Raw genomic sequence first — 57,671 nt, forward strand, 5'->3', positions numbered from 1 at the left:
CGTCTTGACCCCTTTCGCCAGCTCCGCCGCCAGCGCCTTCAGTTTGTCCTGATCCATTGTCTCTGCCATTGATGGGCTCCTCTTGTACACTAGCATCAATGGGCAGTTACACAATTTGATTTACAGGCTCCGCCCCCGCCGCGAACGGCTCCAGTTAATGGCTTATTGATGTTTAATTGTTCCTTGACACCGAAACGGGGTCGGGCACGCTATTTAAATCACCAATCAATGTCGCGTCACGTCGTCGTCCGGGAAATCATCGAAGTCGGCCGGCTCTTCTGACGGCAGGCGGTTACTGCCGTCGAACCAGGCGCCCAGGTCGATCAGCCGACAGCGTTCGCTGCAGAACGGCCGGTAGGGATTTTTGACGGGATCCAGCTGGGTGCTGCGCCCGCATTGCGGGCAGTTGCCTTTCGGAGTGCTCATAAAATGCAGCAGTGCAGGTCGAATTCGATGTCATCCTTGGCCTGAACGGGGCGGCTGAGGGTGTCTTCGCGCTGCAGAAAGCGGACAGTAAAGCGATGCTTGCCGCCGCTGATTTCAGGGAAATAGGGACTCTCGGCCGGTAACAGCACGCGAATGAGCTGGCAGTTGTTACCACTGTCCAGGTTTTGCTGAAAGAAGCCGTTGTTGGCAGTGCTGTGCCGTGGTGTGGCGCTGTTGCGGATGATCGATAATGCATAGCCGACCGCATCGCGAATGATACGGATATCGCGATACCAGCGATCGAGATCGTTGATGCGGCTTGCATCCGGCTGACTCAGCCAATGATGGTAGGCCGGCAGATCGAAACTGCAGGTGCCGCTCGGTATGGTGCTACGCTGCCTGATCGAGCCGATCAGTTCATCGGCCCGCAGTCCCTGTCCCGGCTGACAACTGGGTGAGCGCAGTTGCTCGGCCAGACCATTGATGCCCTGGAGAATGGTTTGTAACCGGTTGCCGTCGACCGCCGGGTTCTCCTTGAGATTGCTCAGGGTGGTCGCGTGACGTTCGAGTTCCTTGATCAACTCCCCCTTCAAATCGCTGCGCGCCAGAAGCTCGGCGATTTCGATCAGATTATTCAGGGCCTCGCGACTGTCCCATTCGCTCTGACCATGAATGCGCACATCAACATTGCGGAACAGGTGCTCTAGTCGCAGGAAACTGCGGACCCGTTCGTTCAATGGTTGTTCGAAGATGATCTGATCGCTCAAGGTTATCTCGGTTTCAGGATGAAATGTGATCCGTATTCTTCTGGCCGGCTAGCGTCCGATAGTATTGATGCAGGCGTTCTACCTGCCGGGACAGATGCTGGTTGTCGGCATCGTTCATCAGTACGTCATCGGCCTGTTGCAGTCGCTGCTGGCGCGACAGTTGCTGCTGCATGATCTGCTGTATGGCGCTGCTGTCCTGCCCATCGCGCTGGCTGGCGCGCTGTATCTGCAACGCTTCCGGACAATCCACGACCACCACCCGGTCAACCTGATCAGCTGCACCGGTCTCCAGTAACAGCGGCACGACCCAGATGACATAATCGGCCGTCTGCGAAGCCGAGCGTTCGGCCAATGCCTGGTAAACCAGGGGGTGTAGAATCGCCTCCAGGCGCTGACGCTCGCTATCATCGTTGAATATGCGTTGCCGCAACGCCGCGCGTGACAGGTGTCCGTCAGCGTCCAGTACACTGTCACCGAAGGCGTCGCGGATCGCCCGTAACGCGGGTTGTCCGGGGGCAGTCAGCTCGCGTGTTAACTCATCGGCATCGAACACGGGCACCCCCAGCGCGGCGAACAGTTGCGCCGCCGTGGATTTGCCGCTGCCGATACCGCCGGTCAGGCCAATGCGTAGTGGTCGCTGCGTCGCAGCTGTCATCCGGCCAACGCCCAGGCCAGATAGGCCTGACTGATGGCCGGACCCGCTATCAGCGTGATCCAGCCGGCCGCGGCCAGGTATGGACCGAACGGAATCGGCACGCGCCGATCATGCCCGCCGAAGACGATCAACGCTACCCCGACAATTGCACCAACGAGCGAGGCCAACACGACAATCAGGGGGAGTGCGTCCCAGCCCAGCCAGGCACCAAGCATACCCAGTAGTTTGAAATCACCGTATCCCATACCTTCCTTGCCGGTCAGCAGGCGGAAAGCTTGATAAATCAGCCAGAGAATACCGTAGCCGCAGATCGCACCGAGTACCGCGGCATGCAGACTGGTGAACACGCCGAACAGGTTGGCGGCCAGTCCCAGCCAGAGCATTGGCAGGGTGATGTCATCCGGCAGATACTGCGTATCCAGATCAATGACACTCAGGGTCAGCAATGCCCAGCTCAGGATCGCGGCCAGCAGGGCCGCCATGCCGAAACCGAAATGCCAGGCACTAATCGCGGCCAGCAGTCCCGCTGCCAGTTCGACTACGGGATAGCGTAGCGCGATGCGTTGGCGGCAACCGGCACAACGACCGCGCAGCCACAGATAGCTCAGTACCGGGATATTTTCGTACCAGCGGATGGCATGCTGACAGTGTGGGCAACTTGACGCCGGTGACGCCAGGCTCAGGGGCGTGGCATCGGCCGGGTCGGCATCAAGTTCCAGCAGTTCACGGCACTGACAGCGCCAGTCGCGCTCCATCATGCGTGGCAGCCGCAGTATGACGACATTCAGAAAACTGCCGATGACAAGGCCAAGTAATGCAAAACAGAAGATAAAGGCCGCTGGCGTGGCCTGTAGATAGCTCAAGATAGACATTCGATAGCGCCCCGATGATCCCGACCGGTGCTGGTCGGGCTGGCTGATTGGTTGCGCCGCGTTGGCTAGACGACCTGACCCATCTTGAAGATCGGCAGATACATGGAGACCACCAGGCCGCCGATAATCACACCCAGGAAGGCCATGATCATGGGTTCGAGCAGGCTGCTGAGCGAGTCGACGGCGTTATCCACTTCTTCCTCGTAAAAGTCGGCGACCTTGGCCAGCATTTGATCAAGCGAACCGGCTTCTTCACCGATGGCGACCATCTGTACGACCATGTTCGGGAACAGCTGTGATTCGCGCATGGCCACCTGCAGCTGGGTACCGGTGGATATCTCGTCACGCATCTCCATGATGGCGTTATAGAAAACGATATTGCCGGAGGCACCGGCCACCGAAACCATGGCCTCGACCAGCGGCGTACCGGCGGCAAACATGGTCGACAGGGTACGGGCAAAGCGGGCTACGGCGGCCTTGTAGAGGATGTCACCGATAATTGGCAGCTTGAGCAGCGCGCGGTCGATGAAGCGTGCCACGCTGCGAAACCGGCGTCTGGATTCGATGATCGCCCAGATGGTGCCGCCGATGCCGAGGGCGATTGCCCACCACCATTTCTGGAAGACAGCCGAAAGATAGAGCACAAACTGAGTCGGCGCCGGCAGATCGGCGCCAAACCCCTTGAACAGTTCCTCGAACTGCGGGATGACGAATATCAGCAGGATGGCGGTGACGATGAAGGCCACGACGATCACGGCGAGCGGATAGAACAGGGCCTTCTTGATCTTGCCCTTCAGTGTCTCGGTCTTTTCCAGGTAGGTCGCGATCTTGTGCAGCAGGGTCTCGAGGATACCGGCCTGTTCGCCGGCCGCGACCAGGTTGACGTAGAGCTCGCTGAAATGGCGTGGGTGCTTGGCCAGCGCCTCGGCCAGCGTACCGCCAGACTCGACATCCCCCTTGATCGCGAGAATCAGTTCCTGCATGGCGACGTTCTCGTGACCGCGGCCGACGATTTCAAACGCCTGCACCAGCGGCACACCGGCTGACATCATGGTCGCCAGCTGCCGGCTGAATACGGTGATGTCCTTGGTGGTGATCTTTTTTCTACCACCACCGAACAGGGGCTTGGGTTTTTTCTTGACCTTCAGCGGATTGATGCCCTGGCGGCGCAGTACCGCCTTGACCAGCGAATCGGAGGTGCCGGTCATCTCGCCCTTGACGCGCTTGCCGCTCTTGTCCGTGCCCTCCCAGACGAACATCACCGATTTTGCTGCTTCTGCCATGATTTTATTCTATCCGTAAATCCTTAAAGCCCCGATTTCTATTCCTGCGTGACGCGGTTGACTTCTTTCATGTCGATAATGCCGTCGGCCACCTTTTTCAGCGCCGACTGGCGGATGTCCGGTATGCCCTCGGCACGCGACTGGTCGGCCAGCTGGATGGCGGTGGCGCCGTCCATGATCATGCGGCGCATGGCTTCTGACACCGGCATCACCTGGTAGATACCTGTACGTCCCTTATACCCGGCATTGCACTGATCGCAACCTTCGGCTTCGGAAATCTTGATGCCGGCCTCAATTTGCTTGTCGGTAAAGCCTTCTTCCAGCAGCACCTCGTTGGGCACCTCGATCGGTTTGACGCAGTTCTTGCACAGCCGCCGTGCCAGGCGCTGGGCGATGATGATATTCACGGAAGTGGCAATGCCGAAGGTCGGCATGCCCATATCCTGCATGCGGGTTAGCGTCTGCGGCGCATCGTTGGTATGCAGGGTGGACATGACCATGTGGCCGGTCATGGCGGCTTTCAGGGCGATGCCGCCGGTCTCGAGATCACGGATCTCGCCGACCAGGATGATATCCGGGTCCTGGCGCAGGAACGCTTTCAGCGCCTTGGCGAAGGTGAGGCCGGTTTTCTCGTCGACCTGAACCTGGTTGATGCCGGGCAGGTTGATTTCCACCGGGTCCTCGGCCGTCGAGATGTTGACCTCGGTCTGGTTGAGGATGTTGATGCCGGTGTACAGCGACACGGTTTTACCACTACCGGTCGGGCCGGTCACCAGGAACATGCCGTAGGGCTTGTGCAGGTTCTCGAGAAACAGTTCTTTCTGGAAGTCCTCGTAGCCGAGTACGTCGATGCCGAGCTGGGCGCTGGAGGAGTCCAGGATACGCATCACCACCTTCTCGCCCCAGATGGTCGGGCAGGTGCTGACACGAAAATCGATCGACTTGTGCTTGGAGACCTTCAGCTTGATGCGGCCGTCCTGCGGTACACGGCGTTCGGAGACGTCCAGCCGTGACATGACCTTGATGCGCGCCGCCATCTTCAGCGCCAGGGTGGTTGGCGGCCTGGCGACCTCGATGAGCACGCCGTCCATGCGCAGGCGGACGCGGTAAAATTTCTCGTAGGGCTCGAAGTGGATGTCCGAGGCGCCCTTCTTGATGGCGTCCAGCAACACCTTGTTGACGAAGCGCACCACCGGCGCGTCGTCGACCTCGGTATCGACCTGCTCGTCCTGTTTTTCATCCTCGACGTCCAGGCCGTCCAGATCGTCGAATTCCTCGTCGGCCATCTCGCCGAGTCCGCCGTCGGAGGCCTCGATCATCTTCTCGATGGCCTTTTCGAGCTTGGTCTCCTCGGCCAGGATGGCCTCGGTGTTCATGCCGACGGCGAACTTGATCTCGTCCAGCGCCTGCAGGTTGGTCGGGTCGGAGACGGCGACGTACAGCCGCTTGCCGCGCTTGTACAGAGGCAGCGCGTGGTGCTTGCGGATCAGGTCTTCCTTGAGGAGTTTGGTGATCTCGGTGTCGAGTTCGACGCTGTCGATGTCCAGCAGCGGCACGCCGAATTCCTCGGCCGCGGCCTGGGCGATCTTCAGACTGTCGGCGAGCTTGTTTTCAACCAGGTAGGAGACGAACGGCTGCTTTTTCTTGAGGGCGTTCTGGAAGGCCTCGGCGGCGGCCGATTCCTCCATCAGGCCATCGACGACCAGCTTGCGCGCCAGCCCGCTTAACTGAACCTTGTTCGTCGATACTGCCATGCCGTCTGTACACCCCTAGAAGACGCAACCAGCCAGAATTACGATATTAGAGCATATAGCCCGAAATACCAACAATCGTCTGGGGCTTCCGCGCAACTCTTGCGAGCTTACTTTAACAATGCGGCCGGCGCGCCGGGCCACCACGCCGGCGCCGGCAACGAATGGTTAATTCTTTTATTTCAATATGATAGCAATTGTGCAGCGATGCCGCGCCGGCGCCGGCGCCGTTGGCCGGCGCCCGGCTGCATCCCGGGACCGGTTCAGGCGGCGTCGGCCTTGCTCGTCTCGAAGACGATTGAATCATCCCTGACATCGACCTTGACGTGCGTCCCCGGGGCGATGTCGCCGGCCAGGATCGCGCGTGCCAGCGGTGTCTCGACCTGGTTCTGCACGGCGCGTTTCAGCGGCCGGGCGCCGAAGACCGGGTCGAAACCGGCGGTGCCAATCTTGTCGAGTGCGGCCGTGGTGAGCTCGAGCACGATATCTTGGTCGCGCAGCCGCTCGGCGACGCGGGCCACCTGGATCTCGGCGATGGCGCGGATCTGCTCGCGTTGCAGCGCGTGGAAGACGACGATTTCGTCGACGCGGTTGATGAACTCCGGCCGGAAGTGTTGTTGGACGACCTCCATCACCGCCGACTTCATGGTCTCGTAATCCTCCTCCGAGGACATGGACTGGATGCGATCCGAGCCCAGGTTCGAGGTCATGACAATCACGGTATTGCGGAAGTCCACCGTACGGCCCTGGCCGTCGGTCAGGCGACCGTCGTCGAGCACCTGCAACAGGATGTTGAATACCTCCGGGTGCGCCTTCTCGACCTCGTCGAGCAGGATGACGCTGTACGGCCGGCGGCGCACGGTCTCAGTCAGGTAACCGCCCTGTTCGTAACCGACGTAACCCGGCGGCGCACCGATCAGGCGGGCGACGGCATGTTTTTCCATGTACTCGGACATGTCGATGCGCACCATGGCCTCTTCGGTATCAAACAGGAACTGCGCCAGGGACTTGCACAGCTCGGTCTTGCCGACGCCCGTGGGGCCGAGGAACAGGAACGAACCGTTCGGCCGGTTCGGATCCGACAGGCCGGCGCGCGAACGGCGTATCGAATCGGCTACCGCGCGCACGGCCTCGTCCTGGCCGACCACGCGCTGGTGCAGGGCGTCTTCCATGCGCAGCAACTTGTCGCGCTCGCCCTCGAGCATCTTGGTGACCGGAATGCCGGTCCACTTGGAGACGACTTCGGCAACTTCGTTGTCGGTAACCTTGTTGCGCAACAGTTTGTGCTGCTTCTCGCCGGCGGGTTCCTCGCCACTTTCCTTTTCGCTCTCCTGCGCCTCGGCCAGCTTCTTCTCCAGTTCCGGAATGACGCCGTACTGCAGCTCCGACATACGGTTCAGGTCACCGGCACGGCGCGCGGCTTCGTAGTCGGTGCGCGCGCGCTCAAGCTGCTCCTTGATCGAATGCGCGCCCTGCAGGGCGGCCTTCTCGGATTTCCATTCCTCATCGAGATCGGAATATTCACGCTCGAGCTTGTCGATCTCCTCTTCCAGCACGCCGAGGCGTTTCTTCGACGCGGCATCGGTCTCCTTCTTCAGCGCCTCGCGCTCGATCTTCAGCTGGATCAGACGCCGTTCGAGCCGGTCCATGACTTCCGGCTTCGAGTTCATCTCGATACTGATGCGGCTGGCCGCCTCGTCGATCAGGTCGATCGCCTTGTCCGGCAGGTGTCGGTCGGTGATGTAGCGATGCGATAGCGTGCTTGCCGCGACAATCGCCGGGTCGGTGATCTGGACGTTGTGATGGACCTCGTAGCGCTCCTTCAGGCCACGCAGGATGGCGATCGTGTCCTCGACTGTCGGTTCGTTGACCAGTACTTTCTGAAAACGGCGCTCGAGCGCGGCGTCCTTCTCGATGTTCTCGCGGTATTCGTTCAGCGTGGTCGCGCCGATGCAATGCAGTTCGCCGCGCGACAGGGCGGGCTTGAGCATGTTGCCGGCATCCATGGCGCCCTCGGCCTTGCCGGCGCCGACCATGGTGTGAATCTCGTCGATGAACAGAATGATTTGACCTTCCTGCTGACCAAGCTCCTTGAGCACCGCCTTGAGCCGCTCCTCGAAATCGCCGCGGTACTTGGCGCCGGCCAGTAGCGCACCCAGATCCAGCGCCAGCACGCGCTTGTTCTTCATCGCGTCCGGCACTTCCCCGTCGATGATGCGCTGGGCCAGGCCCTCGACGATGGCGGTTTTGCCGACGCCGGGTTCGCCGATCAGCACGGGATTGTTCTTGGTGCGCCGCTGCAGTACCTGGATGGTGCGGCGGATCTCATCGTCACGGCCGATCACGGGGTCGACCTTGCCCTGCTCGGCGCGGGCGGTGAGATCGATGGTGTACTTGTCCAGCGCCTGGCGGTTTTCCTCGGCGTTCGGATCTTCCACGCTTTCGCCGCCGCGCAGCTCGTCGATTGCCTGGCTGAGGCTGTCCTTGGCGATGCCGGCCTCTTTCAGGATGCGTGCCAGTTCATCCTTGCTGTCGAGTGCTGCGAGGACGAACAGCTCGCTCGAGATGTACTGGTCGCCGCGCTGCTGCGCCAGCTTGTCGGTCAGGTTGAGCAGGCTGTCGAGGTTCTTCGAGATGTGGACCTCGCCTCCGCCGCCGGAGACCTGCGGCAGTCGGCCGAGCGCTTCGCCGAGCTGCGAGCGCAGGCGATTGAGGTCGGCGCCGCTCTTGTTGAGCAGCTGGCGCACGCTGCTGCCGTCCTGGTCGAGCAGGGCCGAGAGCACGTGTACCGGCTCGATCTGCTGGTGATCGCGCCCGACTGCCAGTGACTGTGCGTCGGCCAGCGCCAGCTGGAATTTGGTTGTCAGTTTGTCGAGACGCATGGTTGGGTTGCCTCGGATGTTGAATTTACGATTACCCAGTTAATGGGGGCAGGGTAGAAGGTATTCAAGTCGACTATTGTGGGAGCGGATTAAAATCCGCGATTTTTTGCCCTTTATCGCCGATTGAAATCGGCTCCCACAAAACAGTACTGGAGCGTATCTCGTCATTCGTATTTCGCAGGCTCTTTCGAGATACGAGCGACGCTGAGCGGCCGCCTTGCAGCCGCTCAGTACACACCAATATCCAGATACGAGCGCGCGATCTTGCTGATGGCGACGACGTAGGCGGCGGTGCGATAGTCATTGCCGAGTTCATGTTCCTCCAGCGCCTGCTGCATTTCCTGGTAGCCGAGGCGCATGGTGTCGTCGAGGCCGGAACGCACCAGGTCGAGTTCGTCGGCACCGTGGGTGATCTCGCGCACCATCCACTCCGGCACCTGCTGGCCGGTCAGCGATTCCAGCGCGCTGATCATGTGCTGGCCGCGCAACTCGTCGAAGCGTCGCTCCATGCGGCCAAAGCGGATGTGGCCGAGATTGCGGATCCATTCAAAGTAGGACACGGTGACGCCGCCGGCGTTGACGTAGGCGTCGGGTAATACCGTAACGCCGTTGTTGCGCAGGATTGCGTCGGCCTCGAAGGTGACCGGCCCGTTGGCGGCTTCGACGATCAGGCTGGCCTTGATGCGGGCGGCGTTGGCAGCCGTGATCTGCGCCTCCAGGGCCGCCGGGATGAGGATGTCGCACTGCAGTTCCAGGCCGGCGGCACCGTTGTCCGAAAACGTCGCGTCCGGGTAGCCCTGCACACAACCGCTGTTTTCGTGCATATGCTGGTGAACGCGCTCGATGTTGATGCCGGCGTCGTTCATCAGCACGCCGTCGCGCTCGATGATCGCCGTGATGCGGGCGTTATCCTCTTCCTGCAACAGCCGTGCAGCATGATAGCCGACGTTGCCGAGGCCCTGGATGACGATGCGCTTGTCGCCGAGGCCACCGCTCAGGCCTGCCGCCTTGACCGTCGCCGGATTGCGGAAGAACTCGCGCATGGCATAGACGACGCCGCGGCCGGTCGCCTCGACGCGGCCGCGGATGCCGCCGTGATGCACTGGCTTGCCGGTGACGCAGGCCAGGTAGTTGATGTTATCGGGCTCGAGGTGCTTGTAAGTGTCGGCGATCCAGGCCATCTCGCGCTCGCCGGTGCCGACGTCCGGCGCTGGCACATTGGTGGCCGGGTTGAGAAAGCCCTTGCGTACCAGCTCGCGGGTAAAGCGTCTGGTAATCAGCTGCAGTTCATGGCGATCGTAAAGGCCCGGGTCGAGGCAGAGGCCGCCCTTGGAGCCGCCGAACGGCACGTCGACCAGCGCGCACTTGTAGGTCATCAGCGCCGCCAGCGCCTCGATCTCGTCCTGGTCGACCACCGCCGCGTAGCGCATGCCGCCCTTGGCCGGCAGCCGGTGCGTGCTGTGCACGGCGCGCCAGCCGGTGAAGACCTCGAGTCGGCCGCGGATGTTGACCGGGAAACGCACCTGCAGCACGGAATTGCAGGCCTTGATCGATTCCGCCACGCCCGGCTCGATCGCCAGGATGCCGAAGGCGCGGTCGGCCATGCGATTGACGTTGCCGGAAAATGAGAGCGGCTGGTTATTGTTCTTGTGCTTGTTCCGGGCGGGCATCCTTCCCCCTGAATTCAGGTCCATCAGCGCCTGTTACCTGCAAGCATAGTCTACCGGCGCGGCGTCCATCCATATGAGGCTGGCCATACGGCCGGTCGTGCCGTCACGACGATAGGAATAAAAGCGTAGCGGGTCGCTGTAGGTGCAATAGCCGCAGTTGCAGCAGGTCTCGACACCGGCCCGGCGCAGGGCGCGCTCGGCCAGACCGGGAAGATCAGCCTGCCAGTGGCCCGGCCGGCCGCGCGTGAAACAGCTATCGGCGTTGGCGAAGGTGGCCAGGCAGGCGTCGCGGACGTCGCTGCCGACCTCGAAGGCGGCCGGGCCGATCGCCGGGCCCAGCCAGGCCAGCAGATCGGCGGGATGCGCCGGCAGGGCGGCCACGGTGGCGTCGATGACGCCGGCGACCAGACCGCGCCAGCCAACGTGGACCACCGCCACGCAGCTGCCGCCGCGGTCGGTCAGCAACAGCGGCAGACAGTCGGCGGTCAGCACGGCGCAGACCACCCCGGGCCGATCCGTCCAGCTGGCATCAGCCGGCCCGTCGTCGATCGTGTGGGCTGCGATGACACGCGGGCCGTGTACCTGCTGCAGCCAGGCCGGCTCAGCCGGCAGCTGCAGGCATTGCTGCAGCTGCCGGCGGTTGTGGTTGACGGCAGCGCCGTCGTCACCAACGTGGGCGGCGAGGTTGAAGCTGGCGTAGGGCGGTTTACTGTAACCGCCGGCGCGCGTGGTCGTGCCGGCATGAACGTGATCCGGTGCCGGCCAATCGGCGGCTAGCCAGGCGCGCGTATCAGCCATGCTCGCGGGTATCGGCGGCGAGCCGGTCGGCGAGATCCTGCATGTCGTCCGGCATGGCGGCCTCGAACTGCAGCGGTTCGCCCGAGCACGGGTGCGCCAGCCCCAGTGCGCAGGCGTGCAGGGCTTGGCGCCGGAACCCCTGGATGGTGCTGCGCAGCGATTCGGCGGCGCCGCGCGGCAGTTTCGGCCTGGGACCGTAAAGCGGGTCACCGAGCACGGCATGATTCAGGTGCGCCATGTGTACGCGGATCTGGTGGGTGCGGCCGCTCTCCAGGCTCACACGCACCAGCGTGTGGGCGCGGTAACGGCTGACCACGCGGTAATGGCTGACCGCCGGCTTGCCGCCGGTGACTACCGCCATGCGCGTACGCTGGCGCGGGTGACGGCCGATCGGTGCGTCCACCGTACCGCCGGCGGTAAGCACGCCGTTGACGATGGCCAGATAGTCGCGCTTGATGCTGCGTGCCTGCAGCTCGGCGACCAGCCGGGTATGCGCCGTCGGCGTGCGCGCGATCACCATCAGACCACTGGTGTCCTTGTCCAGGCGCTGGACGATGCCGGCACGCGGCAGTTTTGCCAGCGCTGGATCGTGGCCGAGTAGGGCGTTCATGAGCGTATGCCGCGGATTGCCGGCGCCCGGATGCACGACCAGCCCGGGTGGCTTGTTGATGACGAGGATGGCGTCGTCCTCGTGGACAATGGCCAGCGGGATGGCTTCCGGCTCCAGGCTGGTCGCCGCCGGCAGCTGGGCACGGATGCGAATGTGTTCACCGCCAGCAACCTTGTCACGCGGCCGTGCCGGACGGTCATTGACCAGCACCTCGGCGTTGCGGATCCAGCCGCTGATACGCACGCGCGAGTGTTCGCGGTAAACCGTGGCCAGCGCCTGGTCGAGCCGTTGGCCGGCCAGCTCCGCCGGTAATGTACAGTCGAGGCAGATCGTCCCGTCGGCCGGTGCTGTATCGTTGTTCGATTCGTTCGCGTTCACGTCGATGGGCTCTGCTTTACCAAACGCGGCTTTGCCGATACCCTTGGCGGGATGAAAAAACTTGTACTGATGTTATTCATTCTGGGTCTGTCCGGCCTTGGTGGCTGCGGCTGGTTCGGCGGCGGCGACAAGGAAGATGAAACCGCGGCTTGGGACGCCGAGCGACTTTACGCCGAGGCCCGTGGTGCGCTGGATGCAGGCTACTATGAACGGGCCGTCGATTACTATGAAAAGCTCGAGGCGCGTTTCCCGTTCGGTACTTATGGTCAGCAGGCTCTGCTCGATCTGTCCTACGCCTATTATAAAAGCCAGGATTTTGACGGTGCTGTCAGTACCGCCGATCGTTTCATAAAACTCTATCCGCGCAACGAGGGTGTCGCCTACGCACTGTATCTGCGCGGCCTGGCCAACTTCAATCGCGGCCTCGGTTTCACCCAGCGGTTCCTGCCGATCGATCTGTCGCAGCGCGATCCCGGCAGTAGCATGGATGCTTTCCAGGATTTTTCCGAGTTGCTCAAGCGTTTTCCCGACAGCATTTACGTCGAGGATGCCAGATTGCGCATGGTGCACCTGCGCAACATGCTCGCCGAGCACGAGGTCGAGGTGGCGAATTACTACATGCGACGTGAAGCCTATGTCGCTGCGGCCAATCGCGCGGGCCATGTGGTGGAAAACTACCCCCGCACACCGGCGATTCCGGAGGCGCTCGCCGTTCTTGCCAAGGCCTACAAGGTGCTGGAAATGCCGGATCTGTCCGCCGATGCCCTGCGGGTGCTGGAGACCAACTACCCGAATCATCCCGGTATTTACGAGGTACGCCGCGTCGTGGTCGGTTCGCGTTCCGGGGCTTCCGGCGAGGATGACGGCTGGTTCTAGCCCTTGTTCGCGGCGGGGGGGGTAGTCGCTCCTGCTTCCATTCTCTCCTCCTTGACGGGCGAGAGTCAGAGCCTGCCCCGTACTTGATATGGGGATGGGGTGATTGAATTATCGAGGATCTTTAAATTCACCCCCATTCCCGGCTTACTGCGTGCCGGGACAGGCTCTTGCTTCCCCCGTCAAGGGGGAAGGGACAAGGTGCGCTTCGCGCTGTAGGTTGATTCGCTCCCACAGAAGCGGGCCTGCCGATCACTAATAACCAGTCACCAATCAACCAGTAGTCAAACCGGCTGCTCGTTGTAACCCGAGGTGATCGGGTAACGCCGGTCGCGGCCGAAGGCGCGTTCGCTGATCCGCACACCGGGCGCAGCCTGGCGGCGCTTGTATTCGTTGCAGTCAACCAGTCTCACGACCTTGTTCACTACTTCGGTATTGAAGCCGGCGGCGACAATCTCGTCCGGTGACTGGTCGCGCTCGATGTAGCGTTCCAGGATCGGGTCGAGAATCTCGTAGGCGGGTAGCGACTGGTCGTCGCGCTGGTCGGGTTTCAGTTCGGCCGACGGTGGCCGGTCGATGATCCGTTGCGGAATGACCCGGCCCTGGCTGTTGCGCCAGTTCGACAGTTCAAACACCAGTGTCTTGGCGACATCCTTGAGCGGGGCAAAGCCCCCGGCCATGTCACCGTAAAGGGTCGCATAGCCGACCGACATCTCGCTCTTGTTGCCGGTGGCCAGCACCATCTTGCCGGTCTTGTTCGAGACCGCCATCAACATGACGCCGCGACAGCGCGCCTGGATGTTTTCCTCGGTGGTGTCCGCCGGCTGGTTTTCCTGGAAAATCGGGGCCAGCACTTCGAGAAAGGCATTGAACGGTTTTTCAATCGGGAACTCGTGGTAGTGCACGTTGAGTAGCCCGGCCATCTCGCGGGCGTCCTCGACACTCATGTCGGCGGTATAGCGCGACGGCATGCACAGCACCTCGACGTTGTCGGCGCCGAGGGCGTCAACCGCCAGCGCCAGCGTCAGGGCCGAGTCGATACCGCCGGACAGGCCGATGACGGCGCCTTTGAAGCCATTCTTGTGGACGTAGTCGTGGATGCCCATGACCAGCGCCCGGTAGATTGTATCCAGACGTTGCGGCGGTTCGGTCGCGGTTTGCTCGACGGCGGTAATGCGCTTGCCATCCCGTTGCAGGGTGAGCGGAAACAGGCCGGTGGCAAACTGGGGCGCCGACCACAGCAGTTTGCCTCTGTTGTCGAGCATCATTGAACCACCGTCGAAGATCAGTTCGTCCTGACCGCCGACTAGGTTGAGATACACCATGCCAAGGCCGGTTTCACCGATGCGTTCGTGCAGTACCCTCTGGCGCACACTGAGTTTGTCGACATGATAGGGTGAGGCGTTGATATTGATCAGCAGATCGGCGCCGGCCTCGTGCGCCTGTAATGCCGGTCCGGGTTGCCAGATGTCCTCGCAGATGGTGAAGCCGATGTTCATGCCCTTGTATTCGAGCAGGCATGGCTTATTGCCGGCCGTGAAATAGCGCTTCTCGTCGAACACGCCATAGTTGGGCAGCACCTGCTTGCGGTAGCGCGCGCGGATTTCGCGGTTCTCGATAATGAAACAGCTGTTGTACAGCCGGTCCTGTTCGTATTCCGGCAGACCGAGCACGATGCCGATATCGTCACTGGCGGCGATGATTTCGTCCAGTGCCTTGCGTACGCGCCGGCGCAGACCGGGACGCAGCAACAGATCTTCTGGCGGATAGCTGGTAATGGCCAGTTCCGGGAAGATCACCAGATCGGGCCGGTGTTCGGCACGTGCCCGGGCGATGGCGTCAATGATCTGACGCGTGTTGCCGCGGATATCACCAACTGTAAGGTTGAGTTGGGCAAGAACGAGGCGCAGGCCTTGGGAATCCATAATCGATAGCTTATAGCGGATGGAAAATGCTCGGCTAGTTTAGCAGATGCGGCTATCGGCCAGTTGCGGTTCGCTATTCGCCCAGCGCCTGTTGGACGGTTATGCCCAGCTCGGCCGGTGAACGGGTTGTTCGTACACCGGCGGCTTCCAGGGCCGCGAACTTGTCGGCGGCCGTGCCCTTGCCACCAGCGATTACCGCGCCGGCGTGGCCCATGCGTCGGCCGGGCGGGGCGGTGACCCCGGCGATATACGCGACCACCGGTTTGCTGACGTGATCCCTGATATAGGCCGCTGCCTCTTCCTCGGCACTGCCGCCGATCTCGCCGACCATGATGATGGCATCGGTCTGCTCGTCGGCCTCGAACAGTTGCAGGCAGTCGATAAAAGTCAGCCCCTGGATGGGATCGCCGCCGATGCCGACGCAGGTGCTCTGGCCCAGGCCCAGTTTCGTGGTCTGGTATACGGCTTCGTAGGTCAGGGTGCCGGAACGCGAGACAATCCCGATGCGGCCCTGGCTGTGAATGCTGGCCGGCATGATGCCGATCTTGCACTCATCGGGCGAGATGATGCCGGGACAGTTGGGCCCGACCAAGTGCACGTCCGGGTACTGGTCGAGATAGGCGCGGATCCTGACCATGTCCAGCACCGGGATGCCTTCGGTGATGCAGACGATCACCTTGATGCCAGCATCGCAGGCCTCGGCGATCGCCTCGGCCGTGTAGGCGGCCGGGACGTAGATCATGCTGGCATCGGCGCCGGTTTCGGCGATCGCGTCAAAAACGGTATTGAACACCGGCCGATCAAGATGCCGTTCGCCGCCACGGCCGGGCGTCACGCCGCCGACCACCTGTGTGCCGTAGGCGATCGCCTGCTGCGAGTGGAAGGTGCCCTGCTTGCCGGTGAAACCCTGACAGATAACCCGGGTATTCTTGTCGATCAGAATGCTCATGATATTTTCGTATAATGTCCGCGAATGAACGCAAATTAACGCCAATAACCGGAATCATTGCTTCTATAGCATAACGCGTACGGTGTTATTGTTAAGCCACCCGGGCATGGGATGAGGTTTATAAGACATTTACGTTTGTTCGCGTATATTTGCGGTCTGCTCATCGAACCGCGGCGACCGCTTTTTGCGCGGCGTCGCCGAGATCATCGGCGGCGGTGATGTTGAGTCCGCTGTCCTTGAGCTTTGCCTTGCCTTCGTCAACATTGGTGCCTTCCAGCCTGGCAATGATCGGTACGTTCACACCAACCTCCCTGACCGCCTGGATAATACCGTCTGCGATCAGGTCGCAGCGGACGATGCCGCCGAAGATATTCACCAGAATGGCACGGACATTGTCATCCGAGGTGATCAGCTTGAAGGCCTCGGCCACCTTGTCGGCGGTGGCGCCGCCACCGACATCGAGAAAATTGGCCGGTTCGCCACCATAGAGCTTGATGATGTCCATGGTCGCCATGGCCAGACCGGCACCGTTGACCATGCAGGCGATGTTGCCGTCGAGCGTGACATAGTTCAGGTCGAAACGCCGGGCGATGCTTTCGCGCTCGTCTTCCTGGGTCGGGTCGTGCCATTCGGCGAGTTCCGGCTGGCGCATCAGCGCGTTGTCATCCAGCGTGATCTTGGCGTCCAGCGCGACGAGGTTATTGCTGTCGTCAACGATCAGCGGGTTGATCTCGATGAGACTCAGGTCCCTGGCGAGGAACAACCGGTACATGTGGCGCAGGATCTGGCGGAGTTGTTCACGCTGATCGGCGTCGAGTTCCAGTGCGAAGCCGATCCGGCGCGACTGGTAGTCCTGCAGGCCGAGCACGGGGTTGATGGTCAGACGAAATATCTGCTCCGGTTGATTCGCGGCAACCGTCTCAATATCCATGCCACCAGCACTGGAGGCAATCACGGCGATGCGACGGCTGGCCCGGTCCACCAGCATGCCCAGGTAAAGCTCGCGCTGAATCTCCGAGCGTTTCTCGATCAGCAGGCAGTTGACCGGCTGGCCCTTCGGGCCGGACTGTTGCGTGACGAGACGCTGGCCGAGCAGCCGGCGACTATGGTTTTCCACCTCGTCGATGCTGGTCGCCATCTGCACGCCGCCGGCCTTGCCACGGCCGCCGGCATACACCTGGGCCTTGACGATCCAGCCGCTGCCGCGCAGGTCGTGGGCATGGCGCAGCGCTTCCTTGACGGAATGCGCCGGTTTGCCGGCCGGCACCGGGATGCCATACTCGGCGAACAGCAGCTTGGCCTGATATTCGTGCAGGTTCATAGCAGGTTTATACGATTGTCGCGGTGTTCGAAGACTATGCTTGAAGCAACTGGATTCGGCAGTGACTATAACCGACTCGTCGCGGCATTTATATGACGGCTGCCGGACAAGCCTTTAATATAGTTGGCAGATACTGGAAATCAGGATCGCATGATTCGTTATCTCATAATAGGTGCCGTGCTGTATCTCGTCGGCGTACTGGTACGGCGTGTGTTGAAACAACTGCGCCAGCCTGCCGAATCGCAGCAAACGGAAAAATCCGCCAGCGAAGCCACCGCCCGCTGTGCACATTGCGGTATGTTCGTGCCGCGCAATGAGGCGGTGCGTGGTGACGGCCGGGAGTTTTGCAGCCGTGAACATCAGCAGCTCGGGACTCGCCGGGACGGGGCATGAGCGCCAGACTGATCCCGGGGTCGGATTATGACGAGGTGGCCTGGCGGGCGCTGAGTTTTTTCAGCGGCTACCGCTTCATTATCAGCCTGATTTTCGTGGCGCTGGTGTGGCTGACCGATCTGCCGGAGCCGCTCGGCACATTCGATGACCGGCTTTTCGCCCTGGTAACGCAGGCGTATTTCCTTGCCGCACTTTTGCTTTTTGTGCCACTGCGCCTGCGGTGGCCGGGGTTCGGCTACCAGGTGGCCGGCCAGGTTTTCATCGATATATTTGCCATCACCCTGATCATGTACGCCAGCGCCGGGGTGAGTAGCGGCTTTGGCATGCTGCTCATGATCGCCGTCGCCGGTGGCAGCCTGCTCAAGCCCGGCAAGATTGCCTATTTCTTTGCCGCCCTGGCGACGCTCGCCGTGCTTGGCGAGGAGCTCTACGCGCATCTGGTACGTTTTTTTCCAGCACCGAACTACACCCATGCCGCGGTGCTCGGCAGCACCTTTTTCATCGTCGCCTTCATCGGCCACAAGCTGGCGTTGCGTGTGCGCGAAAGCGAACAGCTGGCGGCGAGCCGCGCGATCGATATCCAGAATCTGGCGGCACTCAATGAACAGATCGTCCAGCACATGCAGTCCGGCGTGCTGGTCATCGATGCGGATAATTCGATCCGGCTGGCGAACAGTTCGGCACGCAAGCTGCTGGGCGCGCGCCAGGAGCTGGCGGGTCAGCCCGTGACGTCGGTTTGCCCGGAACTGAACTGGTTCATCGAACAGTGCCGCAGTCAGGGTGAGCAGGCGCCGGTGGTGATCCGGCCGTCGACGGCAGCAGTCGACGTGCAGGCCTCGTTCCGGCCGCTGAACCCCGGTGGCGACGCTGGCCTGCTGGTGTTCCTAGAAGATGCCTCAGTGCTGCGTCAGCGTGCCCAGCAGATGAAGCTGGCCTCGCTCGGACGTATGGCGGCGAGCATTGCCCACGAGGTGCGCAATCCGCTTGGTGCCATCAGCCATGCCGGCCAGCTGCTGGGCGAATCGCCGCAGCTGGATGCGGGCGACCGGCGCCTGACGGCGATCATCCAGGACCATTCGAAGCGGGTGAACGCGATAGTGGAAAACGTCATGCAGGTCAGCCGCCGGCAGGCGCCGGCACCGGAGACTTTTGAGCTCGGGAACTGGCTTGAGGAATTCTGTAGCGAATTTCGCCACCAGAACGACCTGCCGGAAGCGGCCGTGTTTTGCCGGGTGGAACCGGCCGACATACTGGTGACCATCGATCCCAGCCAACTGCAGCAGGTCATGCTCAACCTGTGCAGCAACGCGTTGCGCTACAGTCGCAATGAACCGTTGTTGACGATCATCTGCGGTGTTCATGATGATCTCGAACGCCCGTACATCGATGTCATCGATCAGGGACCGGGCATGCCGGTGGCGATCGCCGAACACGTTTTCGAGCCGTTTGTGACGTCGGAAAGCCAGGGCACCGGGTTGGGCTTGTATATTGCCCGTGAGTTGTGCGAGGCCAACCAGGCGACCCTGCAGTTGCATGACAACAGCGAGACGGGGTGCTGTTTCCGGATCAATTTCCCGCATCCGGACAAACGCCATATTCTTGAGTAAGATTGCGCCATGGCCATTGCTAGAGCCCTGATAGTCGACGACGAACCGGATATTCGCGAGCTGCTGGCGATGACGCTCGCGCGCATGGATATCGACTGTGACAGCGCCACCAACCTGGAAGATGCGCGCGAACTGCTCAACCGGTCGACGTTCCATGTCTGTCTCACCGACATGCGCCTGCCGGATGGCAACGGAATCGATTTCGTCGGCCATATCCAGAAGGAACGGCCGCAACTGCCGGTTGCGGTGATCACCGCCCACGGCAACATGGAATCGGCTATTCAGGCGCTGAAGGCCGGTGCGTTCGACTTTGTCACCAAGCCAGTGGATCTCGCGGTACTGCGCAATCTGGTCGAGACCGCGCTGAAACTATCGCTGGAACAGCACGAGGCCCGGCACGAACTGATCGGCGACAGCCCGGCCATCCGCGAGGTGCGCAGCATGGTTGCCAAACTCGCCCGCAGCGAGGCGCCGGTTTACATCAGTGGCGAATCCGGCACCGGCAAGGAACTGGTGGCCCGGCTTATCCACGAACAGGGCGCGCGCGCCGAACAGCCGTTTGTACCGGTCAACTGCGGCGCCATTCCGCCCGAACTCATGGAAAGTGAGTTTTTCGGCTACAAGAAAGGCAGCTTCACCGGCGCGACCAGCGACAAGGACGGCCTGTTCCAGGCCGCCCGTGGCGGCACCCTGTTTCTCGACGAGATCGCCGAGTTGCCGCAGTCCATGCAGGTCAAATTGCTGCGCGCCATCCAGGAAAAGTCCATCCGTCCGATCGGTGCCAACGAAGAGCTTGCCGTCGACGTGCGTATCCTCAGCGCGACGCACCAGCCACTGGCCGGGCTGGTTGCCAACGGCCAGTTTCGCCAGGACCTGTTCTACCGTATCAACGTGATCGAACTGTATGTGCCGCCCCTGCGCGAACGCAGTGACGACATCGCGCTATTGGCCGACCATATTCTTGCCAGACTGGCAGCCGGCAGTGGCCGGCAATTCAAGCTGAGCAGTGCCGCCCGCCAGACCCTGTCGAACTACAGTTTCCCCGGCAACGTCCGCGAGTTGGAGAATATCCTCGAGCGCGCCACGGCCCTGTGCGACAGCGACGTGATCGACGCCGCCGATTTGCGTCTGCAGCAGATACCGGCGGGGACCGGGCAGGCAGATGCCGACCGGGTCGAGGATAACGGCAGCTTCACGGACTACGGTGACCAGTCGCTGGACACCTACTTGGTGGATATCGAGAAACAGACCATCATGGATGCACTGGAGAAAACCCGCTGGAACAAGACCGCCGCCGCCAAGCTGCTGGGCATCAGCTTCCGCGCCCTGCGCTACCGGCTGGAGAAGCTCGGTTTAGAATGATTCCAGGGTGACGTGTTACGTCACTTTACGCCACACTGAGGGCCTCTGAGGCGGCAGGTAAGGACCATTCGTTGGCCACAAAACACTTGTTTTCGTGAACTGCTTGGCAAAATCGGGGATCGCAGGGGAGAGGCAGCCTGTGGCACAAATACTGCTTTATAATTACCGGACTCGATAATGCGCCAATTAAACGGCCACTCGATTTAAGCTGTAACCATCGCGGGACTTAAGCCGCAACAAGCAACAATCAGGAGAGTACTCATGAAGAAACAGGTTCAACAGGGTTTTACCCTTATCGAACTGATGATCGTGGTCGCGATTATCGGCATCCTTGCCGCCGTCGCCATCCCCGCTTATCAGGACTACACCATTCGCGCCCAAGTCACTGAAGGCATCGGCTTTGCTGCTGCTGCCAAAACTTCGGTCTCCGAATTTTATGTGTCACAGGGCGAGATGCCGGCTAATATATCAGAGGCTGGTTTTGATGACGTCAGCACCGATGTTGTTCGGTCACTAGCATATGGAACCAGTGGCTCCAATGGTCAGATAACTGTCACGTTTGAAGATCTCGGGGGAGATATGGGTGGTGGCGAAACCATGATATATGAAGGAACAGGAGATACCGGTGGCGTCAGCTGGGATTGCACGGGTGGTGACCTTCAGGCCAAGTACCGCCCGGCCAACTGCCGTTAATTTCAGCTAAAAGAAATAATGGCTTAAAGCCCCATCCAGTGATGGGGCTTTTTTATTTGAAGCGTTGAAACAAGAAAATAATTGTTAATGAAAGAGAATCATCTGAAGCTGCTGTTAGTAGCGCTGTTGATAGCCTTGACGGTTTCGGTTTACTGGCCTGCCATGGGTGGAACGTTTGTATTCGATGATTACCCGAACATCATAGACAATCAGCAGTTGCACATGCAAAAGGATAGCCTGGCTGACTGGACCAGGGCCAGCCTTTCTGGATTTGCAGGCCCGTTACTACGTCCAATAAGCATGTTTACCTTTGCGGTCAATCTAGAGATGTGTGGGCTATATCCACGATGTTTCAAGCTGACCAATCTGGCCATACATGTTATGACTGGTTTGCTGTTATTTCTTGTTGTAACGAGACTCCTCAAACAACATTCCTCGATTTCTAATAGCAATATATCACCGAAAAGCATCATGCTGATTTCAGGTGCAATAGGACTGCTCTGGCTATTGCATCCTATTAATGTCAGCAGTGTCGCATATGTAGTTCAGAGAATGAATTTACTTGCTGGCCTGTTTGTATTTTCTGGCCTTCTGTCGTATTTGATAGGCCGTCAAAAAATGGAGTTAGGTAATGGAGGCAGAATTCATATTTTAGCTGCCTTTATGATCACAATTCCTGCCATGCTCTCCAAGGAGAATGGTGCATTACTGCCGTTTTTCCTGTTGTTGGTGGAGATTTATTTCTTTAAATTCAGAAGTGAAGGGAAAGCGGATAGATATTTGCTTGTTTCGCTTTTTTCGTTATCCATAGCTTTACCAGTGGTTGTGGTTCTTGGCTTCGTTATACTAAATCCCGAGTGGCTCCTGCAGAGGTATGACAATAGAGAATTTTCTCTGATTGAGAGAATACTGACTCAACCCCGGGTCCTGTCGCTTTATCTGGGTCTTTTGGTTTTCCCGACAAACCAAAGACTCTCTCTGTTTCATGATAATTTTGAGGTTTCAACTGGCCTTCTAGAACCGACAAGCACCTTGCTCGCATTATTGGGATTGTTCGGAGTTGTTATTTTAATTTGTGCACTTTATAAGCGGGCGAAGCTTTTGAGTTTTGGGCTAGCTTTTTTCTTGGTTGGACACCTGATAGAGTCGACTATAATTCCCCTGGAGATGGTATTTGAGCACAGGAACTATATTCCAGCTTTTGGTATATTACTGCCATTAATCTATTATCTGTATGCTTCTACATACGGAATAAAAACAATCAATATAAGACGCTCATGCATAGTTATTTTGATTGTGTTGTTTGCGGTCATTACCCTGCTCAGAGCCGCGGAATGGGGGAATCCGCTACTATTGGCGGAGCTGGAAGCTAAATCGAATCCTGATTCAGTACGGATTAATAATCTTGCTGGCAGAACCTATGCTAATGCCTATGAATCGGTTCCAGACGAGGACAAAAGTGCTGTTTATAAACAGGCTCATGAATACTACAAAAAGGCGCATGAACTAGCCGAAGGTGACCTGATTAGCCTGGCTTCCTTGATAAGACTGGAGTCAAGAGCCAGAGGCTCAGCCAGGTACAAATGGTATTCCAGTATGCTAGATATTCTGGAAAGCAAGAAACTGTCTGCCTCTGACAGTAATGCTATAAAACATTTGTTAGCTTGTCAGCGTCAGGGAATTTGTCCGGCCAGCAAGACTGGTTTTGAAAGCCTTATAAAGGCAGTAGAGGAAAATCCAAACCAGAACAGCAAATACAGAGCAATGATCTATACTGATTTTAGCCAGCATTATTGGTCGTTTATAGGCGATCAATCCAAAGCATTGGAGTATAGCAAAAAGGCCTATTCTGTATACCCAGAGGAAATAAGAATTGTGCTCAATTATGCAAGTATATTGATCGCGAATGGGGATCATGAAAGGGCGGAGATGTTGATACAGGATGCAGGATCCATGGATATTCTTGGAATTCATTCAGTTAGAATCAAGGAGCTGACCAATTTTGTGGAGCAGGCTAAATAATGACTGACGTCGACAATAGCAGAGTAAGTATTATCTTGCCTGCCAAAAATGAGGCAGCCTCTTTAAAGCATTTGCTGCCAGAACTAAAAAATTGCTTCCCGGAATCTGAAATAATAGTTGTCGATGATGGATCAAATGATACAACAGTCGAAGTTTGTGAATCTAATAACGTGACTTGCTTACAGCATCAATATAGTAAAGGTAATGGGGCAGCCATAAAGTCAGGTACTAGGGCGGCAACAGGAGAGATTTTAGTATTTATGGATGCAGATGGGCAGCATTTAGCGGAGGAAATAACCAAGCTTCTAGATGTGCTGGAACAGGGCTATGATATGGTAGTAGGTGCAAGAAAGTTTGGGCATCAGGCTAATTATGGTAGGGGTTTAGCTAATACTGTTTATAACAAATTTGCCAGTTTAGTTACTGGGCATCTGGTTAAAGATCTGACATCAGGTTTTCGTGTCGTTAGAGCAGAGAAATTTAAGGAATTTCTTTACATGCTTCCGAATGGGTTTTCATATCCAAGCACAATCACTATGGCCTTTTTTCGTGTGGGTTACTCAGTAGTTTATGCTCCTATTAATGTCAAGAATAGAATTGGCAAGAGTCATATTAGACCTTTACGTGACGGGTTAAGATTTTTGCTTATTATATTTAGAATTACAACATTATATTCACCTCTTAAGATATTCCTGCCAATTAGTAGTTTTGTTTTTTTGGTTGGATTTATGTACTACATATATACTTATATTACTGATGATCGCTTTACTAATATGAGTGCTCTTTTGATCTTGTCAGCGATTTCCATTTTCTTAGTAGGGTTGGTCTCAGAACAAATTACAATGCTTTTGTATAAGAAAGATGCGAAATGAGAGTGCTTATAGACATAGGCCATCCTGCCCATGTCCATTTTTTTAAAAATCCAATTAATATTCTCCAACGCTCTGGTCATGAAATTATAATAACTAGTCGTACTAAAGAGATGACTCAGTTATTACTTGATCAGGCTGGAGTTGAGCATTTCAATCTGTCAAATCAAGGGCCAGGTGGCATTAAGTCGTTATTATCTGAGCTTCTTGTTCGTGACTGTAGGCTTTATAATCTTGTAAAAAAAGTCCGACCTGATGTTATGGCAGGAATTGGAGGGATATTTATAGCTCATGTAGGGGCGATCACACGTATACCGTCTATAGTTTTTTATGATACGGAAAATGCCAAGCTGCAAAACATTTTAACTTATCCACTAGCAAAAAGAGTTGTTGTGCCGGATTGCTATAGGGCATGGACGCCGAAATGGAAAACTTTACGCTATAAAGGCTATCATGAACTCTCCTATTTGCACCCTGCATATTTCACACCTGATCGAAATATTGCGATTATTAATGGGATGGTTGAAGGACAGGAAAATTACTTATTACGACTGGTTTCTTGGAAGGCTAGCCATGATATTGGACAATCTGGTCTATCCATAGATAATATCCGATTATTAGTGAGTTACTTATCTAAGAGAGGTAATATTGTAATCTCATCCGAAGCAGAACTAACTGATGATCTCAAAAAATACCAATATCGAGGAGATATCTCACAGATTCATCATCTACTGGCATATTGTGATGGCTACATAGGTGAAAGTGCGACTATGGGATCAGAAGCAGTTGTTTTAGGTGTGCCATCAGTTTTTATATCAGCAGAGGGAAGAGGGTATACTACAGAGCAAGAACTTAGGTATGGGTTGTCAAAAAATATAGAAAAAAATGATTGGCTTTCTATTAAAGAAGGAATTGACTGGTTGCTAACACTAGATATTTATAAGTGGGACGAAAGACACACACAAATGCTAGCAAACACTATTGACGTTGCGTCATTTGTAGGAGAGCAAATTATTGCTACTGGGCGCCCACGCAAGCTATGTGATTAGATAAAATCTATTTTTTTATATGAGTCCCAGTCTAACTTCGAATCAATTTCGTTCCGTTGTTTTTCAGTAAATAAACTTAGCCATTTTTTTTTCTGATTCGATGCCTTATCCAAGGCTGACGTTTTCCAATGCTCGTTGTCTCGAGTAATTACTGATGTTGATTTAGTTTTTCTGAGGGATAGATTTATTTCTCTTTGTATATTAGTCATTAACGAATATTTTCTATTTATTAAGTCCTCGTACCGAACAAAAATACATTCACTATTATTTGCTTTTTCTAAAGCTATATTTACCGAACTATTCCATAAGTTTATTGCAAATTCGATATTTTCATGCCCAAACCAATGCGGGTATTTCAAAGAACGGTCATATATTGATGCAACAACATCGTTGCCTTGGCGAATTATATAAATGATATATGGTTTCGGCGAGATAGCTTCAATATATTCTAGTCTATAAAAATGCTTAGGAGTCTTTTCTACCCAAGTACTATAGCCTAATTTATTTGCTAGCTGATCAAGATAAGTTACCCATAATAGTATGCTGTGTTCTTTGGATGTTATGCAATAAAAGAATTTTTTTAGGCCAAGTTGTGGAGTCCAATACTTGATTGCATCTTTGGTTTTATTTAGTTTGAAAAGAAAGTTATAAGGTGGTGTTACTTTATTGGAATACATCGATTGTAGACGATACATTGCCTTAATTCGGGCAGCATAATTATCTAGGCCATCCAAGAAATAGCCTGTTTCTGGGAAGCAGCAAACGTCAAAATACTTCCCCATTTCATTTTGCATGATAGTTGTGCCCGAGCGCGAACAACCTACTATGCAAATCCTTTTCAAGGTGCCTCCTGCTACTACTATTTTTATTGATCTTGATGGCTAGTAGTGAATTCAATCTACCTTAACAAATATAACAACCCGTGCCAGCTTAGTGTTGCTGTAGTTAGTCAGCCAGCAGTTGGCCCTTCATAGAAATGTAACATCTTTATTGGTGCAACTAGCGGATTACTCATGTGCTTGTTTTGCAAGAATAGCTTTTTGCATGGCTTCATGAATTTTAGGTGTGCCAATCATGACATTCCCTGACTCCAGATAATTATTGCCACCAGTCATATCCGCAACAATACCACCTGCCTCCTCGACCAGTAGTGCCCCCGCAGCCATATCCCAGGGTTGCAGCCCGAATTCCCAGAAGCCGTCCAGCCGGCCGCAGGCGACGTAGGCCAGATCCAGTGCGGCGGCGCCGGCGCGGCGGATGCCGGCGGTCTGGGTGATCAGGGCGCGGAAGGTTTCCATGTAGCGATCCAGGTGCTCCATTTCCTTGAAGGGAAAGCCGGTGCCCAGCAGTGCGTTTTCCAGCCGGGTCTCCTTGCTGACATGGATGCGCTTGCCATCCAGCTGGGCGCCGCTACCGCGGCTGGCGCTGAACAGTTCGTTCTTGAACGGATCGTAGACGACCGCCTGGTCGAGCTTGCCGCGATGCTGCAGGGCGATGGACACGGCGAATTGCGGGAAGCCGTGGATGTAATTGGTGGTGCCGTCCAGCGGGTCGATGATCCAGAGATACTCGTCGCGGACGTCGCCGGGGCCATTATAGCCGCTTTCCTCGGCGAGAATGCCGTGTTTCGGGTAAGCCTTGTGCAATGTCTGTATGATTGCGACCTCGGCCTTGCGGTCGACATCGGTTACGAAATCGTTGCGCCCCTTGGCATCCACGGACAGATCCTGGACCCGGTCCATGTGACGTAAAATGACGGTCCCCGCGGCGCGTGCGGCGCGGGTGGCAGTGTTGAGCATGGGGTGCATGGTGAGGACAGACTCCGTAAATTAAGCCGCAATTGTACGGGGCGCGTTGCAGACAGTGAAGCAAGATGACACAGAACCTGAATAATATCCGTATTGTCCTCGTCGGGACGACGCACCCGGGCAACATCGGCGCCGCCGCACGTGCCATGAAATGCATGGGGTTGTCCAGCCTCTATCTGGTACAGCCGCCGTTCGGTTTCCCCGGCGCTGACGCCACAGCCCGTGCCGCCGGTGCGGACGACCTGCTGGCCGCGGCAGTCAGCTGCGAGACACTGGAGCCGGCTATTCGCGACTGCTCGCTGGTCGTTGGCACCACGGCGCGCGAGCGCAGCATCCCCTGGCCGGTGTTAACGCCCGAGCAGTGTGCAAAGCAGTCCCTGCAGGCGGCAGCTGACGGCCCGGTGGCGCTGCTGTTTGGCCGCGAGCGCTCCGGCCTGACCAACGAGGAAATCGACTGCTGTAATGCGGTGGTCAATATTCCGACCGACCCGGCTTTCAGTTCGCTGAACCTGGCCGCTGCGGTGCAGGTACTGAGCTACGAGATTTACAAGATCGTCAGTGCCCAGCAACCGGTTGCCGACGAGACGCCGAAGATACCGCTGGCGACGAACGAGGAACTGGAATATCTGTACGAGCACCTGCAGCGGACGATGACGCGGGTCGGCTTTTATGATCCCGTTAAGCCCCGCCGCGTGATCCGGCGCCTGCGGCGCCTGTTTGGTCGGGCCCAGCTGGATCAGAATGAGCTCAATATCCTGCGCGGGTTCCTTGCGGCAGTGGATGAGAAAACGCCGCCGGAGTAGAGGCGAATAATATGGATGGCGGGTCAGGCGCGGCATGAAGGGTGAAATGGCGCCGATTATGATCGGTTTTCACGGGCTGATTGGTGACGGGTAGGAGCGGCGACCCCGCCGCGAAAGAAGGGTTCAGATGCCGCGCCAGTATCCATTTGCCATTCGGCCCGGGGTCGGCCCTCCTAAGGGCTGGTTAATTGGTAAATGGTGATTCGTGATTGGCAAGGCCCGTCCTCGTGGGGGGCGGATTCAAATCCGCTAACTCTCCGGCGCATGTTTCGCCGATTTTAATCGGCTCCCACGGGCTGTGGTTCGGCAATCGTAGGAGCAGCGACCGCGCCGCGAATAAGGGTTCAGGTCCCGTGCTGTAATCTGCTTCTCATTCGGTCCGCAGTCGGGCCTCCTACGATAGATTGGTGACGCCTGCCATTGTGGGAGCGGATTGCAATCCGCGAACTCTTCAGCGTATGTTTCGCCGAATAAATTCGGCTTGTATATTTGTGGTGACGGGTCTACTCGTTAGAGAAGGCTTGTCGGGGCGGAGGGACTCAGTCGGTGTGCTGCAGGATCACGCCTTGATCGTCGGCACGCGGCACGATGTGGCCGATCACCCTGGCGTCCTCACCGGCGCTGTTCAGCTGTTCGATCGCTTTTTCCGCCTGGTCGGCGGGGACGCAGACGACCATGCCGATGCCGCAGTTGAAGGTGCGGTACATTTCGTTGAGTTCGATGCCGCCGCGTTCGGCCAGCCAGTCGAACACGTTCGGCCAACGCCAGCTCTGTGTGTCGATCGTGGCGCTGACATGGTCCGGCAGCATGCGCGGCACGTTCTCCAGCAGACCGCCACCGGTGATGTGGGCCATGCCGCGCACGTCGACGTGCTTGATGAGTTCGAGCAGCGGCTTGATGTAGATGCGTGTGGGGGTCAACAAATGGTCCGCAAGCGTGCCGCCGTCGAGCTTGTTGGCCAGGCCCATATCCTCGCGCTCGAGCACCTTGCGGATCAGCGAATAGCCGTTCGAGTGCGGACCGCTGGAAGCGAGTCCGATCACGGCGTCGCCGGGTTCGATGCGGCTGCCGTCGATAATCGCGTCACGCTCGACCACGCCGACGCAGAAGCCGGCCAGGTCATAGTCGCCCTCGGCGTACATGCCCGGCATTTCCGCTGTTTCGCCGCCTATGAGTGCTGCGCCGGCCAGCTCGCAGCCCCTGGCAATCCCGCTGACCACCTGCTCGGCGACGTCGACATCGAGCCGGCTGCTGGCGAAGTAGTCGAGAAAAAACAGCGGCTCGGCGCCCTGGACGACAAGATCATTGGCACACATGGCGACCAGGTCAATGCCGATGCCGTCGTGGCGGCCGCTGTCGATGGCCAGCTTGATCTTGGTGCCGACGCCGTCGGTACCGGCGACCAGTACCGGCTGCCGGTAATTCAGCGCGCCGATGTCGAACAGCGCGCCGAAACCGCCGATGGCGCCGAGCGCGCCTGGGCGCTGGGTCTTTGCGCACATCGACTTGATGCGCTGGACGAGATCGTTGCCGCGATCGATGCTGACACCGGCGGCGGCATAGTCGAGACCGGGGTTGGTTTTATCGGGGGTATTGTCTTGGGACACGGGCGGGCTGGACGCTGTTCTGTAAGGCCGTCATGTTAAGGTCGTGCCCGGCCTGCCGCAATCATTACTTGTTCGTGACGGCCTTGCTTGACTTAACACGGCCGCTTGCATAGCGTGCTGCGCATGATGCCTCGATTATTCGTTTTTCTTGTTCTTGTTGGCGTGTTCGGGCTGCCGCAGTTGCAGGCCATGCCGGTCAGCGGGCTGTATGAAGCACGCGTGACCGTGCCCGACCAGTCCGAGAGTGAGCGCCGCCAGGCGCTGCCACGGGTGCTGGGCCAGGTACTGATCAAACTTACCGGCGATCGCGGGATTATTGACGACGGGCGTTCCAAGCCGATTCTCAATAATGCCCAGGATTACCTTCAGCAGTATCGCTACCTCGAGCCGGGCGATGACGATGAATCGCTGCGCCTGCTGGCCAGTTTCGACAGCGCGGCCGTATCCGAGGCGCTACGCCGCGAGGGCATCGCCGCCTGGGGCAATGAACGGCCGGCGACGCTCGTCTGGCTGGCGGTCAGCAATGATGCCGGCGACCAGCTCGTCGGCATGGAGCAGTCGGCGCCGGGCGGCGAGAATTACCTGCAGCCGATCATCGAACACGCCCAGCGGCGCGGCCTTCCGCTATTGCTGCCACTCATGGATCTGGAGGATGCCCGGGAGCTGGATGCGGCCGACGTCCGCGACGGCTCGGTCAGCCGGATACGCGCCGCTTCCGAGCGCTATCCCGCCGATATCGTGATTGCAGTGAGTGTTGGCGCCGGCGGTGACAGCGTGCGTGCGCGCTGGACGCAGCTGTCGCAAGCGGATGGTGATGCTGACTGGACAACCTCGGGCGACTCCGTCGATGCGGCGCTGGCGGCCGGTATTGACCGTCTGGCCGATAAGCTTGCACAGCGCTATGCACCGCGCACAGTGGCCGGCGAGGGGCGGCGTCTGCAGTTGACCGTCACCGATATCGACAGCCTCGAAGACTACGCCCGTGCCCAGAAGTACCTGGCGGGGCTGAGCAATGTCAGCCGGGTCAATGTCAGCCGGGTGCGATCGGACAGCGTCGTCTTCGAGGTCGAGAGTAATGTCGATGCCGCCGCCCTGGACCAGACCATTGGCATCGGCCGCACCCTGCGCGCCGCTGGTGATGCCGGCGACAGTGATGGCGACGCTGGCCGTCGCTACCGTCTGCTGCCCTGACTGACTCCACAACAGCCGGACGCCGCCCGTATGAACGCTCCCGCCGGACTGCAACAGCTGCCGCTGGCATTCACGCTGAACGAGCGACTGGACTTCAATCTGTTCGTCGCCGGCGACAACGCTGCCGTCTGTGGTCGCCTACAGGAGCTGGCCGCCGAGGGCCGGGGCCAGGTCTACCTGTGGGGCGCGCCGGGCAGCGGTCGCAGCCACCTGCTGCAGGCAACCTGTCAGCTGGCGGGCCAGCACCAGCTGCGCGCCGCCTACGTGCCACTGGCGCAGTTTGCGGCGCACGGGCCGGGATTGCTGGAAGGCCTGGAAGGGCTTGACCTGGTCGCGCTCGATGATCTGCAGACGGTTGCCGGCCAGGACGACTGGGAGCAGGCCTTGTTCGGGCTCTACAACAGCCTGCGCGATGCCGGCCGCGCGTTCGTGGCCGCGGCCGACAGCAGCCCGCGTGGACTGGCACTGGAGCTGGCGGATCTGCGCTCGCGGCTGGGCTGGGGCGAGGTCTTTCACCTGCAGCCGCTGGCCGACGACGACAAGCGCGAGGCATTGGTTCGGCGCGCCAGCGCCCGCGGCATCGAGCTGCCCGACGAGGTGGCCGTTTACCTGCTGCGGCGGACAGTGCGCGACATGGCCGGCCTGATGGCCTGGCTGGATCACCTCGACCAGGCACAGCTGGCCGCGCAGCGCCGGCTCAGCATCCCGTTCGTGAAAAGCCTGCTGCAGGAATCGGCGCCGCCGGGCCCCGGGGCGGACTGACGTGGTTCTCGTCCAGAGCGTCAGTGCCGGTCACGGTGCGGCCTGGTTCCGACAGGGCTGGCAGGCCTTCAGGAACGCCCCCGGCCTGTTGATCGGGGTGCTGTTGTTGTGGCTGATACTGGCTATCGTGGTCGAATTCGTTCCGCTGATCGGGCCGCTGGCCTTTGTCGTCATCTCACCGGCACTGTTCGGCGGTTACGTCGTAATGTGCCGGCACGCGCTGGAGGACGGGCAGCCCGCCCTGGAACAGTTCTTTGCCGGTTTGACCCAGCCCGGTCAGCGCGGCGAGATGATCATCCTCGGGCTGTTGCTGTTGGTGGCCTATGTCGTCGTGTTTGTGGTGTCGGGCCTGTTTTTCATGCTCACCGCCGTGCTGGTGCTGGGTTCGGTGCCCTGGCAGACGCTGGGCGAGTTGCAGTCGGCCACGCCGCAGGACGCGGTGCTGACGTTGGGCATGCTGGTCGTGTTCCTGCTGACCACGCTGCTGGGGGTGCTGCTGTTCACGCTGCTGGCGATGGCGTTTACCTACGCCAGCCCGCTGGTGCTGGAGGGCCGCGCCGGCGCCACGGCGGCGCTGCGCCTGAGCCTGGACGCCTGCCTGCGCAATATTCTGCCGCTCGGCGTCTTCGCCGTGATCTATATCGTCCTGTTCATCATTGCCCTGATACCGCTGGGTCTGGGACTGCTCCTGTTTCTGCCGGTGAGCCTGGCCGCAATCGCCGCCAGCTACGGCGACCTGTTTGCCGAAGCCGAAAGCATCGCCTGAAATCCGGGGATGGCCCGTTCGCGCAGCAAGCTGCACGCCTACATGCTTGCCAATCACCAATTAGCCCGGCCGTAGGAGGCCCGCCCCCGGGCCGAATGGGAAATGGATACTGGCACGGCATCTGAACCATTCTTTCGTGGCGGGGTCGCCGCTCCTGCCAATTAACCAATGAACCAGTTACCTGACATCAGTCCCCAGCTTCAGGGCAGTGTTCGCCAGGCGCTTGCCTTGGGCGCGGCACAGCTTGCGTTCGGCGTCGGTTAGCGGCTGCTGGCTGTCACCGCCGGCGGTGTGGCTGGCGCCGTAGGGCGTGCCGCCGCTGGTGGTGCTGGTGAGTTCCGGTTCGCTGTAGGGCAGGCCCAGGTAGATCATGCCGTGGTGGATGAGCGGCAGGGCCATGCTGATGAGCGTGGTTTCCTGGCCGCCGTGCAGGCTGGCGGTTGAGGTAAAGACCGTGAATGGCCGATCGATGAGACCACCCGAGGCCCACAGGTCGCCGGTGCCGTCGAGAAAGTATTTCAGTGGCGCGGCCATGTTGCCGAAGCGCGTCGGGCTGCCGAGCGCAAGGCCGGCGCATTCGCTCAAATCGTTGTGGTCGGCATAGGGCGGGCCTTCCTCCGGAATGGCGTCGTGGGTGGCTTCGCAGACGGTCGATACCGGCGCTACCGTACGCACCCGGGCGCGGGCGCCGTCGACCGACTCGATACCATGGGCGATTTCACGCGCCATGCGCGCGGTATTGCCGAAACGGCTATAGTACAGCACCAATATGTCAGTCATGGCAGTGGATCATCCTTACACTGTTTGTTGTTCGTATTTTGCCGGCTACGGCTTGTCCGGGCCGTCTGGGAGCGGGCACACGGCGGTGAGCTCAACCCAGAAGTTCCAGGACCTTCTCCGGCGGCCGGCCGATGACGGCCTGATCATCGACAACCACGATCGGTCGCTCGATCAGGATCGGGTGCTTGACCATGGCGGCAATTACGGCATCGTCGTTCAGCTTCGGATCGTCGAGACCGGCTTCCTTGTACGCGGTTTCATTTTTGCGAACCAGGTCACGCGGCTTTATGCCCAGCATTTTCAGAAGTTTTTTCAGGCGGGTCGCGCTCGGCGGGGACTTGAGGTATTCCACCACCAGCGGCGCATGGCCGGCTTTTTCAATCAGTTTCAGCGTGTCACGCGATTTTGAACAGCGTGGATTGTGGTATATGGTTACTTTCATGATGCATCAGTCGCCTTTAAGCCAATGGATGATAGCGTGTCGTTATGATAAATCCAGTTCACTTTTACCTGTAGCCTAGTAGCTTCAGCTCGCGAGCCAATTCCATGTATCACCGTCTTCGACAGATCCGCCTGCCGCAGTTCAGCCTGAGCACGATCATCGCCTTTTTCCGTTATCTGGGCTACTGCATTACCTCGGTGCAAAGCATCCAGATTGCCACCGCCTTGGCCTATACGACATTGCTATCGCTGGTGCCGATGGTTGCCGTAACCTTCAGTTTTCTTGGCGCCCTGCCGGGCTTTGGCCAGTTCGAGCTGCAGATACGCGAGTTCGTCTTCGACAACTTCGTTCCGGCCTTTGGCGAAACGATCGATCAGTATTTGAATCAGTTTGCCGGTGCTGCCAAGCAGCTGACCATGACCGGTGTGCTATTTCTGCTCGTTATCGCACTGATGCTGATGGCCACGATCGAGAACGCCTTCAATCGCATCTGGAAAGTCGGCGAGAAACGCCGGCCGGTATTTCGCTTTCTTATCTATTGGCTGCTGCTGACGCTGGGGCCGATACTGGTCGGCGCCGGTCTGGCGTCGACCTCGTATTTCCTGTCGCTGCCGGCGGTGGATACGCTCGGCGGCTGGTTTGAGTTGCAGAAACGCCTGTTGTCGTTACTGCCGTTTCTGACGACGACAATCGCATTGACGCTGTTGTACTTGCTTGTACCGAACTGTTATGTGGCGCCACGCCACGCGCTTATCGGCGGCGCCAGCGCTGCCATCCTGTTTGAAACCGTCAAGTACGGCTTCGGCTATTACGTCAAGACCGTGCCAACGTACGAAGCTATTTACGGCGCGCTGGCGGTGCTGCCGATATTCCTCATCTGGATTTATGTGTCCTGGGTGGTGGTGCTGCTGGGCGCGCAGCTGACATACAGTCTCAGCACCTTCCGTCTGAACAGTACCGTCACCGAACCGGAACGCGACTGGAATCTGATCGATGTCTGCCTGGTGTTGTCACATTTGTGGCAGGCGCAACGCAAGGGCAGCGGCCTGACCCTGGACCAGCTCGGCCAGATGGAACCGGATCTGGCGGTGGAGCATATCATCGAGATCCTCGAGGTACTGCAGGCGGAAGACTGGGTTCTGGAAAAGGCGGAGCAGGGCGAATGGATACTGACCCGCGACCTGTCCGAACAGACATTGCTGGATCTGCACTACCTGATGCCGACCCGGTTGCCTGATGCACAAACCTCGCGTGTGCCGACCAGCCACGTAGAACATTCGCTGGCCGAGATTTTCAGTCGCTACGGCGACGCCGTGCAGGAAACGCTGTCGGTTTCGATCAAGCCCCTGTTCCAGGAGACGGCAGCGCAGGAAACCACCGAGACGACACCCGGGACTAATCCGGCTGCGCCGTGAACTGCTCGAAAGCGGCCAGTTCCTCGATGCGTTGCCGGGTGTGGACGGACTGACGACCGTCGATTGTTTCGATATCCAGGGCCTGGTTTGCGGTCAGCTGGCCGCGCCCGGCGAGCAGTGACAGTTCGTCATTGGTCCGGATACGGAAACCGTGTTGCAGCTCGCGGCGGTTGCGGAAACGCAATGCTACCGGCTGACAGTCGGTGCCCAGCAATTGTACGCCGATACGGTAGGTTGTCGCCGCCTCGATTCGCAGCCAGCGAATGATACCCAGGCGCCAGTAGGCACCCGCGTCCGTTTCCGTCAGGCGCAAGCCGAGCAGGTCGCCGACCCGGACGCTGTAGGCCGGTCGCTGTTGATGTTCGAGCGCGCATCCGCCGGCGCTTTTATTGATGAGATCCCAGGTTTCCAGGGCAAAGTAATTGCCCGAGCGGTGCAGGTCGTCTCTGACGGCGTGGTCTTCGCTCTCGCCCTCGACATCGAGACCGTCGGCGCCGGCCGGTTCCGGTTTGCGTAACTGGCGGAGCAGATCGCTGCCGCCGTTCATGTGAATGTGGGTCGCCTGCAGGCCGCAGGTCAGCGCCAGTTTGCCGTTGGCCGGAGAGCGTGGGAAGCGGCGCTTCGGTGGCAGGTTCCAGGCGCGGACCATCTGCTCGACGAGCAATTGCCGATAGCTGTCGGATAATTTCAGATCCGCGGGTGTTTCCCCCTGGCGCAGACGCTCGCGTGCCTGTTGCGCGTTCAGGTACAGCGCACGGGCATCGAGCAGTCGATGACCGGCATGCGCCTCGCTGGGATCGAAACGGTTGTAGGGTCGGGGTGGCAGGTCGCCATCCAGATCGACAACGAACAGGCCACCGGCGTTCTGGCCGTCGCGGTAAGGCTGCAGTTCGGCCCGTTCCAGCCAGCTGGCAAGCTGGTCATGGACTTCCCAGATGCCGCCGAACGGCAGATGCGGCGGATCGACCACCGCGGTCAGCAGCATGCTGCAATAGCTGTGGGCAATGGTTGTGGTGCGGCCACCGGCCAGCTTGATACCGTTATGCAGTAGCTCAAGCGATTCGGCAAAACGGTACAGGCCATGCAGTTGCTGCCAGACGCCGGCCGGCGGCGGTGCGTACTGCAGGTACGAGAAGATCAGGGCCTGCGACAAATAGTCGATGCCTTGCTGCGTGGCCCGTAACGGTGGCTTGCTGCCCCAGACTGATTTCCTTTCCTGCGTGTCGTTGATAATGTGCTGGCTCATCAGCGCCAGGTCCGCGGCCAGCTGTTGCATCGAATGCAACTGGCGCTGCATGTTTTCCATGCTACTGAGTGTGTGCTGGGCGCCGGTTCTGATCTGTGATTGCAGGTAATACTGGTAAGGTTGGTCGTAGAGGCCGAGCAATGCTTCGCGCGTGGCCGGTTTCAATGTCAGCTGGTTGGTTGCGGTGAGTGCCGCGTGCAACAGTTGCGTGGTGTGCTCGAAATCAGCAAATGGCAGAGTTTCAAGCCATTCCTCGACGTGCATCGGCCGGGACTCGATCAGGCCGTCCCTGCGTAATGGCAACCCGTCTTCTGTTGAAGCCATGACAATGGACCCGGGGCGTGTTGCAAATGCCGGGCAGTACACAGCCCCCCTGCCGTGTGTGCCGGCTGCTTGTCACAATGCGCCGTGGCGGCGATCGTTCAGGGCAACATCTGACGCTATGTTAACCTAGATCCACGGCAGAAAGACAACCATCCGGCGGACGGATACCATGCCGGACCAGCGATGAAGGAGGGAGGCATTGACGACGACGGAACATCAGGGCCTGCATTGTGAAGTCAGCGGCCGCGTGCAGGGTGTATCATTCCGCATGGCGGCCCAGGGTGAGGCGCAGCGGCTGGGTTTGACCGGCTGGGTGCGCAACCTGCCCGACGGCCGGGTCGAGGTGCAGGCTTTCGGGCCGTCCGCCAGCCTCGATGAATTCCGCACCTGGCTGAAGCGCGGTCCGCCGCTGGCCAGCGTACTCAGACTCGACTGCGAGTCTATCGAATATGAAGCGTATCCTGACTTTCAGATACTGAGCACGCCCGCAACCAACACAAATGAATAACCGAGGTAGAACTTATGAGCGATCCAACCGAACTGGCTGATTATGCCGCCATCCGCCAGTGCATACAGCATTACATCGACGGTGCCGTGTCCGCCCGCGGCGACGATATGAAACCGGCTTTTCATCCGGACGCGACGATTTTTGGTTACGTCGGCGAGGAGCTTTTTGCCGGGCCGATACAGCTGTTGTTCGACTGGAACGACAACAATGATCCGTCGCCGGATCTGCAGGCAGAGATCACGAAGATCGAGATTGCCGGCAGCATCGCCACGCTACGGCTGGAGCTGGACAACTGGCTGGGACATCGATTTACCGACATGTTCACATTGCTGAAAACCGATGGCCGTTGGCAGGTCATGAACAAGGTCTTTCACCTGCACGGTTGAAATAAACCGCGAATGAACGCGAAGAACGCAAATAGGACAGAAGAATAGAATTACAGCCAGGCTATGAATCTGTCTTTACTGCACCTGACATGGGCGGGTTTCAGGGCAGAAAAAATATTCAGGGATACAGAGCCGAGCCACAGCTCTAGCACTCTTATTTTTTCATTTGCGTTTATTTGCGTTCATTCGCGGTCCTCATTCAATTCAGACAGAAGCCAGTTGTGCCCTGATGAAGTCCACGGCGCCTTCAAGCGGTATGTTCTGATTTTCACTGTCGGGGCGGGCCCGGTATTCCAGCTGGCCGGCGTCCAGGCCCTTTTCACTGAAGACGATCCGGTGCGGGATGCCGATCAGCTCCATGTCGGCAAACATCACGCCCGGGCGTTCGCGGCGATCGTCGAGCAGCACGTCGATGCCGGCGGCGCGCAGCTCGGCGTACAGCTTCTCCACCGCATCACGCAGGCGTTGTGACTTGTGCATGTTGATCGGCAACAGCGCCAGTTCGAACGGCGCGATCGCGGCCGGCCAGATGATGCCGCGGTCATCGTGGTTCTGTTCGATCGCGGCGGCGACCACGCGCGAGACGCCGATGCCGTAGCAGCCCATAGTCAGGGTTTGCGCCGTGCCATTTTCATCCAGGCAAGTGGCCTTCATCGCCGAACTGTACTTGGTGCCAAGCTGGAAGATGTGACCGACCTCGATGCCGCGGCGAATAACCAGCGTACCCTGACCGTCAGGGCTCGGGTCGCCGGCGACGACGTTGCGCAGGTCAGCGACCTCGGGCAGCTCGGCGTCGCGGCCCCAGTTGATACCGAAATAGTGCTTCGCCTCGATATTGGCACCGGCACCGAAGTCGCTCATGGCCGCGACGCTGTGGTCGACCACGCAGGGGATCGGCAGATTAACCGGCCCCAGCGAGCCCGGGCCGGCACCGATGGCGGCGCGGATCTCGGCTTCGCCGGCGAACTCGAACGGCTCGGCGACCTGCGCCAGCCGGGCCGCCTTGACGGCGTTAAGCTCGTGGTCGCCGCGCACCAGCAGCGCCAGCAGGCCACCGTCGGCGGCCTTGACGATGAGGGTCTTGACGGTCTTCTCGATCGGCAGGCCGTGCTGCTCGACCAGATCGGCAATGGTTTTCGCCTCCGGCGTGTCGATCAGGCGCAGTTCCTCGGTCGCTGCGGCGGGCTCGCCGGCCGGCGGCGCGGCTTCGGCCAGCTCGACGTTGGCGGCGTAGTCGCTCGCGTCGCTGAAGGCGATGGCGTCCTCGCCGGATTCGGCCAGGACGTGGAATTCGTGCGAGGCATTGCCGCCGATGGCGCCGGTGTCGGCAATGACGGCGCGGAATTCCAGCCCCAGGCGCTCGAAGATGCGGGTGTAGGTGGTGTGCATCTGCTGGTAGGTTTCGCGCAGCGAGGCCTCGTCCAGGTGAAACGAGTAGGCGTCCTTCATGAGAAATTCGCGCGCGCGCATGATGCCGAAGCGCGGCCGGATCTCGTCACGGAACTTGGTCTGGATCTGGTAGAAGTTGGCCGGCAGCTGCTTGTAGCTGCGGATCTCGCGCCGAATCAGGTCCGTGATCACCTCTTCATGGGTGGGACCCAGGCAGAAATCGCGCTCGTGGCGGTCGCGGATGCGCAGCAGTTCCGGACCGTAGTGGTCCCAGCGGCCGGACTCGGCCCACAATTCGGCCGGCTGGACGCCCGGCATCAGCAGTTCCTGGGCACCGGCGGCGTCCATTTCCGCGCGCACGATGGCTTCGACCTTGCGCAGCACACGCAGGCCCAGCGGCAGCCAGCTGTAGATGCCGGCGGCGGACTTGCGGATCATGCCGGCCTTGAGCATCAACTGGTGGGAAATGATCTCGGCGTCGGCCGGGGCCTCACGCAGGGTACTGAGCAGGTAGTTCGTGGTGCGCATGGCTGGTTATTGTTCCTGTTGGGTTGCTGCGCTCGCCGGCGGGCGAGCGCGCCATTATTCCACCGCCCGGCGGCGCTTTAAAGTCCGGCGTGCTTGACCGGTTGTGGCAATCACAGTACTGTTAATGGTTTCCCCACGGCCCTACCCGGGCCCGGCCGGGAACTGACTATCACTATAACCAAACATGTTTTAGCTGAGGCAGGTCATGACAGAGCCATCCCAAAAGGAAAAGCTGCGCGGCGCAGAGATCTTCGTGCGTGCGCTCAAAGATGAGGGCGTCGAGCACGTTTTCGGTTACCCCGGCGGCGCCGTTCTCCATATCTACGACGAACTGTTCAAGCAGGACGCGGTGGAACACATCCTCGTCCGCCACGAGCAGGGCGCGACCCACGCCGCCGACGGCTACGCGCGCGCGACCGGCAAGCCGGGCGTCGTGCTGGTAACCTCCGGGCCCGGCGTGACCAATACCGTGACCGGTATCGCCACCGCCTACATGGATTCCATCCCGCTGGTGGTGTTCAGCGGCCAGGTGCCGACCGCCCTGATCGGCAACGACGCCTTTCAGGAAGTCGACGCCATCGGCATCACGCGCCCGTGCGTGAAACACAATTTCCTCGTCCGTGACGTCAAGGACCTTGCCAGCACGATCAAGAAGGCATTCCACGTCGCCATGAGCGGCCGGCCGGGACCGGTGCTGGTCGATATCCCCAAGGACGTCACCGCCGACGTCTGCGAATACGACTATCCCGAGTCGATCGAGCTGCGCTCCTACAAGCCGGTGACGCGCGGCCACCCGGGCCAGATCCGCAAGGCGGCCGACCTCATCCTGGCGGCGAAAAAGCCGATGATCTACGCCGGCGGCGGCGTCATCCTGTCGAATGCCCATCAGGAACTGACCGAGATGACGCAACGGCTGGGTTACCCGATCACCAATACGCTGATGGGTCTGGGCGCCTACCCGGCGACCGACAAGCAGTTCGTCGGCATGCTCGGCATGCACGGCACTTATGAGGCCAACATGGCCATGCATCACTGCGACGTGCTGGTCGCTATCGGTGCGCGTTTCGACGATCGTGTTACCGGCGACCTGGAGAAGTTCTGTCCGGAAGCCAAGATCGTGCATATCGACATCGACCCGGCGTCGATCTCCAAGAACGTGCCGGTGGATGTGCCTATCGTCGGTGACGTCAAGAGTGTGCTCGGTGACCTGACCGAGTTGCTGAAAGAGGACGCACGGCAGCCGGATGCGGCGGCACTGGCCGACTGGTGGCAGCAGATCGCCGACTGGCAGAAGCTCGATTGCCTGCGCTACAACCGCAACAGCGACATCATCAAGCCGCAGTATGTGGTGGAGAAACTCTGGGAAGTCACTGGCGGCGATGCCTATGTGACCTCCGACGTCGGCCAGCATCAGATGTGGGCGGCACAGTACTACAAGTTCGACAAGCCGCGGCGCTGGATCAACTCCGGTGGCCTCGGCACGATGGGTTTCGGCGTGCCGGCGGCGATGGGCGTGAAACTCGCCTTCCGTGACGAGGAGGTGGTGTGCATCAGCGGCGAGGCCAGCCTGGTGATGTGTCTCCAGGAGCTGTCGACCTGCCTGCAGTACGACCTGCCGATCAAGATTGTCAGCCTGAATAACCGCTACATGGGCATGGTGCGGCAGTGGCAGGAATTCTTCTACGCCGGCCGCTACTCGCATTCATACATGGACGCGATCCCGGACTTCGTCAAGCTGGCCGAGGCCTACGGCCACGTCGGCATGCGTATTGAAAAGAGCGTTGATGTCGAGACGTCGCTGAAGGAAGCACTGGCGATGAAGGACCGGCTGGTGCTGATGGACTTCATCACCGATCAGACCGAGAACGTCTATCCGATGATTGCCGCGGGCAAGGGACAGAACGAAATGCACCTTTCACCCGAGCAGAGCTCGACCGACCGGGAACTCGCCTGACATGCGCCACATACTCTCCCTGCTTCTGGAAAATGAAGCCGGTGCGCTGTCGCGCGTGTCCGGACTGTTCTCCGCCCGTGCCTTCAACATCGAATCGCTGACCGTCGCGCCGACCGAAGATCCGAGCATCTCGCGCATGACGCTGGTAACCGGCGGTTCGGAAGAGGTCATGGAACAGATCATCAAGCAGATCAACAAGCTCGTCGACGTCATCAAGGTCGTCGACCTGAGCGAAGCGCGGCATATCGAGCGTGAACTGATGCTGATCAAGACCCAGGCCAAGGGCGCGGCGCGCGAGGAAGTCAAACGTCTGGTCGACATCTTCCGCGGCCGCATCATCGACGTGACCGAAAACAGCTACACGATCGAGCTGACCGGTCCCGGCGACAAGCTCAACGCGTTCCTGGAAGCGCTCGATCGGCGCATGATTCTCGAGGTCGTGCGTTCGGGGGTGTCCGGCATCGCACGCGGCGACCGGGCGATTGGCATTTAATTGTGTGAATGGTGAGTTGATTGTTCGCGGCGCGAGCTTGTCGCGGTATGCCGTAAACCGGGATCGCCGCTCCTACCTATTCGCTATTTACCAGTCACTAATCAACCATTAGAAGTGAAGGCAAACCATCATGGCATTGAACATTTATTACGATAAAGACGCCGACCTGTCCCTGATTCAGGGCCGGCAGGTCGCGATCATTGGTTACGGTTCACAGGGCCACGCCCATGCGAACAACCTGAAAGAATCCGGCGTCGACGTCGTCGTCGGCCTGCGCCCGGGCTCCGGTTCGGCTCGCAAGGCCGAGGAGGCCGGCCTGAAGGTGGCGTCGATCGAGGACGCCACCAAGGGCGCCGATGTCGTCATGATCCTGGCCCCGGATGAGCACCAGGCTGCGCTCTACGCCGAACAGATCGAGCCGAACATCAAGAACGGCGCCGCGCTGGCATTCGCCCACGGTTTCAACGTGCATTTTCAGCAGATCGTGCCGCGCGCCGACCTCGATGTCATCATGATCGCGCCCAAGGGCCCCGGCCATCTGGTGCGTTCCACCTACACCCAGGGCGGTGGTGTGCCCAGCCTTATTGCGGTCTTTCAGGACGCCTCGGGTCAGGCCAAGGACATCGCGCTGTCGTACGCCTCCGCCAACGGCGGCGGCCGCGCCGGCGTCATCGAGACCAGTTTCCGCGAGGAAACCGAGACCGACCTGTTCGGCGAGCAGACCGTGCTCTGTGGCGGCCTGACCTCGCTCATCCAGGCCGGCTACGAGACCCTGGTCGAGGCCGGCTATGCGCCGGAAATGGCCTACTTCGAGTGTCTGCACGAGGTCAAGCTGATCGTGGACTTGATCTACGAGGGCGGGATCGCCAATATGCGCTACTCGATTTCGAACACCGCCGAGTACGGTGACTTCACTCGCGGGCCGCGCGTCATCAACGAACAGTCACGCGAAGCGATGCGAGAGATTCTCAAAGAAATCCAGACCGGCCAGTTCGCGCGCGAATTCATCCTGGAAAACCAGAGCGGTGTTGCCACGATGAAGGCCATGCGCCGCCTGTCGGCGGAGCATCCGATCGAGCAGGTCGGTGGCAAGTTGCGCGGCATGATGCCGTGGATTGGCAAGAACAAGCTGGTCGATCAGCAGAAAAACTAAGCTGGCAGCTGGCTGTCCAATTTGGTAGCCGTACCAGCAGTAACGCGAAAGCGCCCGCTCATGGTTGAGCGGGCGTTCACTTTTTATAGGGATCGCTGACACTGAACGCTGAAGAGCAGGCGGCGGTAAAATATGCCCAGTAACAGTTATCCAATCATTGCCCGCGAGGGCTGGTTCTACGTTGTCCTGATTGCAGCCGTGGCACTGCTGGTCAAGATTTATGTCAGTCTGGCCGCCGGCATCGGTCTGCTCGCGCTATTGGCCATACTGCTGGTGCTGTTACGCGATCCGCCGCGCTCGGTACCGTCGGTTCCCTCGGGCCTCGTCAGTCCCGTGCATGGCCATGTCGTCGACGTTAACCATGTTACCGACATCTGGCTGAAACGCCCGTCAACGCATATTCGCCTGCGCATGTCACCGCTCGATATCTATTCGTTACGCTGTCCGATCGAGGGCCGGGTGATGGACCAGAAGTCGGGCCGTGATCACGATAACCCGCACATTCGCCAGTATGCCTTCTGGCTGCGTACCGACGAGGGTGACGATGTGGTCGTGTCGATCCGCATGGGCTGGCTGCCGAAACGCGCCCGCCTGTACGTGCAGTCCGGCGAACGTCTGGGCCAGGGCCAGCGCTGCGGTTATATCTATTTCGGCGGCGAGGTTGACCTCTGGTTGCCGGAACACGTGCGCCTCGACATTGAAAACGGCCAGCCGGTGGTTGCCGGTTCCATGCTGCTGGGCAAGTTGGTGCATCGCCACGGCGCCAGCATTACCGATGTCGACACCGTGCCCGCCGCCCGCGCTTCCTGAGCCACAGGGTTATTAGTGATTGGTGGTTGGCGACGCCCGGTCTCTGCGGGAGCGGATTAAAATCTGCGAACCTTCCAACGCTTGTATCGCCGATTATAATCGGCTCCCACAGTAGAATGATTTTAGGATCGTAGGAGCGGCGACCCCGCCGCGAACAGCGCTGGTTAAAGGGCCATTGAATTTTAATTTTCCCTTGACGCCGAAACAGGGTCGATCACGCTATTTTGTCACCAGTCACCGCCGGCAGCATTTGCAAGTTCACCGGCAGCACGCGAGAATTGATTCCCCATTTTCCCAGGCTAATCTGAAGCGATGTCCTACCGAATGAACCGTGGCCGCGGTATCTACCTGCTGCCCAACCTGTTTACCACCGGTGCCCTGTTCGCCGGTTTCTACGCGATCGTCGCGGCCAGCGGCCAGTACTTCGAGGCGGCCGCCGTGGCCATTTTTGTCGCCATCGTGCTTGACGGCATGGACGGGCGCATCGCCCGCATGACCAATACCGAGAGCGAGTTTGGTGCCCAGTACGACAGTCTCTCGGACATGGTGTCGTTCGGCCTGAGCCCGGCGCTGGTGATGTATGCCTGGTCGCTGGGTGATATGGGCAAGGCCGGCTGGCTGGCGGCATTTATTTACGCCGCTGCCGCCGCACTGCGGCTGGCGCGCTTCAATACCCAGGTCGGCAGTGCCGACAAGCGCTATTTCCAGGGCCTGCCGTCGCCGGCGGCGGCCGGTCTGATTGCCGGCCTGGTCTGGCTCGGCAGTCGCTACCAGATCAATACCTTCTTCCTGACCCAGGGATTCACGCTGTTTCTGACGGTTGCCGCCGGCGTACTCATGGTCAGCAACGTGCGCTACAACAGCTTCAAGGAGCTGGATCTGCGCGGCAAGGTGCCGTTCATGACGATCCTCGTCATCGTACTGGTGTTCGTCTTCATCTCGCTCGAGCCGCCGCTGGTGCTGTTCGGTATGCTGCTGCTGTATGCCGCGTCCGGTCCGGTGCTGACGCTGATGACCCTGCGCCAGCACCGCGCCCGCCGTACCGGTGCGGCGGGCGGCTCGCAACCCCGCGAACAAGTGCCCGATGAGGACCGGGACGCCTAGTCCGGTCGCTGACGAGCGGGCGATCCCGCGGCGCCTGCGCCATCAGCCAGGGCGTTGCGCTTTTTAGACCCAGTCTTGAAATTTGCCCGCAGGCGTCCTATATTGGCTCCTATCATGCAATACAACAGCGCAATCAAGCTTTCCCTCCGCAACCGTACCCACGGTTCCGCGCTGCTGCTCGGCCTGCTGCTGCCCTGCCAGGGCAGATAATCTTACTTCACAAATCCCGTTGTACCGTCGGTCGTTAACCCGGCCCAAGCCATTTACAGTTGTCGCGTTCGAGCCATCTGTCTACACTCGGGCGCAATGCAGGAAGAAGAGCTATGAGTGCCAATAAAGACAAACTTTATATATTCGATACGACCTTGCGCGACGGTGAACAAAGTCCCGGCGCCTCCATGACCAAGGACGAGAAGATGCGCATCGGCAAGGCGCTGGAGCGCATGCGCGTCGACGTCATCGAGGCCGGGTTCCCGGCCGCCAGCCCCGGAGATGCCGAGTCTGTACAGGCGGTTGCCGAGATCGTCAGGGACAGCACGATCTGTGGTCTCGCCCGCGCGCTGGACAAGGACATCGATATTGCCGCCGAGGCGCTCAAGCCGGCCGCCTCGAAACGCATACACACATTTATCGCCACGTCGCCCATTCACATGCAGACGAAGCTGCGCATGGAGCCGGACCAGGTCGTCGAGCAGGCGGTACGGGCGGTCAAGCGCGCGCGCGGTCATACCGATGATGTCGAGTTTTCGGCCGAGGATGCCGGGCGTTCGGAATTCGACTTTCTCTGCCGCATTGTCGAGGCAGCGATCGACGCCGGCGCCAATACGATCAACATTCCCGATACTGTCGGCTACAACCTGCCCAGCCAGTTCGGTGACTTGATCCGGCGTTTGCGTGAAAACATTCCGAACTCGGACAAGGCGGTGTTCTCCGTGCACTGCCACAATGACCTCGGCCTGGCGGTGGCCAACTCCCTGGCCGCCGTGTTGAACGGCGCGCGCCAGGTTGAATGCACCATCAATGGTCTCGGCGAGCGTGCCGGCAACGCGGCGCTGGAAGAGATCGCCATGAGCGTGCGCACGCGCCAGGACGTGTTTCCATGCAACGTTGACCTCGAGACCACCGAGATCATCAATTGTTCACGGCTGGTATCGACCATCACCGGTTTCGTCGTGCAGCCGAACAAGGCCGTCGTCGGCGCCAACGCGTTCGCGCACGAGTCCGGTATTCACCAGGACGGCGTGCTCAAGAACCGCGAGACCTACGAGATCATGAAGGCCGAGGACGTCGGCTGGAACACCAACCGCATGGTGCTCGGCAAACATTCCGGCCGCAATGCCTTCAAGGCGCGGCTCAAGGAAATCGGCATCGACTTCGCCCGCGAGGAAGAACTCAACAGCGCGTTCAGCCGGTTCAAGGATCTCGCCGACAAGAAGCACGAGATCTACGACGAGGATTTGCAGGCGCTGGTCTCCGAGGTCATCCACGACTCGGTCAAGGAACGCTTCAAGCTGGTCGGCATGCGCGTGTGCTCGGAAACCGGTGAGACGCCGGTCGCGCAGGTTACCCTGCTGGTCGATGGCAAGGAACAGAGCATCTCCGCCGAGGGCGGCGGTCCGGTCGACGCCACGTTCAAGGCGATCGAGTCGCTGGTCAAGAGCGGTTGCGACCTGCAGCTGTATTCGGTCAACAATATCACCACCGGCACCGATTCGCAGGGCGAGGTCACCGTGCGGCTCGACAAGCGTGGCCGCATCGTCAATGGCCAGGGGTCCGATACCGACATTGTTATCGCCTCGGCCAAGGCCTATCTCAATGCCCTGAACAAGGCCCTGCAGACCGGCGAGCGGACGCACCCGCAGGCGGCCAGCCAGATATGAGCGACCGCGCGGCCGGCCTGTCCGAGCGTCAGCGTCAGTATCTGCAGGCGCTGGATATCCCGGTCTGGCGGTCGCGCGCTGCGGTGGATGAAACGGCTGCCGAATCCCAGGCAGTGGCGGCGCAAGCGGCAGAACCCGTGGCCGCGCCGCTCGGTGCCGACGTGACGGCGGCCTGGTCGCAGCTCGAACGCGAGGTGGTCGAGTGCACCAAGTGCGAGCTGTACCGGACACGAACGCAGGCGGTGTTCGGCGTCGGCAACCGGCAGGCGGACTGGCTGATCGTCGGCGAGGCGCCCGGCCGCGATGAGGATCAGCAGGGCGAGCCGTTCGTCGGCCGCGCCGGCAAGCTGCTCAATGCCATGCTCGAGGCGCTGGGTTACGCGCGCGAGGATGTCTACATCGCCAACATCCTGAAAAGCCGGCCGCCGAAAAACCGCGACCCGAAGCCCGAGGAAGTAGCGGCCTGCGAGCCCTATCTCAAGCAGCAGATCGCCCTGCTGAAGCCGAAGATCATTCTCGCCGTCGGCCGTGTCGCGGCACAGAACCTGCTCAAGACCGACACGCCGATCGGCAAACTGCGCGGCCAGCGACTGGAGTACCAGGTAGCGGCGGAGACCGTGACAAAGGTGCCGGTGGTGGTGACCTATCATCCGGCCTACCTGCTGCGATCGCCGGCCGACAAGCGCAAGGCGTGGCAGGATTTACTGCTGGCGCGACAGATTTACCATGAAGCTCGCAGTGGGGCTGCGGCGTGAGTGCCGTCCTGAAACCGGAACCGCAGTTCCGGCCGATGCGCGAAACCGACGTCGAGGTGGTGCTGGCCATCGAGAACAGCGCCTACGATTATCCGTGGACGCCGGGTATCTTCCATGACTGCCTGCGGGTTGGTTATTCCTGCTGGATCATGGGGCAGCAGAATCCCGTCGACGGTTACGGCATCATGACCATCGGTGCCGGCGAGTGCCACATACTCAATGTCTGCATCAGTCCGGCGCTGCAGAATCGGGGACTGGGGCGCTTCATGCTCGAACACCTGCTCGGCCTGGCCAGTGAGTACCGCGCGGATACGGCATTTCTCGAGGTCCGCCCGACCAACAAATCAGCCATTCATCTTTATGACAGCATGGGCTTTAATCAGGTCGGCATCCGGCGCGATTATTATCCGGCGGCCAGCGGCCGCGAGGATGCGCTGATCCTGGCAAAGACCCTGGCGACCGGCGACTGGGGTTAGCTGCCAGGTGTTGGCACGATATGGCGTGCCGGCTTCATGCTGCCAGCAGCGGTTGCGGCATCGTGTTTGCTCAGGCCAACAGGGTGATCGTGGCGGCAGCAGCATAAAGCAACAGGATCAGGAAACTCTCGAAACCGATACGGCCGATGCCGTCGCGTTCCCGGCAGATGAAGCCGAGCAGCAGAATGGCGGTCATGAGGATCGTGAGCAGCCCCCAGGCGAGCTGCGGCGTGCCGATGGCGTGGTAGATGGAACCGTCGCGATAGGCGATGTCCGCGGCGGCAAACACCAGGATGTTAAAGCAGTTGGTGCCGAGGATGTTGCTGACCGCGAGTGTCAGGGCGCCGTAGCGAACAGCCGCAATGGTCGTGACCAGCTCGGGCAGGGAAGTAAAGAATGCCGTGAACAGGGTGCCGACCGCGGATTCGGACAGGGCGGTTTCGCTGGCAATGGTCTCGGCGGCGTTCATCAGCGCCCAGCCGGAAGTCGCAATCAGCAGCGCCAGCAGGGCGAACACCAGCCATAACCGCAGTCCGGCGCGCTGGTTGTCATTGCCGGCCTGGTCCGGCTGGTCGACCACGGTCTGCGAAGTGCGCCGCGGTATCCACATGGGCCGGTATTGGCTGCTTTGCACGAGGCGGTAACCCAGAATATAGCTGCATACCAGTAGCGGCGTGATCGGGTGAATACCGAGCACAGCGACCGGCACCGTGACCATGGCAAGCAGGGGGATGACCAGCAGGCCGATGAACAGGGCGGCCTGGATAAGATTGGGCGAGGTTGCCGCGGCGTGTTCGAGATTGGCCTTGCGGTAGAAGATGTCGCCGATGCAGAGAAAAACCAGGTTGACGGCCAGGCTGCCCATGACATTACCCATGGCCAGTGCGGCGTAACCATCAACGGCGGCAGTCAACGTGGCCGCGAAATCCGGCAATGAGGTAATGCCGGCAAGAAACAGCCCGCCCATCAGCGCTTCACCCCAGCCGGTCCGATCGGCCAGTTCATCGGCCAGCTGTGCCAGGCGCACGCCGGTTACAGCGATAATGACAGCGGCAATGGCAAAGACGACAATACTGCTGCCGAGGGTTGAGAACATGAAGGCAATTTGTCGGATGAGAGTATCGGCATTACTGTAGAACGGATTGGCCGATGTTCAAAACCGGTATTTCATCGACAATCGGGCAAAGCCGTCTAAACTGAAGCCAATCGGTTCGCCGGGCGGGGATACAATCTTATGGCCATACGCCATTTCCGGATACAGGCAATGTGCCGTTACGGTAAAGGATTCAGGCCGGGCCTGATACTGCTGCTGTTATTGCTTGCCGGCATGCGGGTGGGGGCGGCACTGGAGCCACGGCCGCCGGCGGCGGAGCTTGAGCGGCTGGTAGAACGTTACGAGCAAATGCAGGAAAGGCTGGATAACCGGCGGTATGCAGCCCTGGTCAATTACCGTCAGCCGTCCTGGGAGCCGCGCTTTTACCTTGTCGACCTGCAGCAGCAGCGTGTTGTAGAGAGCTATCATGTCGCGCATGGCAAGGGATCGGACCCCGAGCACGATGGTTTTGCCAGCGCCTTCAGCGATCGCCACGGCAGTCACATGAGTTCGGTCGGTTTCTTTCTCACCGGCGAGACCTATGTCAGTGAACAGGCCGGTCATGGGTTGTCATTGCGACTGAAGGGGCTGTCGCCCTCGAACCGCAACGCTTTTGACAGGAATATCGTTATCCATGCCAACCATTACATGGAAAATGATTTCATCGATCGGTTCGGCAAGCCCGGCCGCAGCCACGGTTGCTTTACACTGAAATCGGACGATCGCGATGAAGTCATCGCACGACTGCGTGGCGGTGCCTTGATCTACGCAATTCATTGACAGTCGGCAGGAACCTGTCGGATTTCAGCCGGTCGATGAACAGAGTCATGAAAAGCCTGAACCTTACATCCTGCCTGTTGTTACTGCTGCTGTCTTTGCTGGCAGCGCCACTGGCGGCTGACGAGGGCGAGACCGAGCGACCGGATGAGGAAACGTCGGCAGTAATCGAAGAAGATACGGCTGACGATGAAACGCCGGCCACTGAGGCACAAGTCGAATCGCCGACTGAAACGGGCGCTAAGACGGCGAGCGCCAGCGACGATGACGCGGCGCAGACGTTTACCCTGCTGAATAACGATGTGGCGCCGGGCAGCATGCGGCGCCTGTCCTGGTACGCCAGCGAGAACTCGGCGGGTCTTTCCGAGGCGACACCGGTGCTGGTGGCGCACGGCGTAAATGCCGGACCGACACTGTGCGTGACCGCCGCGGTCCACGGCGATGAACTCAACGGCGTCGAGATCGTGCGCAATCTGCTCTACGATGTCGATCCGGAACGCCTGAACGGCACAATCATCGGCGTGCCGATCGTGAACCTGTACGGTTTTCGTCTGGGTTCGCGCTACTTGTCCGATCGCCGCGATCTGAACCGTTACTTTCCCGGCAATCCGGATGGCAGCTCGGCCTCGCGCATTGCCTATTCACTGTTCGAATCGGTGATCAAGCATTGTGATTACCTGGTTGACCTGCACACCGGTTCGTTTCAGCGCGTGAACATGCCGCAACTGCGCGCGGATCTGAATAACGATGATGTGCTGAGAATGACCAAGGGTTTCGGCGCCACGGTGATACTGCATGGTGAGGGTCCGGACGGCAGCCTGCGTGGTGCCGCGACCCGTGCCGGCATACCGGCGGTGACGGTAGAAGCGGGCGAGCCGATGCGGGTGCAATCGGAACAGGTCGAACATGGCCTCAAGGCATTGCGCAGCCTGCTGAACTACCTCGACATGGTGCCGCGGTTCTCACTTTGGGGCGAGCCGCAACCCATCTATTACAAGTCGGAATGGGTGCGGGCCGAGGACAACGGCATATTGACCAGCAGCGTCAATCTCGGTGACACGGTCGATGAGGGTGAACTGCTGGGCACTATCGTCGATCCGATCACCAACAGCCGCAATGCCATTCATTCGCCCGTTGCCGGCCGCGTTATCGGCATGGCGCTGAACCAGTCCATGCGGCCCGGCTATGCGGCTTACCATATCGGCATCCGCAAGACCGAAGAGCAGATCGTCGAGGAGGCCGACCTGGCCATCGACGACACTGACAAAACCCGCGACCGCGATAACGAGTCAGAATCCGACGAGTCGGACGAACAGGACACCGCCGCGGTTGATGTACCGCCGGACACCGAGGCCACGGAGTAGCCGTCTCTGTTATAGTCCGGATCTCATTTCCAGACAGGAGACGCAAGCATGAGCCTGACTCGCTTTTGCCGTTGGTTGACCGTGGTCGGCCTGGTACTGCTGGCGCCGGCACTGGCGGCGCATGAAGCCGATGATGAGGTTGTCCCCGACAGCGAATACGCCACCGCCGCCGGCAAGCAGCTGGAAGGGCCCGCGGAAACCCGCGGCGTCGCCGGGGTCGAGAAGCTCGGCTCACTGGCCCTGGTGGAGGAATTCGCGGGCATGGACGGCCATGAGTTTCGTATCCGCGAGATCACCATCGACCCGGGCGGTGTTATCGCCATACACGAGCACGACTCGCGGCCGGGCTATGCCTACATTCTCGAGGGCGAGATTATCGAGCATCGCAACGATCGGCCGGAACCGGTGACTCGCACCGCCGGTGACGTAGCACAGGAGCGCAGCGGCGTCGCCCATTGGTGGGAAAACCGCTCGGATGCACCGGTCCGCGCCCTGGTTATCGACATCGTCCCCACAGAATAGGCCGTGCTCGTTTCGGTTACGCGAATCTGGCATGATTGCTGCCAATAGCCATGATTCACGATCCACGATTCATGCCCGTGACGCCTGTTGATTGAAGACCTGATGTATGCCCCGAGCTGATTATCCAACACTTGAAGCCACTGTCGGTAACACGCCGCTGGTGCGACTGCAGCGTCTGCCCGGCGCAACCGACAATGTCGTCCTCGGCAAGCTTGAGGGCAACAACCCGGCCGGTTCGGTCAAGGACCGCCCGGCGCTGTCGATGATCACCCATGCCGAGGCGCGTGGCGACATCAAGCCTGGCGATACGCTGGTCGAAGCGACCAGCGGCAACACCGGTATCGCGTTGGCCATGGTCGCAGCCATGCGCGGTTATCGGCTGGTGCTGATCATGCCCGAACACCTGAGCCTGGAACGTCGCGCGGTAATGAAGGCCTTTGGCGCCGAGCTGATTCTGGTCTCGGAAGCCGGCGGCATGGAGGAGGCGCGCGACCGCGCCGACGACATGGGCCGCAAGGGCGAGGGCCTGGTGTTGAACCAGTTCGCCAACCCGGACAATCCGCAGGCGCACTATGAAACCACCGGCCCGGAGATCTGGCGCGATACCGGCGGCCGGGTCACACACTTCGTCAGTTCCATGGGCACCACCGGCACCATCATGGGCGTGTCGAGGTACCTGAAGGAGCAGAATCCCGACATCCAGATCGTCGGCGTGCAGCCGAAGGACGGTGCCAGCATTGCCGGCATCCGCCGCTGGCCGGAAGCCTACCTGCCGAAGATTTTCGACCGCTCGCGCGTGGATCGGATCATCGACGTCGGCCAGGAAGAGGCCGAGACCACCACCCGGGCGCTGGCCAGCCAGGAAGGCATTTTTGCCGGCGTCTCTTCCGGCGGCACCATGTGGTCGGCGCTGCAACTTTCGCAGGAAGTCGACAACGCTGTAATCGTGACCATCATCTGCGACCGCGGTGACCGTTACCTCTCGACGAACATTTTTCCGGCGTAGTCTCGCCTGCCTGCTGCTGCTGGCGGCATCGCCGGGCGCCGCCGAGCCGCTGCTATCGCTGCAGTTTGCCGAACTCGAACATGAAGCGCTGACGCTGCGGCAGGTCGATATACGTATCGAGCAGAACGCCGCCGGTGAACATCGGTTCGAGTTGCAGGCGGACGAACTCGCACTGAATGCCGCCGACGTTGTCAGGGATGTCAGCCTGCAGTGTCGGGCGCGACTGACGCTCGCGCATGTGGCATGCGAGAGTGGCCGGTTGGCGTTGACGCACGCCGACCTCGGCCGGCTGAACGGCGCCGTGAGTTTTCGTTACGCCTTCGGACAGGGGCTGGAGCACGCCGAATTGACCGGCCTCGGGCTGGCGGCGGGCCGCATCGATCTGCAGGTGGCCCGACCCGGATCGGAGTGGGCGATCACGGCCGATCTGACGGCTGTTGATCCAGGCCAGCTGCAACCGCTGTTGCAGCAGGTCGGATTGGCGCTGCCGGCCCTGTCCGGGCGCCTGGACGGCCGTATCCAGGCGGCGGGCTGGCCGCTGACCGAGGTTGTCGCCGATATGGCCGTCCAGGAATTGAACTATAACGGCGACAGCGTGGCCCAGGACGTTGCCGGTGACCTGCAACTGACCGCGCGGCGGCAAAACGGTGACTGGCAGAATGAACTGCAGCTGAACCTGACTGCCGGCGAGCTGTACCTCGTGCCGCCATTGCCGGGCTACCAGACGCCGCCGGGGTTTTACATCGCCGTTGCCGGGCAGCCCATCCACCTGGATGCGGTCTTCGGCTATGCGCCGGTCACGGCGCAGGTCACGATCCAGGATTTGAATTACCATCATCCTGAAGTCATCCGCCTGAATGGTGCCGGCCGCCTGCGGCTCGGTACTGCTGGCGGTCTGCAGGCGCTGGCAGTGACTGTGCCGTCCGTCGACCTGACGCGGGCCTTCCCCGTCTATCTGCAGCCATGGCTGATCGACAGCAGTTATAACGATATTGAACTCGGTGGCCAGGCGGCGCTGGAGATCGGTCTCGATGAAACCGGGATCAGCGCGTTGGGCCTGCAGTTCGATGATGTCGACATCCGCGATCCGCGCGACCGTTTCGGTATCAGTGACCTGAGTACCGACATTCAGATGACGCGTGCCCGGCAACATGCCTCCAGGGTCAGCTGGGAGCGCATCGATGTCTACCAGTTGCAGCTGGGCGCGGGCGCCATTTCGCTAGTCAGCGATGACTTCAGTATCCGGGTCACCGATTGGCAGGACGTGGCACTGCTCGATGGCACGCTGAATATCAGTGAGCTGGATTTGCGCAACGTCGGTACGGCCGCATTCGAAATGCATCTGGCCGGCGCTGTGCAGGCGGTGTCACTGCCAACGCTGACGGCAGCACTCGGCTGGCCGGAGCTGGGCGGTACGCTGACCGGCGAGTTTGCCGGACTGAACTACCAAGGCGGTGATCTGCGCATGGACGGCGAGCTGCTGGTGCACATGTTCGATGGCCGGGTGACCATCCGCGAATTGGCCGTGCGCGACCTGTTCGGCAACCTGCCGGTGCTTGCTGCGGATGTCGACGTGCGCGACATTGATCTCGAGCGCCTGACCGAAACCTTTGCCTTTGGTAAGATTACCGGCCGTCTCAGCGGCCATATCCACGGTCTCCGGCTGGAGAACTGGCAGCCGGTCGCCTTTGATGCCAGCCTGTCGACACTGGACGACGGCGATACCCGCCACCGCATCAGCCAGAAGGCGCTGAACAACCTGACGCAGATCGGTGGCGGCCTGAGTGGCGCGCTGTCGCGCGGCTTTCTGCGCTATTTTGACGAGTATTCCTACGGTGAACTCGGCGTCAGCTGCCGGCTTGCCAATGGTTTTTGCGAACTCGGCGGTGTCGAGCGCTACAATGACGGGTACTATCTCCTGACCCGCGGCGGCCTGTTGCCGCCCTGGGTGGAAGTCAGGCTGGCCGGTTCGGTCATTGCCTGGGACGCGCTGATCGCCGGCTTTCAACAGATCGCCGAAAGCGAGGTCGAGATCGACTGAGCGTATCATCGGCGCAATCAATCGTGCCGTTCGCGGTCAAAGACATTAACCACACTGGGTTCACCAGGGAGTAAAGCGCATGCAATCATCAACTGAATCTGCTGTTTTGTCGCGGTCGCCGTCAATCTGGCTGATCGCCGGACTGGCGCTGCTGAGTGCCTGCGTAACGGTCAATGTCTATTTCCCGGCCGCTGCCGCAGAAAATGCCGCCGATCGTTTTATCCGCGGTGTCTACGGCGAACCCGCCGCGCCGGAATCGTCCAGTGACGAGGCGTCGCCGGAGCCACAGTCCGGGCTGCACGACACCTTTGGCCAGCGCGCGCTGACAGGCTTGCTCGATTTCGTGGTGCCGGCGGCGCACGCACAGCAGCCGGATATCACCATCTCCACGCCCGGCATCAACAAGCTGCAAAGCGCGATGAATGCGCGCCACGAGAAACTCAAGCCGTACTACGAAAGCGGTGCGGTTGGCATGGACAGCAATGGCTTCATCACCCTGCGCGATGAATCTGCCATACCGTTGAAGGATCGCAACAACGTCAAAAAGCTGGTGGCCGACGAGAACAATGATCGCGAAGCGCTGTACCGTGAGGTGGCGAGTGCCAATGGTCATCCGGAATGGAAGTCCGACATCCAGGCGATTTTCGCCAAGCGCTGGGTGGCCAATGCACCGTCGGGCTGGTGGTACCAGAGCGCCGGCGGTGACTGGGTACAGAAATAGTTCGGATAACAGCGTTTTATGAATATTCTGGTATTTGATATCGAGACGGTGCCGGATACCGAATCAGCCGCCCGTCTTTACAACCTGGCAGGCCTGAGTGAGGCCGAGGCCGCCGAAGTGATGTTCAGCCGGCGGCGTCAGGAAACCGCCGGTCAGAGTGACTTCATCCGCCATCATTTGCAGCGCGTCGTGGCGATTTCCGTGTTGCTGAAAAGCGGCGACAAGATGAGTCTGTGGACGCTGGGTGATGTCGATTCCAGCGAAGCCGAGATCGTCGAACGCTTTTTCGACGGTATCGAACGCTATATCCCGACGCTGGTCAGCTGGAACGGTCGCGGCTTCGACCTGCCGGTACTGCATTACCGCGCGCTGTTGCACGGTATCTCGGCACCGAAGTATTGGGATACCGGCGATGACGACAACAGCTTCAAGTGGAACAATTACCTGAATCGCTTCCACCAGCGGCATACGGACCTCATGGATGTGCTCGCCGGGCACGAGGGCCGGGCCTCGGCGCCATTACATGAAATCGCGGTAATGCTCGGTTTCCCCGGCAAGCTCGACATCAGTGGCGGCGATGTCTGGGAACGCTATCTGGATAATGACATCGCCGGCATTCGCGACTATTGCGAGACCGACGTGCTCAATACCTATCTTGTCTACCTGCGCTATGAATTGCTGCGCGGCCGCCGCGATCGCCAGTGGTTCGACGACCAGTGCCGACAGCTGCGCGATTATCTACGCGCCGAAACACGGCCGCACCTGGACGAGTTTCTGCAGGCCTGGCCGGAAACGACTGCCAACTAGCCCGCCTATGTCCCGCCGTCAGCAGAGCAAAACGCCGGTCGTGTTCGAGGCCACGATCGACTCGCTGTCACCGGAAGGCCGAGGTGTCGCACACATCGACGGCAAGGCGACTTTTATCGACGGGGCGCTGCCCGGCGAAACCGTGCGCGCACGTTACCACAAGCGCCGCAAGCGCATGGATGAGGCCGAGGTCGTCGGCGTCATTCACGCCAGCAGCGAACGGGTGCAGCCAAAGTGTCCACACTTCGGCATCTGCGGTGGCTGCCGCCTGCAGCATCTTGACGCCAGCGCCCAGATCCGCCACAAGCAGCAGGCACTGATGCAACAGCTGAAACACATCGGTGGTGTCCAGCCGCTGGCCGAGCGCCTGCCGATGACCGCGCCGGTATGGGGCTACCGGCACAAGGCACGACTGGGTGTAAAGTACGTCGATAAGAAGGAAAAGGTGCTGGTCGGTTTTCGCGAGCGCGGTAGTGCGTTCCTGGCCGATATCGAACGCTGTGAAGTCCTGCATCCGTCGGTGGGCGAACTGATTACGCCACTTTCGGAACTTATCGGTAGCCTCACCGTGTATCGTCAGGTGCCGCAGATTGAAGTGGCTATCGGCGAGGACCGCGTCGCCCTGGTGTTGCGTCACCTGGCACCGCTGACCGCGGATGATCATGCACTGCTGCAACAGTTCGAGCGTACGCACGAGGTTTGCTTCTTCCTGCAGCCTGGCGGACCGGATACGATTCAGTCCCTGAATCCGTCAACACCGGCAACGCTGCGCTATCATCTGCCGAAGCATGCCATCGACTTCGCGTTCCGGCCGACCGACTTTACCCAGGTCAATCCGTCGATCAATGAACGGCTGATCGACGGGGTGATCGACTGGTTGCAACCGACGGCCGACGATCGCGTGCTCGATTTGTTCTGTGGGCTGGGCAATTTTTCGCTGCCGCTGGCACGCCGGGCCGGACGCGTGACCGGCGTCGAGGGCGATGCTGCCCTGGTCGAGCGCGCGCGTGCCAACGCGCTCGCCAATCAGATCGACAATGCCGAGTTCTTCAGCGCCGATCTGGCCGCCAACGATTTGCAGGCGGCGTTTATGTACCGGCGTTACAACAAGGTGCTACTGGACCCGCCGCGCAGCGGCGCCGCCACACTCATCGATCGACTCAACTGGAACGGTGTCGAACGCATCGCCTATGTCTCCTGCAATCCGGCCACGCTGGCGCGCGACAGCGGCGCGCTGGTCAACGAGCATGGTTTTGAACTGGTCGCCGCCGGCGTACTCGACATGTTTCCGCATACCGCCCATGTCGAGTCACTGGCCCTGTTCCAGCGCGCGGCCTGCTAGCTGATGGCACGGCACGTGTGGCGTTGCCTGGCCGGGCTGCTGCTGTGTCTGGGCCTCGGTGCCTGCGACAATGGCGACGGCCGCGATACCATTCGCCTCGGTATTGCTGCCGGGCCGGTGACGCTGGATCCGCGTTTTGCCACCGATGCCGCATCGCATCGCATCAGCCGCCTGCTCTATCGCGGGCTGGTCGATTTCGACGCCAGCAATCGGCCGGTGCCGGAGCTGGCCGACTGGTCGCAAAGTGATCCGCGCACCTATCG

Annotated in this window: 53 protein-coding genes (1 of these 53 running past the window's edge); 32 read left to right on the forward strand and 21 right to left on the reverse strand. The window is 59.7% G+C overall.

The genetic code is table 11. The annotated features are described in order from the left end of the window. Window positions 1-225: 225 nt before the first annotated feature. The 10 genes from J2T55_RS09385 to rluD all read right to left on the reverse strand — a co-directional run bounded on the left by J2T55_RS09385 (window position 226) and on the right by rluD (window position 12,092). Window positions 226-426, reverse strand: coding sequence for a DNA gyrase inhibitor YacG (locus J2T55_RS09385; RefSeq protein ID WP_407660072.1), 201 nt, complete (start codon window positions 424-426; stop codon window positions 226-228). After that, entirely contained in the window at window positions 423-1,193 is a 771-nt protein-coding gene (gene zapD, locus J2T55_RS09390; protein ID WP_259055840.1) for a cell division protein ZapD, read from the reverse strand. Before zapD ends, J2T55_RS09385 begins: the two co-directional genes overlap by 4 nt. A gap of 13 nt (window positions 1,194-1,206) precedes the next feature. Continuing rightward, entirely contained in the window at window positions 1,207-1,848 is a 642-nt protein-coding gene (gene coaE, locus J2T55_RS09395; RefSeq protein ID WP_259055841.1) for a dephospho-CoA kinase, read from the reverse strand. After that, window positions 1,845-2,720, reverse strand: a complete 876-nt coding sequence (locus tag J2T55_RS09400; protein ID WP_259055842.1) for a prepilin peptidase — start codon at window positions 2,718-2,720, stop codon at window positions 1,845-1,847. The genes coaE and J2T55_RS09400 overlap by 4 nt, the downstream gene beginning before the upstream one ends. Window positions 2,721-2,785: 65 nt before the next feature. Continuing rightward, window positions 2,786-4,003 carry a type II secretion system F family protein gene (locus J2T55_RS09405; RefSeq protein WP_259055843.1) on the reverse strand — a complete coding sequence of 406 codons (1,218 nt, stop codon included), beginning with the start codon at window positions 4,001-4,003 and terminating at the stop codon, window positions 2,786-2,788. A gap of 38 nt (window positions 4,004-4,041) precedes the next feature. Then, window positions 4,042-5,757 (reverse strand): type IV-A pilus assembly ATPase PilB, encoded by a 1,716-nt coding sequence (gene pilB / locus J2T55_RS09410; RefSeq protein ID WP_259055844.1) that lies wholly within the window; start codon window positions 5,755-5,757, stop codon window positions 4,042-4,044. 260 nt (window positions 5,758-6,017) lie between these two features. Beyond that, entirely contained in the window at window positions 6,018-8,636 is a 2,619-nt protein-coding gene (clpB, locus tag J2T55_RS09415; RefSeq protein ID WP_259055845.1) for an ATP-dependent chaperone ClpB, read from the reverse strand. Between the two features lie 227 nt (window positions 8,637-8,863). Beyond that, window positions 8,864-10,306 carry a Glu/Leu/Phe/Val family dehydrogenase gene (locus tag J2T55_RS09420; RefSeq protein WP_259055846.1) on the reverse strand — a complete coding sequence of 481 codons (1,443 nt, stop codon included), beginning with the start codon at window positions 10,304-10,306 and terminating at the stop codon, window positions 8,864-8,866. A 33-nt stretch (window positions 10,307-10,339) separates the two neighbouring features. Beyond that, window positions 10,340-11,104, reverse strand: coding sequence for a peptidoglycan editing factor PgeF (gene pgeF, locus J2T55_RS09425; protein WP_259055847.1), 765 nt, complete (start codon window positions 11,102-11,104; stop codon window positions 10,340-10,342). Continuing rightward, complete coding sequence (gene rluD / locus J2T55_RS09430) at window positions 11,097-12,092, reverse strand: 23S rRNA pseudouridine(1911/1915/1917) synthase RluD (RefSeq protein ID WP_259055848.1); 996 nt, start codon at window positions 12,090-12,092, stop codon at window positions 11,097-11,099. Before rluD ends, pgeF begins: the two co-directional genes overlap by 8 nt. Window positions 12,093-12,143: 51 nt before the next feature. On the opposite strand from rluD, the gene J2T55_RS09435 reads away from it, so the two are divergent. After that, complete coding sequence (locus tag J2T55_RS09435) at window positions 12,144-12,968, forward strand: outer membrane protein assembly factor BamD (protein WP_259055849.1); 825 nt, start codon at window positions 12,144-12,146, stop codon at window positions 12,966-12,968. 281 nt (window positions 12,969-13,249) lie between these two features. Here the strand turns inward: J2T55_RS09435 and J2T55_RS09440 are convergent, their stop codons facing one another. From J2T55_RS09440 to sucC, 3 genes are all read right to left on the reverse strand, one after another. Continuing rightward, the gene (locus J2T55_RS09440; RefSeq protein ID WP_259055850.1) at window positions 13,250-14,890 is read right to left on the reverse strand and encodes an NAD+ synthase; all 1,641 of its coding nucleotides are present in this window, start codon (window positions 14,888-14,890) and stop codon (window positions 13,250-13,252) included. A 73-nt stretch (window positions 14,891-14,963) separates the two neighbouring features. Next, the gene (gene sucD / locus J2T55_RS09445) at window positions 14,964-15,839 is read right to left on the reverse strand and encodes a succinate--CoA ligase subunit alpha (protein WP_259055851.1); all 876 of its coding nucleotides are present in this window, start codon (window positions 15,837-15,839) and stop codon (window positions 14,964-14,966) included. A gap of 160 nt (window positions 15,840-15,999) precedes the next feature. Further along, window positions 16,000-17,160, reverse strand: a complete 1,161-nt coding sequence (gene sucC, locus J2T55_RS09450; RefSeq protein WP_259055852.1) for an ADP-forming succinate--CoA ligase subunit beta — start codon at window positions 17,158-17,160, stop codon at window positions 16,000-16,002. Window positions 17,161-17,310: 150 nt separating this feature from the next. Between sucC and J2T55_RS09455 the strand changes: the two genes are divergently transcribed. The 7 genes from J2T55_RS09455 (at window position 17,311) to J2T55_RS09485 (ending at window position 25,155) form a co-directional block, all read left to right on the forward strand. After that, window positions 17,311-17,553, forward strand: coding sequence for a PP0621 family protein (locus tag J2T55_RS09455; protein WP_259055853.1), 243 nt, complete (start codon window positions 17,311-17,313; stop codon window positions 17,551-17,553). Beyond that, the gene (locus tag J2T55_RS09460; protein WP_259055854.1) at window positions 17,550-19,160 is read left to right on the forward strand and encodes a sensor histidine kinase; all 1,611 of its coding nucleotides are present in this window, start codon (window positions 17,550-17,552) and stop codon (window positions 19,158-19,160) included. The genes J2T55_RS09455 and J2T55_RS09460 overlap by 4 nt, the downstream gene beginning before the upstream one ends. 9 nt (window positions 19,161-19,169) lie before the next feature. Then, window positions 19,170-20,522, forward strand: coding sequence for a sigma-54-dependent transcriptional regulator (locus tag J2T55_RS09465; RefSeq protein WP_259055855.1), 1,353 nt, complete (start codon window positions 19,170-19,172; stop codon window positions 20,520-20,522). 261 nt (window positions 20,523-20,783) lie between these two features. Further along, window positions 20,784-21,215, forward strand: a complete 432-nt coding sequence (locus J2T55_RS09470) for a pilin (RefSeq protein WP_259055856.1) — start codon at window positions 20,784-20,786, stop codon at window positions 21,213-21,215. A gap of 87 nt (window positions 21,216-21,302) precedes the next feature. After that, entirely contained in the window at window positions 21,303-23,237 is a 1,935-nt protein-coding gene (locus tag J2T55_RS09475) for a tetratricopeptide repeat protein (protein WP_259055858.1), read from the forward strand. Then, the gene (locus J2T55_RS09480) at window positions 23,237-24,109 is read left to right on the forward strand and encodes a glycosyltransferase family 2 protein (RefSeq protein WP_259055859.1); all 873 of its coding nucleotides are present in this window, start codon (window positions 23,237-23,239) and stop codon (window positions 24,107-24,109) included. The genes J2T55_RS09475 and J2T55_RS09480 overlap by 1 nt, the downstream gene beginning before the upstream one ends. Beyond that, the gene (locus J2T55_RS09485) at window positions 24,106-25,155 is read left to right on the forward strand and encodes a DUF354 domain-containing protein (protein ID WP_259055860.1); all 1,050 of its coding nucleotides are present in this window, start codon (window positions 24,106-24,108) and stop codon (window positions 25,153-25,155) included. The genes J2T55_RS09480 and J2T55_RS09485 overlap by 4 nt, the downstream gene beginning before the upstream one ends. Here the strand turns inward: J2T55_RS09485 and J2T55_RS09490 are convergent. Both J2T55_RS09490 and J2T55_RS09495 read right to left on the reverse strand, forming a co-directional pair. Then, a complete protein-coding gene (locus tag J2T55_RS09490; RefSeq protein ID WP_259055861.1) occupies window positions 25,152-25,997 on the reverse strand; it encodes a sulfotransferase family protein in 846 nt (281 codons plus the stop codon). The two genes, J2T55_RS09485 and J2T55_RS09490, sit on opposite strands and share 4 nt — an antisense overlap. A 165-nt stretch (window positions 25,998-26,162) precedes the next feature. Further along, window positions 26,163-26,963, reverse strand: a complete 801-nt coding sequence (locus J2T55_RS09495) for an inositol monophosphatase family protein (RefSeq protein WP_259055862.1) — start codon at window positions 26,961-26,963, stop codon at window positions 26,163-26,165. 65 nt (window positions 26,964-27,028) lie between these two features. On the opposite strand from J2T55_RS09495, the gene J2T55_RS09500 reads away from it, so the two are divergent. Next, window positions 27,029-27,766: an RNA methyltransferase gene (locus J2T55_RS09500; RefSeq protein WP_259055863.1), complete on the forward strand. Its 738-nt coding sequence runs from the start codon at window positions 27,029-27,031 to the stop codon at window positions 27,764-27,766. 539 nt (window positions 27,767-28,305) lie between these two features. Here J2T55_RS09500 and purM read toward each other — a convergent pair. Then, window positions 28,306-29,373, reverse strand: coding sequence for a phosphoribosylformylglycinamidine cyclo-ligase (gene purM, locus J2T55_RS09505; protein WP_259055864.1), 1,068 nt, complete (start codon window positions 29,371-29,373; stop codon window positions 28,306-28,308). 123 nt (window positions 29,374-29,496) lie between these two features. On the opposite strand from purM, the gene J2T55_RS09510 reads away from it, so the two are divergent. The 3 genes from J2T55_RS09510 to J2T55_RS09520 are packed head-to-tail and all read left to right on the forward strand — an operon-like array spanning window position 29,497 to window position 32,092. Continuing rightward, the gene (locus J2T55_RS09510; protein WP_259055865.1) at window positions 29,497-30,564 is read left to right on the forward strand and encodes a DUF2066 domain-containing protein; all 1,068 of its coding nucleotides are present in this window, start codon (window positions 29,497-29,499) and stop codon (window positions 30,562-30,564) included. Window positions 30,565-30,594: 30 nt separating this feature from the next. Next, window positions 30,595-31,326, forward strand: coding sequence for a DnaA regulatory inactivator Hda (hda, locus tag J2T55_RS09515; RefSeq protein WP_259055866.1), 732 nt, complete (start codon window positions 30,595-30,597; stop codon window positions 31,324-31,326). Between the two features lies 1 nt (window position 31,327). Then, entirely contained in the window at window positions 31,328-32,092 is a 765-nt protein-coding gene (locus J2T55_RS09520) for a BPSS1780 family membrane protein (protein WP_259055867.1), read from the forward strand. Between the two features lie 177 nt (window positions 32,093-32,269). On the opposite strand, the gene wrbA is transcribed toward J2T55_RS09520, so the two are convergent. Together wrbA and arsC are read right to left on the reverse strand one after the other, a co-directional pair. Next, window positions 32,270-32,872, reverse strand: a complete 603-nt coding sequence (gene wrbA, locus J2T55_RS09525) for an NAD(P)H:quinone oxidoreductase (protein WP_259055868.1) — start codon at window positions 32,870-32,872, stop codon at window positions 32,270-32,272. 91 nt (window positions 32,873-32,963) lie between these two features. After that, complete coding sequence (gene arsC, locus J2T55_RS09530) at window positions 32,964-33,314, reverse strand: arsenate reductase (glutaredoxin) (RefSeq protein WP_259055869.1); 351 nt, start codon at window positions 33,312-33,314, stop codon at window positions 32,964-32,966. 104 nt (window positions 33,315-33,418) lie between these two features. On the opposite strand from arsC, the gene J2T55_RS09535 reads away from it, so the two are divergent. Continuing rightward, window positions 33,419-34,729 (forward strand): YihY family inner membrane protein, encoded by a 1,311-nt coding sequence (locus J2T55_RS09535; protein WP_259055870.1) that lies wholly within the window; start codon window positions 33,419-33,421, stop codon window positions 34,727-34,729. Here the strand turns inward: J2T55_RS09535 and J2T55_RS09540 are convergent. Then, window positions 34,710-36,299: a hypothetical protein gene (locus J2T55_RS09540; RefSeq protein ID WP_259055871.1), complete on the reverse strand. Its 1,590-nt coding sequence runs from the start codon at window positions 36,297-36,299 to the stop codon at window positions 34,710-34,712. The two genes, J2T55_RS09535 and J2T55_RS09540, sit on opposite strands and share 20 nt — an antisense overlap. A gap of 199 nt (window positions 36,300-36,498) precedes the next feature. Between J2T55_RS09540 and J2T55_RS09545 the strand changes: the two genes are divergently transcribed. Both J2T55_RS09545 and J2T55_RS09550 read left to right on the forward strand, forming a co-directional pair. Next, a complete protein-coding gene (locus J2T55_RS09545; RefSeq protein ID WP_259055872.1) occupies window positions 36,499-36,807 on the forward strand; it encodes an acylphosphatase in 309 nt (102 codons plus the stop codon). A 14-nt stretch (window positions 36,808-36,821) separates the two neighbouring features. After that, window positions 36,822-37,193, forward strand: coding sequence for a nuclear transport factor 2 family protein (locus J2T55_RS09550; protein WP_259055873.1), 372 nt, complete (start codon window positions 36,822-36,824; stop codon window positions 37,191-37,193). A 204-nt stretch (window positions 37,194-37,397) separates the two neighbouring features. Here J2T55_RS09550 and J2T55_RS09555 read toward each other — a convergent pair whose 3' ends face one another. Then, a complete protein-coding gene (locus J2T55_RS09555; RefSeq protein ID WP_259055874.1) occupies window positions 37,398-39,110 on the reverse strand; it encodes a proline--tRNA ligase in 1,713 nt (570 codons plus the stop codon). A 205-nt stretch (window positions 39,111-39,315) separates the two neighbouring features. On the opposite strand from J2T55_RS09555, the gene J2T55_RS09560 reads away from it, so the two are divergent. The 8 genes from J2T55_RS09560 to rimI all read left to right on the forward strand — a co-directional run bounded on the left by J2T55_RS09560 (window position 39,316) and on the right by rimI (window position 47,735). Continuing rightward, window positions 39,316-41,064 (forward strand): acetolactate synthase 3 catalytic subunit, encoded by a 1,749-nt coding sequence (locus tag J2T55_RS09560; protein ID WP_259055875.1) that lies wholly within the window; start codon window positions 39,316-39,318, stop codon window positions 41,062-41,064. A gap of 1 nt (window position 41,065) precedes the next feature. Next, complete coding sequence (gene ilvN, locus J2T55_RS09565) at window positions 41,066-41,557, forward strand: acetolactate synthase small subunit (RefSeq protein WP_259055876.1); 492 nt, start codon at window positions 41,066-41,068, stop codon at window positions 41,555-41,557. A gap of 136 nt (window positions 41,558-41,693) precedes the next feature. Further along, window positions 41,694-42,710, forward strand: a complete 1,017-nt coding sequence (gene ilvC, locus J2T55_RS09570; RefSeq protein ID WP_259055927.1) for a ketol-acid reductoisomerase — start codon at window positions 41,694-41,696, stop codon at window positions 42,708-42,710. Between the two features lie 132 nt (window positions 42,711-42,842). Next, window positions 42,843-43,520 carry a phosphatidylserine decarboxylase gene (locus J2T55_RS09575; RefSeq protein ID WP_259055877.1) on the forward strand — a complete coding sequence of 226 codons (678 nt, stop codon included), beginning with the start codon at window positions 42,843-42,845 and terminating at the stop codon, window positions 43,518-43,520. Between the two features lie 312 nt (window positions 43,521-43,832). Then, window positions 43,833-44,624 (forward strand): CDP-diacylglycerol--serine O-phosphatidyltransferase, encoded by a 792-nt coding sequence (gene pssA / locus J2T55_RS09580; protein WP_259055878.1) that lies wholly within the window; start codon window positions 43,833-43,835, stop codon window positions 44,622-44,624. Window positions 44,625-44,947: 323 nt separating this feature from the next. Beyond that, window positions 44,948-46,504: a 2-isopropylmalate synthase gene (locus J2T55_RS09585; RefSeq protein ID WP_259055879.1), complete on the forward strand. Its 1,557-nt coding sequence runs from the start codon at window positions 44,948-44,950 to the stop codon at window positions 46,502-46,504. Beyond that, window positions 46,501-47,259, forward strand: coding sequence for a uracil-DNA glycosylase (locus tag J2T55_RS09590; RefSeq protein ID WP_259055881.1), 759 nt, complete (start codon window positions 46,501-46,503; stop codon window positions 47,257-47,259). The genes J2T55_RS09585 and J2T55_RS09590 overlap by 4 nt, the downstream gene beginning before the upstream one ends. After that, window positions 47,256-47,735 (forward strand): ribosomal protein S18-alanine N-acetyltransferase, encoded by a 480-nt coding sequence (rimI, locus tag J2T55_RS09595; protein ID WP_259055882.1) that lies wholly within the window; start codon window positions 47,256-47,258, stop codon window positions 47,733-47,735. The genes J2T55_RS09590 and rimI overlap by 4 nt, the downstream gene beginning before the upstream one ends. A gap of 70 nt (window positions 47,736-47,805) precedes the next feature. Here the strand turns inward: rimI and J2T55_RS09600 are convergent, their stop codons facing one another. Beyond that, window positions 47,806-48,831, reverse strand: a complete 1,026-nt coding sequence (locus J2T55_RS09600; RefSeq protein ID WP_259055883.1) for a sodium:calcium antiporter — start codon at window positions 48,829-48,831, stop codon at window positions 47,806-47,808. A 138-nt stretch (window positions 48,832-48,969) separates the two neighbouring features. On the opposite strand from J2T55_RS09600, the gene J2T55_RS09605 reads away from it, so the two are divergent. From J2T55_RS09605 to J2T55_RS09645, 9 genes are all read left to right on the forward strand, one after another. Further along, window positions 48,970-49,608 carry a murein L,D-transpeptidase catalytic domain family protein gene (locus J2T55_RS09605; RefSeq protein WP_259055884.1) on the forward strand — a complete coding sequence of 213 codons (639 nt, stop codon included), beginning with the start codon at window positions 48,970-48,972 and terminating at the stop codon, window positions 49,606-49,608. 47 nt (window positions 49,609-49,655) lie between these two features. After that, window positions 49,656-50,969: a succinylglutamate desuccinylase/aspartoacylase family protein gene (locus J2T55_RS09610; RefSeq protein ID WP_259055885.1), complete on the forward strand. Its 1,314-nt coding sequence runs from the start codon at window positions 49,656-49,658 to the stop codon at window positions 50,967-50,969. A 48-nt stretch (window positions 50,970-51,017) separates the two neighbouring features. After that, complete coding sequence (locus J2T55_RS09615; RefSeq protein ID WP_259055886.1) at window positions 51,018-51,491, forward strand: cupin domain-containing protein; 474 nt, start codon at window positions 51,018-51,020, stop codon at window positions 51,489-51,491. Window positions 51,492-51,597: 106 nt separating this feature from the next. Beyond that, complete coding sequence (gene cysM, locus J2T55_RS09620; protein WP_259055887.1) at window positions 51,598-52,497, forward strand: cysteine synthase CysM; 900 nt, start codon at window positions 51,598-51,600, stop codon at window positions 52,495-52,497. Further along, window positions 52,460-54,538, forward strand: coding sequence for a translocation/assembly module TamB domain-containing protein (locus J2T55_RS09625; protein ID WP_259055888.1), 2,079 nt, complete (start codon window positions 52,460-52,462; stop codon window positions 54,536-54,538). Before cysM ends, J2T55_RS09625 begins: the two co-directional genes overlap by 38 nt. Window positions 54,539-54,617: 79 nt before the next feature. After that, complete coding sequence (locus tag J2T55_RS09630) at window positions 54,618-55,259, forward strand: YdbL family protein (RefSeq protein ID WP_259055889.1); 642 nt, start codon at window positions 54,618-54,620, stop codon at window positions 55,257-55,259. A gap of 18 nt (window positions 55,260-55,277) precedes the next feature. Next, window positions 55,278-56,066 carry a 3'-5' exonuclease gene (locus J2T55_RS09635; RefSeq protein ID WP_259055890.1) on the forward strand — a complete coding sequence of 263 codons (789 nt, stop codon included), beginning with the start codon at window positions 55,278-55,280 and terminating at the stop codon, window positions 56,064-56,066. Window positions 56,067-56,073: 7 nt separating this feature from the next. Further along, window positions 56,074-57,408 (forward strand): 23S rRNA (uracil(1939)-C(5))-methyltransferase RlmD, encoded by a 1,335-nt coding sequence (gene rlmD, locus J2T55_RS09640; RefSeq protein ID WP_259055891.1) that lies wholly within the window; start codon window positions 56,074-56,076, stop codon window positions 57,406-57,408. A 3-nt stretch (window positions 57,409-57,411) separates the two neighbouring features. Next, window positions 57,412-57,671: the beginning of an ABC transporter substrate-binding protein gene (locus tag J2T55_RS09645; RefSeq protein WP_259055892.1), read on the forward strand. Its footprint extends 1,234 nt past the window's final position; only the first 260 of its 1,494 coding nucleotides appear in the window; it begins with the start codon at window positions 57,412-57,414; the stop codon falls past the right edge of the window.

Origin of the sequence: Methylohalomonas lacus (assembly GCF_024808875.1) — a bacterium.
Taxonomy (GTDB): Bacteria; Pseudomonadota; Gammaproteobacteria; order Methylohalomonadales; family Methylohalomonadaceae; genus Methylohalomonas; species Methylohalomonas lacus.

Coding starts and splice junctions, on each gene's coding strand:
- J2T55_RS09385 (WP_407660072.1), bottom strand. CDS start 426: ATGAGCACTCCGAAAGGCAACTGCCCGCAATGCGGGCGCAGCACCCAG.
- coaE (WP_259055841.1), bottom strand. CDS start 1,848: ATGACAGCTGCGACGCAGCGACCACTACGCATTGGCCTGACCGGCGGT.
- J2T55_RS09400 (WP_259055842.1), bottom strand. CDS start 2,720: ATGTCTATCTTGAGCTATCTACAGGCCACGCCAGCGGCCTTTATCTTC.
- J2T55_RS09405 (WP_259055843.1), bottom strand. CDS start 4,003: ATGGCAGAAGCAGCAAAATCGGTGATGTTCGTCTGGGAGGGCACGGAC.
- pilB (WP_259055844.1), bottom strand. CDS start 5,757: ATGGCAGTATCGACGAACAAGGTTCAGTTAAGCGGGCTGGCGCGCAAG.
- clpB (WP_259055845.1), bottom strand. CDS start 8,636: ATGCGTCTCGACAAACTGACAACCAAATTCCAGCTGGCGCTGGCCGAC.
- J2T55_RS09420 (WP_259055846.1), bottom strand. CDS start 10,306: ATGCCCGCCCGGAACAAGCACAAGAACAATAACCAGCCGCTCTCATTT.
- pgeF (WP_259055847.1), bottom strand. CDS start 11,104: ATGGCTGATACGCGCGCCTGGCTAGCCGCCGATTGGCCGGCACCGGAT.
- J2T55_RS09435 (WP_259055849.1), top strand. CDS start 12,144: ATGAAAAAACTTGTACTGATGTTATTCATTCTGGGTCTGTCCGGCCTT.
- J2T55_RS09440 (WP_259055850.1), bottom strand. CDS start 14,890: ATGGATTCCCAAGGCCTGCGCCTCGTTCTTGCCCAACTCAACCTTACA.
- sucD (WP_259055851.1), bottom strand. CDS start 15,839: ATGAGCATTCTGATCGACAAGAATACCCGGGTTATCTGTCAGGGTTTC.
- sucC (WP_259055852.1), bottom strand. CDS start 17,160: ATGAACCTGCACGAATATCAGGCCAAGCTGCTGTTCGCCGAGTATGGC.
- J2T55_RS09455 (WP_259055853.1), top strand. CDS start 17,311: ATGATTCGTTATCTCATAATAGGTGCCGTGCTGTATCTCGTCGGCGTA.
- J2T55_RS09460 (WP_259055854.1), top strand. CDS start 17,550: ATGAGCGCCAGACTGATCCCGGGGTCGGATTATGACGAGGTGGCCTGG.
- J2T55_RS09465 (WP_259055855.1), top strand. CDS start 19,170: ATGGCCATTGCTAGAGCCCTGATAGTCGACGACGAACCGGATATTCGC.
- J2T55_RS09470 (WP_259055856.1), top strand. CDS start 20,784: ATGAAGAAACAGGTTCAACAGGGTTTTACCCTTATCGAACTGATGATC.
- J2T55_RS09475 (WP_259055858.1), top strand. CDS start 21,303: ATGAAAGAGAATCATCTGAAGCTGCTGTTAGTAGCGCTGTTGATAGCC.
- J2T55_RS09480 (WP_259055859.1), top strand. CDS start 23,237: ATGACTGACGTCGACAATAGCAGAGTAAGTATTATCTTGCCTGCCAAA.
- J2T55_RS09485 (WP_259055860.1), top strand. CDS start 24,106: ATGAGAGTGCTTATAGACATAGGCCATCCTGCCCATGTCCATTTTTTT.
- J2T55_RS09495 (WP_259055862.1), bottom strand. CDS start 26,963: ATGCACCCCATGCTCAACACTGCCACCCGCGCCGCACGCGCCGCGGGG.
- J2T55_RS09500 (WP_259055863.1), top strand. CDS start 27,029: ATGACACAGAACCTGAATAATATCCGTATTGTCCTCGTCGGGACGACG.
- J2T55_RS09510 (WP_259055865.1), top strand. CDS start 29,497: ATGATGCCTCGATTATTCGTTTTTCTTGTTCTTGTTGGCGTGTTCGGG.
- hda (WP_259055866.1), top strand. CDS start 30,595: ATGAACGCTCCCGCCGGACTGCAACAGCTGCCGCTGGCATTCACGCTG.
- wrbA (WP_259055868.1), bottom strand. CDS start 32,872: ATGACTGACATATTGGTGCTGTACTATAGCCGTTTCGGCAATACCGCG.
- arsC (WP_259055869.1), bottom strand. CDS start 33,314: ATGAAAGTAACCATATACCACAATCCACGCTGTTCAAAATCGCGTGAC.
- J2T55_RS09535 (WP_259055870.1), top strand. CDS start 33,419: ATGTATCACCGTCTTCGACAGATCCGCCTGCCGCAGTTCAGCCTGAGC.
- J2T55_RS09540 (WP_259055871.1), bottom strand. CDS start 36,299: ATGGCTTCAACAGAAGACGGGTTGCCATTACGCAGGGACGGCCTGATC.
- J2T55_RS09550 (WP_259055873.1), top strand. CDS start 36,822: ATGAGCGATCCAACCGAACTGGCTGATTATGCCGCCATCCGCCAGTGC.
- J2T55_RS09555 (WP_259055874.1), bottom strand. CDS start 39,110: ATGCGCACCACGAACTACCTGCTCAGTACCCTGCGTGAGGCCCCGGCC.
- J2T55_RS09560 (WP_259055875.1), top strand. CDS start 39,316: ATGACAGAGCCATCCCAAAAGGAAAAGCTGCGCGGCGCAGAGATCTTC.
- ilvN (WP_259055876.1), top strand. CDS start 41,066: ATGCGCCACATACTCTCCCTGCTTCTGGAAAATGAAGCCGGTGCGCTG.
- J2T55_RS09575 (WP_259055877.1), top strand. CDS start 42,843: ATGCCCAGTAACAGTTATCCAATCATTGCCCGCGAGGGCTGGTTCTAC.
- pssA (WP_259055878.1), top strand. CDS start 43,833: ATGTCCTACCGAATGAACCGTGGCCGCGGTATCTACCTGCTGCCCAAC.
- J2T55_RS09585 (WP_259055879.1), top strand. CDS start 44,948: ATGAGTGCCAATAAAGACAAACTTTATATATTCGATACGACCTTGCGC.
- J2T55_RS09590 (WP_259055881.1), top strand. CDS start 46,501: ATGAGCGACCGCGCGGCCGGCCTGTCCGAGCGTCAGCGTCAGTATCTG.
- J2T55_RS09600 (WP_259055883.1), bottom strand. CDS start 48,831: ATGTTCTCAACCCTCGGCAGCAGTATTGTCGTCTTTGCCATTGCCGCT.
- J2T55_RS09605 (WP_259055884.1), top strand. CDS start 48,970: ATGGCCATACGCCATTTCCGGATACAGGCAATGTGCCGTTACGGTAAA.
- J2T55_RS09610 (WP_259055885.1), top strand. CDS start 49,656: ATGAAAAGCCTGAACCTTACATCCTGCCTGTTGTTACTGCTGCTGTCT.
- J2T55_RS09615 (WP_259055886.1), top strand. CDS start 51,018: ATGAGCCTGACTCGCTTTTGCCGTTGGTTGACCGTGGTCGGCCTGGTA.
- cysM (WP_259055887.1), top strand. CDS start 51,598: ATGCCCCGAGCTGATTATCCAACACTTGAAGCCACTGTCGGTAACACG.
- J2T55_RS09630 (WP_259055889.1), top strand. CDS start 54,618: ATGCAATCATCAACTGAATCTGCTGTTTTGTCGCGGTCGCCGTCAATC.
- J2T55_RS09635 (WP_259055890.1), top strand. CDS start 55,278: ATGAATATTCTGGTATTTGATATCGAGACGGTGCCGGATACCGAATCA.
- rlmD (WP_259055891.1), top strand. CDS start 56,074: ATGTCCCGCCGTCAGCAGAGCAAAACGCCGGTCGTGTTCGAGGCCACG.